50 protein-coding genes and 2 pseudogenes (1 of these 52 running past the window's edge) are annotated in these 57671 nt (G+C 54.0%); 30 read left to right on the forward strand and 22 right to left on the reverse strand.

The features are described from left to right. Positions 1-68 precede the first annotated feature (68 nt). Both GOW16_RS20750 and GOW16_RS20755 read right to left on the reverse strand, forming a co-directional pair. A complete protein-coding gene (locus GOW16_RS20750) occupies positions 69-890 on the reverse strand; it encodes an alpha/beta fold hydrolase (RefSeq protein ID WP_170419220.1) in 822 nt (273 codons plus the stop codon). A 21-nt stretch (positions 891-911) separates the two neighbouring features. Continuing rightward, positions 912-1586 carry a class I SAM-dependent methyltransferase gene (locus GOW16_RS20755; protein WP_170419221.1) on the reverse strand — a complete coding sequence of 225 codons (675 nt, stop codon included), beginning with the start codon at positions 1584-1586 and terminating at the stop codon, positions 912-914. A gap of 158 nt (positions 1587-1744) precedes the next feature. On the opposite strand from GOW16_RS20755, the gene GOW16_RS20760 reads away from it, so the two are divergent. Then, the gene (locus tag GOW16_RS20760) at positions 1745-2926 is read left to right on the forward strand and encodes an alpha/beta fold hydrolase (RefSeq protein ID WP_170419223.1); all 1182 of its coding nucleotides are present in this window, start codon (positions 1745-1747) and stop codon (positions 2924-2926) included. 135 nt (positions 2927-3061) lie between these two features. Here the strand turns inward: GOW16_RS20760 and GOW16_RS20765 are convergent, their stop codons facing one another. From GOW16_RS20765 to GOW16_RS20790, 6 genes are all read right to left on the reverse strand, one after another. Further along, positions 3062-4096, reverse strand: a complete 1035-nt coding sequence (locus tag GOW16_RS20765; RefSeq protein WP_170419225.1) for a LacI family DNA-binding transcriptional regulator — start codon at positions 4094-4096, stop codon at positions 3062-3064. Positions 4097-4216: 120 nt separating this feature from the next. Then, positions 4217-5278, reverse strand: coding sequence for an ABC transporter ATP-binding protein (locus GOW16_RS20770; protein WP_170419227.1), 1062 nt, complete (start codon positions 5276-5278; stop codon positions 4217-4219). Continuing rightward, positions 5278-6105, reverse strand: coding sequence for a carbohydrate ABC transporter permease (locus GOW16_RS20775; protein ID WP_170419229.1), 828 nt, complete (start codon positions 6103-6105; stop codon positions 5278-5280). The genes GOW16_RS20770 and GOW16_RS20775 overlap by 1 nt, the downstream gene beginning before the upstream one ends. Next, a complete protein-coding gene (locus GOW16_RS20780) occupies positions 6102-6977 on the reverse strand; it encodes a carbohydrate ABC transporter permease (protein WP_170419231.1) in 876 nt (291 codons plus the stop codon). Before GOW16_RS20780 ends, GOW16_RS20775 begins: the two co-directional genes overlap by 4 nt. Before the next feature lie 57 nt (positions 6978-7034). Then, positions 7035-8357: an ABC transporter substrate-binding protein gene (locus tag GOW16_RS20785; protein ID WP_170419232.1), complete on the reverse strand. Its 1323-nt coding sequence runs from the start codon at positions 8355-8357 to the stop codon at positions 7035-7037. Between the two features lie 239 nt (positions 8358-8596). Further along, positions 8597-9985: a PLP-dependent aminotransferase family protein gene (locus GOW16_RS20790; protein WP_170419234.1), complete on the reverse strand. Its 1389-nt coding sequence runs from the start codon at positions 9983-9985 to the stop codon at positions 8597-8599. A 116-nt stretch (positions 9986-10101) separates the two neighbouring features. Here GOW16_RS20790 and GOW16_RS20795 point away from each other — a divergent pair, with 116 nt between their 5' ends. Next, positions 10102-10962 carry a DMT family transporter gene (locus tag GOW16_RS20795; protein WP_170419236.1) on the forward strand — a complete coding sequence of 287 codons (861 nt, stop codon included), beginning with the start codon at positions 10102-10104 and terminating at the stop codon, positions 10960-10962. A gap of 88 nt (positions 10963-11050) precedes the next feature. Here the strand turns inward: GOW16_RS20795 and GOW16_RS20800 are convergent, their stop codons facing one another. Continuing rightward, positions 11051-11755: a helix-turn-helix transcriptional regulator gene (locus GOW16_RS20800; RefSeq protein ID WP_170419238.1), complete on the reverse strand. Its 705-nt coding sequence runs from the start codon at positions 11753-11755 to the stop codon at positions 11051-11053. 105 nt (positions 11756-11860) lie between these two features. Here GOW16_RS20800 and GOW16_RS20805 point away from each other — a divergent pair, with 105 nt between their 5' ends. From GOW16_RS20805 to GOW16_RS20840, 9 genes and pseudogenes are all read left to right on the forward strand, one after another. Beyond that, on the forward strand, positions 11861-12298 hold the full coding sequence (locus tag GOW16_RS20805; RefSeq protein WP_170419240.1) for a VOC family protein: 438 nt from the start codon (positions 11861-11863) through the stop codon (positions 12296-12298). 40 nt (positions 12299-12338) lie between these two features. Continuing rightward, a complete protein-coding gene (locus tag GOW16_RS20810; RefSeq protein WP_170419242.1) occupies positions 12339-12695 on the forward strand; it encodes a VOC family protein in 357 nt (118 codons plus the stop codon). After that, positions 12652-12996 carry an NAD(P)H-binding protein gene (locus tag GOW16_RS23115; RefSeq protein ID WP_368039948.1) on the forward strand — a complete coding sequence of 115 codons (345 nt, stop codon included), beginning with the start codon at positions 12652-12654 and terminating at the stop codon, positions 12994-12996. The genes GOW16_RS20810 and GOW16_RS23115 overlap by 44 nt, the downstream gene beginning before the upstream one ends. Positions 12997-14037: 1041 nt before the next feature. Then, positions 14038-14178: a hypothetical protein gene (locus tag GOW16_RS20820; protein WP_170419245.1), complete on the forward strand. Its 141-nt coding sequence runs from the start codon at positions 14038-14040 to the stop codon at positions 14176-14178. After that, the gene (locus tag GOW16_RS20825) at positions 14178-16811 is read left to right on the forward strand and encodes a phosphoenolpyruvate carboxylase (RefSeq protein ID WP_170419247.1); all 2634 of its coding nucleotides are present in this window, start codon (positions 14178-14180) and stop codon (positions 16809-16811) included. Before GOW16_RS20820 ends, GOW16_RS20825 begins: the two co-directional genes overlap by 1 nt. 324 nt (positions 16812-17135) lie before the next feature. Further along, positions 17136-17375: pseudogene (locus GOW16_RS23165) on the forward strand (transposase); the annotation flags it as partial. 124 nt (positions 17376-17499) lie between these two features. Then, positions 17500-17650 (forward strand): annotated as a pseudogene (locus GOW16_RS23170) (IS5/IS1182 family transposase); the annotation flags it as partial. A 218-nt stretch (positions 17651-17868) separates the two neighbouring features. After that, entirely contained in the window at positions 17869-18822 is a 954-nt protein-coding gene (locus GOW16_RS20835; protein WP_254429863.1) for a LuxR C-terminal-related transcriptional regulator, read from the forward strand. A 123-nt stretch (positions 18823-18945) separates the two neighbouring features. Beyond that, complete coding sequence (locus GOW16_RS20840; RefSeq protein ID WP_170419249.1) at positions 18946-19938, forward strand: MBL fold metallo-hydrolase; 993 nt, start codon at positions 18946-18948, stop codon at positions 19936-19938. 204 nt (positions 19939-20142) lie between these two features. Here GOW16_RS20840 and GOW16_RS20845 read toward each other — a convergent pair whose 3' ends face one another. Further along, positions 20143-20562, reverse strand: a complete 420-nt coding sequence (locus GOW16_RS20845) for a hypothetical protein (protein ID WP_170419251.1) — start codon at positions 20560-20562, stop codon at positions 20143-20145. Between the two features lie 104 nt (positions 20563-20666). Between GOW16_RS20845 and GOW16_RS20850 the strand changes: the two genes are divergently transcribed. Then, entirely contained in the window at positions 20667-21431 is a 765-nt protein-coding gene (locus tag GOW16_RS20850) for a helix-turn-helix domain-containing protein (RefSeq protein ID WP_302478106.1), read from the forward strand. Positions 21432-21637: 206 nt separating this feature from the next. Here GOW16_RS20850 and GOW16_RS20855 read toward each other — a convergent pair whose 3' ends face one another. The 3 genes from GOW16_RS20855 to GOW16_RS20865 all read right to left on the reverse strand — a co-directional run bounded on the left by GOW16_RS20855 (position 21638) and on the right by GOW16_RS20865 (position 25634). Next, entirely contained in the window at positions 21638-22654 is a 1017-nt protein-coding gene (locus GOW16_RS20855; RefSeq protein WP_170419255.1) for a GlxA family transcriptional regulator, read from the reverse strand. Between the two features lie 72 nt (positions 22655-22726). Further along, on the reverse strand, positions 22727-24199 hold the full coding sequence (gene nhaC / locus GOW16_RS20860; RefSeq protein ID WP_170419257.1) for a Na+/H+ antiporter NhaC: 1473 nt from the start codon (positions 24197-24199) through the stop codon (positions 22727-22729). Positions 24200-24551: 352 nt separating this feature from the next. Continuing rightward, positions 24552-25634, reverse strand: coding sequence for a helix-turn-helix transcriptional regulator (locus GOW16_RS20865; protein WP_217354708.1), 1083 nt, complete (start codon positions 25632-25634; stop codon positions 24552-24554). Between the two features lie 121 nt (positions 25635-25755). Here GOW16_RS20865 and GOW16_RS20870 point away from each other — a divergent pair, with 121 nt between their 5' ends. The 4 genes from GOW16_RS20870 to GOW16_RS20885 all read left to right on the forward strand — a co-directional run bounded on the left by GOW16_RS20870 (position 25756) and on the right by GOW16_RS20885 (position 29282). Beyond that, on the forward strand, positions 25756-26946 hold the full coding sequence (locus GOW16_RS20870) for a sterol desaturase family protein (protein WP_170419261.1): 1191 nt from the start codon (positions 25756-25758) through the stop codon (positions 26944-26946). 326 nt (positions 26947-27272) lie between these two features. Beyond that, a complete protein-coding gene (locus GOW16_RS20875) occupies positions 27273-27725 on the forward strand; it encodes a hypothetical protein (protein WP_170419263.1) in 453 nt (150 codons plus the stop codon). Beyond that, complete coding sequence (locus GOW16_RS20880) at positions 27715-28074, forward strand: hypothetical protein (protein ID WP_170419265.1); 360 nt, start codon at positions 27715-27717, stop codon at positions 28072-28074. The genes GOW16_RS20875 and GOW16_RS20880 overlap by 11 nt, the downstream gene beginning before the upstream one ends. Positions 28075-28184: 110 nt before the next feature. Then, positions 28185-29282, forward strand: a complete 1098-nt coding sequence (locus tag GOW16_RS20885) for an endonuclease/exonuclease/phosphatase family protein (RefSeq protein WP_170419267.1) — start codon at positions 28185-28187, stop codon at positions 29280-29282. Positions 29283-29575: 293 nt separating this feature from the next. On the opposite strand, the gene sstT is transcribed toward GOW16_RS20885, so the two are convergent. After that, positions 29576-30805 (reverse strand): serine/threonine transporter SstT, encoded by a 1230-nt coding sequence (gene sstT, locus GOW16_RS20890; protein WP_170419269.1) that lies wholly within the window; start codon positions 30803-30805, stop codon positions 29576-29578. Positions 30806-31379: 574 nt separating this feature from the next. Between sstT and GOW16_RS20895 the strand changes: the two genes are divergently transcribed. Further along, the gene (locus GOW16_RS20895; protein WP_170419271.1) at positions 31380-31640 is read left to right on the forward strand and encodes a hypothetical protein; all 261 of its coding nucleotides are present in this window, start codon (positions 31380-31382) and stop codon (positions 31638-31640) included. Positions 31641-31989: 349 nt separating this feature from the next. Here the strand turns inward: GOW16_RS20895 and GOW16_RS20900 are convergent, their stop codons facing one another. Beyond that, complete coding sequence (locus tag GOW16_RS20900; RefSeq protein ID WP_170419273.1) at positions 31990-32751, reverse strand: helix-turn-helix transcriptional regulator; 762 nt, start codon at positions 32749-32751, stop codon at positions 31990-31992. Between the two features lie 129 nt (positions 32752-32880). Between GOW16_RS20900 and GOW16_RS20905 the strand changes: the two genes are divergently transcribed. The 8 genes from GOW16_RS20905 (at position 32881) to GOW16_RS20940 (ending at position 43408) form a co-directional block, all read left to right on the forward strand. Then, positions 32881-34857 (forward strand): CocE/NonD family hydrolase, encoded by a 1977-nt coding sequence (locus GOW16_RS20905; RefSeq protein ID WP_170419275.1) that lies wholly within the window; start codon positions 32881-32883, stop codon positions 34855-34857. A gap of 21 nt (positions 34858-34878) precedes the next feature. Then, the gene (locus GOW16_RS20910; protein ID WP_170419277.1) at positions 34879-36444 is read left to right on the forward strand and encodes an ABC transporter substrate-binding protein; all 1566 of its coding nucleotides are present in this window, start codon (positions 34879-34881) and stop codon (positions 36442-36444) included. 86 nt (positions 36445-36530) lie between these two features. Then, positions 36531-37469: an ABC transporter permease gene (locus tag GOW16_RS20915; protein ID WP_170419279.1), complete on the forward strand. Its 939-nt coding sequence runs from the start codon at positions 36531-36533 to the stop codon at positions 37467-37469. A 12-nt stretch (positions 37470-37481) separates the two neighbouring features. Next, complete coding sequence (locus tag GOW16_RS20920; RefSeq protein WP_170419281.1) at positions 37482-38339, forward strand: ABC transporter permease; 858 nt, start codon at positions 37482-37484, stop codon at positions 38337-38339. Beyond that, positions 38336-39316: an ABC transporter ATP-binding protein gene (locus GOW16_RS20925; protein WP_170419282.1), complete on the forward strand. Its 981-nt coding sequence runs from the start codon at positions 38336-38338 to the stop codon at positions 39314-39316. Before GOW16_RS20920 ends, GOW16_RS20925 begins: the two co-directional genes overlap by 4 nt. Further along, complete coding sequence (locus tag GOW16_RS20930) at positions 39313-40239, forward strand: oligopeptide/dipeptide ABC transporter ATP-binding protein (RefSeq protein WP_170419284.1); 927 nt, start codon at positions 39313-39315, stop codon at positions 40237-40239. Before GOW16_RS20925 ends, GOW16_RS20930 begins: the two co-directional genes overlap by 4 nt. Before the next feature lie 8 nt (positions 40240-40247). Beyond that, positions 40248-41897 carry an amidohydrolase gene (locus GOW16_RS20935; RefSeq protein WP_170419285.1) on the forward strand — a complete coding sequence of 550 codons (1650 nt, stop codon included), beginning with the start codon at positions 40248-40250 and terminating at the stop codon, positions 41895-41897. Continuing rightward, positions 41894-43408 carry a M81 family metallopeptidase gene (locus GOW16_RS20940; RefSeq protein ID WP_170419287.1) on the forward strand — a complete coding sequence of 505 codons (1515 nt, stop codon included), beginning with the start codon at positions 41894-41896 and terminating at the stop codon, positions 43406-43408. Before GOW16_RS20935 ends, GOW16_RS20940 begins: the two co-directional genes overlap by 4 nt. A 363-nt stretch (positions 43409-43771) precedes the next feature. Here GOW16_RS20940 and GOW16_RS20945 read toward each other — a convergent pair whose 3' ends face one another. Continuing rightward, positions 43772-44281: an Lrp/AsnC family transcriptional regulator gene (locus GOW16_RS20945; RefSeq protein WP_254429864.1), complete on the reverse strand. Its 510-nt coding sequence runs from the start codon at positions 44279-44281 to the stop codon at positions 43772-43774. Between the two features lie 458 nt (positions 44282-44739). Here GOW16_RS20945 and GOW16_RS20950 point away from each other — a divergent pair, with 458 nt between their 5' ends. The 5 genes from GOW16_RS20950 (at position 44740) to GOW16_RS20970 (ending at position 49263) form a co-directional block, all read left to right on the forward strand. Then, a complete protein-coding gene (locus GOW16_RS20950; protein ID WP_170419289.1) occupies positions 44740-45831 on the forward strand; it encodes an aromatic ring-hydroxylating oxygenase subunit alpha in 1092 nt (363 codons plus the stop codon). Positions 45832-45850: 19 nt separating this feature from the next. Further along, complete coding sequence (gene gloA, locus GOW16_RS20955) at positions 45851-46285, forward strand: lactoylglutathione lyase (RefSeq protein ID WP_170419290.1); 435 nt, start codon at positions 45851-45853, stop codon at positions 46283-46285. Between the two features lie 4 nt (positions 46286-46289). Next, positions 46290-46688 (forward strand): cupin domain-containing protein, encoded by a 399-nt coding sequence (locus tag GOW16_RS20960; RefSeq protein WP_108859955.1) that lies wholly within the window; start codon positions 46290-46292, stop codon positions 46686-46688. A 102-nt stretch (positions 46689-46790) separates the two neighbouring features. After that, positions 46791-48230, forward strand: a complete 1440-nt coding sequence (locus tag GOW16_RS20965; protein WP_170419292.1) for a glutamine synthetase family protein — start codon at positions 46791-46793, stop codon at positions 48228-48230. Positions 48231-48249: 19 nt separating this feature from the next. Further along, positions 48250-49263 carry an alpha/beta fold hydrolase gene (locus GOW16_RS20970; protein WP_170419294.1) on the forward strand — a complete coding sequence of 338 codons (1014 nt, stop codon included), beginning with the start codon at positions 48250-48252 and terminating at the stop codon, positions 49261-49263. A gap of 717 nt (positions 49264-49980) precedes the next feature. Here GOW16_RS20970 and GOW16_RS20975 read toward each other — a convergent pair. From GOW16_RS20975 to GOW16_RS21000, 6 genes are all read right to left on the reverse strand, one after another. Next, complete coding sequence (locus GOW16_RS20975) at positions 49981-51465, reverse strand: TolC family protein (RefSeq protein WP_170419296.1); 1485 nt, start codon at positions 51463-51465, stop codon at positions 49981-49983. Beyond that, complete coding sequence (locus tag GOW16_RS20980) at positions 51462-52811, reverse strand: HlyD family type I secretion periplasmic adaptor subunit (protein WP_170419298.1); 1350 nt, start codon at positions 52809-52811, stop codon at positions 51462-51464. The genes GOW16_RS20975 and GOW16_RS20980 overlap by 4 nt, the downstream gene beginning before the upstream one ends. Positions 52812-52830: 19 nt before the next feature. Beyond that, positions 52831-55032 carry a peptidase domain-containing ABC transporter gene (locus tag GOW16_RS20985; protein ID WP_170419300.1) on the reverse strand — a complete coding sequence of 734 codons (2202 nt, stop codon included), beginning with the start codon at positions 55030-55032 and terminating at the stop codon, positions 52831-52833. A 209-nt stretch (positions 55033-55241) separates the two neighbouring features. Beyond that, on the reverse strand, positions 55242-55553 hold the full coding sequence (locus GOW16_RS20990; protein WP_170419302.1) for a hypothetical protein: 312 nt from the start codon (positions 55551-55553) through the stop codon (positions 55242-55244). Between the two features lie 1017 nt (positions 55554-56570). Then, positions 56571-57050: a toxin-activating lysine-acyltransferase gene (locus GOW16_RS20995; RefSeq protein WP_170419304.1), complete on the reverse strand. Its 480-nt coding sequence runs from the start codon at positions 57048-57050 to the stop codon at positions 56571-56573. Positions 57051-57153: 103 nt separating this feature from the next. Further along, positions 57154-57671 carry the final stretch of a beta strand repeat-containing protein gene (locus tag GOW16_RS21000; protein ID WP_170419306.1) on the reverse strand. 8227 nt of this gene lie beyond the right edge of the window, so the window shows 518 of its 8745 coding nt (coding positions 8228-8745); the start codon falls outside the window, past its right edge; the stop codon is at positions 57154-57156.

Raw genomic sequence — 57671 nt, forward strand, 5'->3', positions numbered from 1 at the left:
TCGACCTATATCTCAGTTGCTGCAGTAGCAGCTCGCATAGTCGACGTTCGCCGCGACTGCTGAGTAAGCTAGTTTTTGGGTTTTTGATAAAGCACGCTACCCAGCCAAGACAGAAAAGCCATCGGGTCCTTCGCTGGCCAAATGTGATCGGCTCCGGGAATTGCGTAACTGCGCACGTTCGTTAGACCAGCGACAGCTTTGCTAGGGATAGTCCAGACGTCACCAGATTGCTCACCCCATGCCACATGAACCGGCAGCGGCAATGTTTCAAGTTCAGCAGCTGTAACCGAAACAAAGCGGTGCTTGGCACTGAGCAAGGGGATCAGCGTATGCGCATTTTCCAAGCAAATCTGGCGAAGATCCGGCGGAAGCTTTCCGAATGTGCCGGACCCGCTCACCGCGCCGATAAAGGCCTTCAAAACTCCGATCCCGCCGTCCGTTGCCGCGGCTTCCGTGACGGGTAAAAAGGTTTCCTGCATGCTTAACTGATGCATCGCGATGTCCACGGGAGTGCTGACCAGGCTTGTTGAACTCGGCTCGTACACCGCAACGCCTGAGACTAGGTTAGGCCTGTCGACGCTCAGACGCAAAGCGACGTTTGCGCCATAGGACCAACCCACAACAAAGACTGGGCCGCAATTGAAGCTTTCGATGATGAAGGCAAGGTCATCTGCATGCGTTTTCTCGTTGAACTCCAATGTGGTTTCTGACCATTCGGATGGCCCGAACCAGCGTAAGGTCGGAGCGATGCATCTGTACTGCTTCGACAGTTTCTGTACGTGAGGTGCCCAGATCCGATGATCACAGGCCGCGCCGTGGACAAACAGTATGGGTGCCCCGTTCCCGCGGTCGATACAGGGAAAAAAATTGTTTGATACATGTATAGTCATGAAGCTGACTCCGGTTAGGTATTAGATGGAAAGATGAAGATCGGGACCAGTCGGGCAGCGGTCAGGGCGTTCGCCTGGCCTAAGGGGTCTCGCATGCCCCGTTGTTTGCCAAGCAATTGGGAACGGGACCCCGCCGAGCTTGAAGGTGTCTGCGTCGACACGAAACTTTGCACGGCGTAATGCGGTGGCCGCACGGCGGTTCAGCTGACAACCGCCAAGCAGCGAGGCCCACGGCCGCTGAACAACATCCTGCACGCGCGAAACCCAAGGCGTTGGCGCGCTGACATGTTCGCAAAACAGCACCTCGCCATCTGCGCGTAGTACGCGCCGGACCTCACTCAACACTGCTGACACGTCTTGAACCGTGCAAAGCGTATAGGTCAGCACCACCGTGTCGATGCAGCTATCCGCAAGTGGAATATCCTCGCCAAAGGCCTGAACCAATTCAATCGGGATGTTTGATTGATCAGCCAGTTTCTGTGCCATTTTGAGGCTGCTCTGGCAGGGATCCAATCCGATGAGTTTGTTGACACGTCCCGTATCATAAAGCGGAATGTTAAGCCCCGAGCCGATGCCCAGATCCAGAACGACGCCTTGAGCCTTGGGAATGATGCGATTGCGTTGCTCTGCAAAGGCGCGCCCGCCACAACCGCAATCGACAATTCGGGGAAGGATATGTTTATTGTACAAAGACATGGTTTTGCTTTCCTCTAGGTGACGATGCAGTAACCATGCCGGGGTTTGACATTACGCACTTGGCGGAGTTCTGGAGAAGCAATGAAGAAACGCTGGATTTTCAGGCCTCTTGAACGCTTTGCGCAGGGCCACCCGCTGATGACTGAGGTGAGAAACCCATGATCTACGCGTTTTCCGATTGTGTTCTTGACCTCGAGCGCCGCACGCTGGTGCGCGATGAGGTTACTCAGCATATCGAACCTCAGGTCTTTGATCTGCTGGTTCTTTTGGTTCAGGCCGAAGGGCGGACCGTCACCAAAGATGAGATCATCACGCAGATCTGGAATGGACGAGCGATCTCGGACGACGCGGTTACGAGCCGGATCAAAAGCGCGCGAAAGGCAATCGGTGACGATGGTCGCGCTCAACGATTTATTCGAACGCTACCGAAGATCGGATATCGCTTTGACGGGCAAGCGGATGCGCAACCTGGCCGTTCTCAACAGCCTGCGCCCCTTGCTACGACAGACCCTGGCGATGCACCGGCAACTGATACAACCACGCCCGAGATTGGGTATATAACGGATCGAAGAGGTCGCTCTATCGGATGTGCGGTTCACGGCGACGGCCCGCTGGTCATTATCCCTCCGTTTTGGGTCACCGCGTCTGATCTGTGGCATGATCATCTGGACATCCAAGATTTCTTTCTGACCCTGGGCAAAGGGTTGCGCATATTGCGCTATGACCGGCCGGGCTCGGGCCTCAGCCGTGATGCGTATCCAAACGAGACGCTGGAGGATGAGGTCGCGCTGCTTGACGATATGGTTGCGGCGTTTGACGCTGATCGTTTTTCACTTCTGGCGATCTCGGCTGCTGGGCCTGTGGCCATCCGATACGCCGTAGCGCACCCCGCTCAGGTTGATCGCATTTGTTTTTATGGCGCCTATGGCTCAGGCAAGGATCTGGCGCCTCCGGAATCGCAGGCCATGCTGCTGGCCCTGATCCGGCAGCATTGGGGCGTCGGATCGCGCGCTCTTGCGGATATCTTCATACCCTCGGCAGATGCTGAAGACAGGCGTCGTTTTGCGGCCCAACAACGCGCTGCCGCAGATCCGGAACAAGCCGCTTCCATGCTCGAATTAAGTTGGCAGATTGATGCCAAACTCGACGCGCCCAAAGTTGATGTCCCGACCCTTGTGCTGCATCGTCAAGAAGATCGCGCGGTTTCAGTTGATCACGGGCAATGGTTGGCGCGCTCAATCCCAGGCGCTCGGCTGCAGCTTCTTCCCGGAGACGCGCATGCACCTTGGTTTGGACCGATGGATATTGCACGGCAGGCCAACTCATTTTTGCTTGGATAGCTATTCGTTTTCCAATGCGGTCCGTACCCGTCCATATCGCCAATCCCACGAAAGGCATACATTTCAAACCGAGGGTGTGGCCATGACGCTCGGTTTTGGAACTATTTCGGCAGCAAAACCATTGAGACAGTAGTGCTAAAAAACTCCAGGGTCTCGCCAATTATGCGGGTTTCTAGTGGTACTCCGCACAACAAGTTGGCTTTCAATTTCGATGCACTTAGTTGCTATTTCTGGATTTTCGATCATAGAAAGCAACATCTTAACTGTAGCCTCGGCCATTCGATTTGCCGGTTGACGAAGTGTGGTCAAATCAAAGGTCTTCCAGGCAGCCATTGCGACGTCATCATATCCAATAACAGAAACATCTCTCGGAACGTTCAGACCTAGCTCAAGCCTGAGTGCTTCAAGAACTGCAAAGGCCATATGATCATTGCCAACGAAAATTGCGTCTGGCCCTTTTCCGCTCCGGAACAGATCAAGGGTTTCTTTGTGTGCTTTCACGCGGCTGTATTCACAATCGACAATGTGAAACGGCTCCATCCCTTGCTTGACCATTTCTGCCAGAAACCCGGCTTTTCGTTCGCGACCATTCAATGACTTTTGCCAACCCGCAATGTGCGCGATCTTTGCGTGGCCACCCGCCAGAAGAAACTTCGCAGCAAGTCTTCCACCCTCGAAATTCGCCGCTGTAACAGAGGCAATGCTAGGGTCTTCCTGACCGCGATTGAACAATACGAAGGGAATGCCGTGATCTTGTAAGCGTTTTGTCAGTTCATTGGAAACACTAACAGATGCCAGAATGATGCCATCGACCTGATGTGCAAGAAGATCCTCAACCACACCGTCAACTTCATCGGTCAGGTTAGACGCGAAAAAAGTCATGATATGATAGCCGTGCTCGTGAAACTCGGCGGACAGTTTCTCTAACGCTTCAGTGTAGAAGGGGTTTTTGAGATATGCCAACACGATCCCAATAGTGCGGGATCGCCCTGTATTCAGTGAGCGAGCCAGTGTGTTGGGCCGGTATCCAAGCTTCATCGCTGCCTCGCGCACACGCCGCTGTTTGTCGGCGGAAACTTTGGAACCGGGCATGAATACCCGACTTACCGTTGGCTGGCTTACACCTGCCAGTTTTGCCACTTCTGCCGCTGTTGTTCGGCTCACTCGCATGCACTACCACCGTTTTGCCACAGGCCAATTGACGATTGCCCAAGCGGCTCTCACGGATGTTGAGCCACTCGATCACGTTCGCAGTTTATACGACCCTATTTGAGATACCAGATTGGCAGTTCATTCCGCCTGAATTCGGACACCAGTTTCCGGGTCGAACAAATAGAGATGTTCAGGCGACAGCGAAATGCCAACAACATCATCCTGGTTCTTGCGCAAGTGTCGGCTGCCTCGTGCGATGACGCGCTGCTTGCCCCATTGAACCGTCAGCAATGTGCTTTCACCGGTGTTTTCGAAGGCATAAATTGTGACGTCTATGTCGCCTTCTCCGGGCTCAAACACATTCATGTCGTCCGCGCGAACGCCCAGGATCACGTCAGCACGGTCCGCAATTCCCACTTTGACCAAGCGCGTTCCACCTGTTGTGACAAACATGCCATCCTGAACCGACCCGTTGATCAGATTCATCGCCGGTGATCCGATGAAGCCAGCTACAAATAGATTAGCCGGATCGTTGTAGATCTCGTCCGGTGTGCCGAGTTGCTGGATCACCCCGTGTTTCATCACCGCCACCCTGTCGGCCAGGGTCATGGCCTCAATCTGGTCATGGGTGACGTAGACCGTCGTAATTTTCATTTCGCGACTGAGATGCTTTAGTTCCGCCCGCATCGTGACGCGCAGCTTTGCATCAAGGTTAGAAAGCGGCTCGTCCATCAAGAATACCTTGGGCGTCCGAACGATCGCGCGCGCAAGGGCAACACGCTGTCTCTGACCTCCGGAAAGCGCTTTAGGTTTGCGGTCCAGGAACTGGGTCAGCTCAACCTTCTCGGCGGCCTCATGCACTTTAGGTGCGATGTCGGCTTTGGGTGTCCCGCGTACTTTGAGCGGGTATGCGATGTTGTCGAAGATCGTCATGTGGGGGTACAGGCCATAGTTCTGAAACACCATCGCCACGTCCCGGTCCTTTGGCAGATCATCATTGACCATTCGGTCGCCGATCCAGATCTCACCATCGGTTGGATCTTCCAGCCCTGCGATCATCCGCATGGTCGTGGTCTTGCCACAGCCAGAGGGGCCGAGCAGCACCAGAAACTCCCGATCATGGATTTCTAGCGACTGGTTGTCGACGCCAACAAAGTCGCCCCAGCGTTTGGTCAGGTTCTTAAGACGAACTTCAGCCATCAGCGTACGGCTCCCATAGTCATGCCTTGCACAAAGTATCTGCGAATGATGAGGGCGAGGACGAACATCGGTAACATGATGATGATGCCCGCGGCGCTGAGCAGGTTCCACAGGTCGCCCTCCTCGCCTTTGAAAAGGGCCAGCCCGATGGGCAGTGTGACCGCATCTTTGTTTGTCAGGATCAGCGCGAACAGGAACTCATTCCAGGCGATGATGAAGCAGAAAATCCCCGCTGTCAGTAAGCCCGGTGCCGCCATTGGCAGGACGATATTGAGGATCACCTGTATCCGCGACGAACCATCCACCATTGCGGCCTCTTCGGTGTCCAGCGGAATGCCATCGATGAACCCTTTGATCATCCAAATGGCAAATGGCATCACGATCGCCAGATTTACAAGTATCAACCCGACCCGCGTATCAAGCAGCCCTATATCGCGAAACATGACAAAGAACGGCAGGATGATCACCACGGCCGGGACAAACTGTGTGGCCAGTATCATCACCAGCATCGCCGTTTCACCCGTCAGACGGAACCGCGAAAAGGAGTAGGCCGCCATCGTGGCAATGGGGATCGCTATGACAACCGTGACCAGCGCCACAATGCTCGAATTGAGCAGCTTTGCCCCCAAATAGTAGGGCGCATCGAAGACAACCCCGAAGTTCTCCAGCGTCGGGGTGAACAACAGCTTGAGCTGGTAGACATCGACGTGGTTCTTGAACGCGGCCAGAAAGATCCAGATGATCGGGATCAGCATGATGGATATAGCGATCAGGATCAGCACAATCTGGATCGCGTTGATGATCTGTTTTTTCTGCCGTCCGGTCATGATGCTTTCCTGAACACGAACTTGGCGTAGGCATACGTGAGGAAAATCATTGGAATGACCATCAGCCAGGCAACGGAGGCCGAGTAACCGATCTGCCCGTACTTCATGCCGTTGAAATAGATATAGTGGCTGAGTGTTTGGGTCGCCGTACCCGGCCCGCCATTGGTCAGCATGAAGATTTGATCGAAGGTCTTGAGGCTGAAGATTGATTTGAGAATGATCACCACCGCCAGAACCGGCGCGAGTTGAGGCAGTGTCACATCGCGAAACACCCGCCAGCCAGAGGCTCCGTCAACCTGCGCGGCCTCGATCGTTTCGGGCGGAACGGATGCAAGACCGCCGATCAGCACAAGCGTCAGAAAGGGTATCCAGCCCCAGACATCCGCCATCACGCAAACCGCAAAAGCAAGCTGCGGATGGGCCAGCCAGCTGATGTCGGCCAGTGGCGGAAACACGGCCCCGAAAAAGGCGTCGAACAGCCCAAACTCGGGGTTGAACATGAACCGAAACGAAACACCAATCAACGCCGGCGACATCGCGAAGGGCAGGATGAGCAATGTCTGCACTCCTGACCTGAGCCGTCCGCCTGGCGCCAGAAGCATCGCCAAACCCAGTGCCAGCAGGGTCGTCAATGCGACCGTCAATACGGTATAGATCCCCGTCACCCACACCGAGTTCCAGAACGCAGGCTCTTCCCAGAACGCCCAGGTGTAGTTTTCAAAACCAAGATAGCCCTGCGGAAAGTTGGGTTTGTTGAGCCGCCCAACCGTAAAGGACAGACGCAGCGATTCAACAAGCGGCCAGATTGCGGTGGCAAAAACCACCAGCACTGCTGGCAACACCAGCAGGTATTTCAGCGTATTGTCACGCATGTCACATCCAATCCGATTGACACGGGTGTGACCGTTGAGATCACACCGTGCAATGCATCACTCAATACGCCCGGCGCGCTTGAGCACGCGGTTCGATTGCTCGGCGGCTTCGGTCATCAGTTCACGGACATCACCACCGGCTGCTGCCTTGGCGATAGCAGCCGACAGAATGTCGCCTACTTCGGGCCATTCGGGAATTTGAGGCATGATGTCAGATTCTTTGAGCGAATCCCACGCGGCCGCCTGAATCCCGTCATTGGCCGCATTTACGTCCGCATCCTGCAGCGAAGTGATATGAGTGACGACGTTGTTCACAATCGGTTTGCCCGCCACTTCGCGTTCGATGGCGTTGGCCTTGTCCATTTCAGGGTTGGAAAGCCATTTCATGAACTCCCAGGCCGCTTCTTTGTTCTCGGAATAGTCGGAAATCGAAAACGGCATCGAGATTGCATAGGTTTTCGTCCGTCCATCATAAGACGGCATTCCTGTAAACCCGACCTGATCCTTGGTCAGCGTCGATGATTCCGGGTTGTAGAAACCGGAATATGCCCACCACCAGACGGGGATCATCGCGGATTTGCCCTGCATGAACGATTGACGGGCATCCTGCTCGACAAAAGCCAGACTGTTGGGGTTGGTGACACCGTGGACAGTGTGCAATGCGATGTAATCCTCGGTGGCCTTTATCGCCTCGTCGCTCGTCCAGGCTGCGGTCCAGTCATCATTGAAGATGTCTGCACCGGCGGCCCAAAGGAAATTGATCCAGATGAACAGATTCTGACGGTTGCCATCATTGTTGTAATACAGCGCCAGAGGGGCGATATCGGGATTTGATTCCTTCAGCTCTTTGCCGATTTCGATCACTTCTTCCCACGATGTCGGAGGTTCCAGGATCAGATCCTTGCGATAAAACATCAGCTGCGGATGCGCGCGCAACGGAAAACCAAGCGTCTTGCCATCATACTGAGCTGATCGTGCAAAGGCCGCCGGGTACCGATCCATCGAAATCCCATCTTGGGCCATCATATCGTCAATCGGCATCAACCAATGCGCATTGGGCGGCCCCCAACTGTCGAGGTAATTTACCACATCGAAGGTCCCGTTGGCGGCGATCCCCTCGGCGTTGATCTTTTCTTGCAGCGATCCGAACGGAATAAACGTCCATTCGGTTTCGATCCCGGTCAACTCGGTGAATTCATCATCTCGCAACATCAGACCATCAAATTGGGGGGTCACGACACTCAGGATGTTCAGCTTTGTTCCGGCATACGGCTGACCTTCCTTCAGATTATATGGAATGTCCTCGGCACTGGCGCTGAGCGGCATCAGCATCATTACAGTCGCAGCCACTCCTGCTTTCAATAGAGTCCGTTTGCGCATTCTCTCCTCCCTTGCGAATCGCAACATAAGATTAGCTAGGGTTAAGATATCATGAATACGTATTCACAGTTTGCTTTTTTGGCGTTATTAGCCTCGAAGCCACCGATACACCGCGTTGTATGCCTCGAATTTGTTGTGGAAAACGTGGTTTGGAAACTGCAAACAGAAGTACGGTCGTCCTATTCCCGACCTTCACCTTTAAGGGCAGGTTTTCTGACCATTCCTTGAAGCAGACATCCCTATTGTGACTCACTCATCAGATCACGAAGTACTTGCGATTGTGCCTTTCCGGTCATCTGGCTTACGTTGAAACGTAGAAACGAGTTCTTGGATTGAGTCGGGCTAAAGACGTTTCCGGGCGCCAGAACAACCCCTTTCTTGAGAGCCTGCTGCGCCATCACTGCAGCATCCTGCCCGCCGGGTAGTTCGCACCATAGATAAAAGCCACCTCTGGGTTTCACGAAGGGTCTTATGTTTAGCGTGTTTAACTCTTCGATTGAACGCACGCGGGCGCGATCCAATTTGACCCTAAGCGCCTCCATATGTTTGCGGTAGCTCCCATCGGTGAGCGCCGTATACAGCAATTCTGTCACCACAGGGCTAGGACCGCCGAAGCTGATCGCAACCTGAAGATCCGCCAAGGCCGCAATCCAGTCGGGACGCGCTGCTATGTATCCACATCGCAACGATGCCGACAGGGTTTTGGAGAAACTTCCAATCGTCAGAACCCGGTCAAGCCCATCCAGTGACGCCAGTCGTGGCGAAAGATCAGGTTCGAACTCAGAGAAAATCGCATCTTCCACGATTTGCAAATCATACGCTTCGGCCAGAGTCAGTACGCGATGCGCAGTCGTTGCAGTGAGTGTCACACCTGTTGGGTTGTGCAATGCCGAATTGGTCAGGTAGAGCCGCGGACGCTCTTTCCTAAGCACGTTTTCAAATTGGACGAGGTCGGGACCGTTAGGCGTGTAGGGGACACTGACAATGGTAATCTGGTGCGCTCTCAGAAGGGCCTGAAAGTTGAAATAACATGGATCATCCACCAACACAGTATCGCCAGGCTTGATAAGCAATCTGCAAATCAGATCCAGCGCCTGCGATCCAGAATTGGTGAGTAAAACAGCATCGGGATCTACCTCTATGTTCTGGTCGCACAGCGTTCGTGCCACATGCTGGCGCAGACCGGAATGACCTTGTGCACAGCTGTAATCTGTAAGTACATTGTCGTCGCCACGTGCCACACGGCGCATCGCTCGCCGGAGCGACTCGACAGGCATCCAATCGGCAGGCATCCAGCCACATCCAGGCTTTGCCATTTCCTTGCTGGCGTCGATCGATTGTCGCGCGACCCAGAGCGGATCAATCTCGCGCTCAAGCAGCGGCCCAGTTTGCGAAACCTCGAACGGCTGTACGCGGTCCGACACAAAGAAACCTGAGCCGCGCCTGGCAAAAATAACACCTTCAGCGGCCAATACATCATAGGCCTCTACCACTGTCGAAGGTGACACGCCCAAGCGACTCGCGAGGCCTCGGACTGAGGGAAGTTTGTCACCCGTGCCAAGTGCCCGCGATCGGATGCGACGCGTGATATGTTCCGTCACAAGAGCTCTACGGGTCGCAACAGCCATATTCAAACTCCCCTGTATGGGATCAATTGCCAGTACAGTTTATGCAAATTGTATTGCTTTGTACCTACGTTTGTCGCGCCACTCCAGCTACAAGGTCAAAAAAGGACCTATAATTTATGAACTCCTCGTTTTCTGGCTGGAGCAGCGGACTGCTCGGTGTGTTGATCTTCAGTGGGTCACTACCCGCAACGAGGGTGGCCGTCAGTGGACTAGACCCGTTCTTTCTGACATCAGCCCGAGCGGTTCTTGCGGCTGTACTTGCGCTTTCTCTGCTGGCCTTGTTCAAAGAAAAATTACCGTCGCGTGCAAATCTGTTTTCTCTTGCGATAGTCGCCTTGGGTGTAGTGATCGGTTTTCCGCTTCTAACGGCGTTGGCGCTCCAGCACATCACCGCTGCACATTCCATCGTTTTCATTGGCCTCCTGCCGCTGACCACTGCGGCCTTCGGCGTTCTGCTTGGCGGAGAACGCCCGACCGCATTGTTCTGGATGTTCTCAATCCTCGGCAGCTCGGCAGTCGTCGGCTTCGCCCTCAGTCAAAGCGCCGAGGCATCACTCGTCGGGGATCTCTTCATGGTCGCTGCCATCCTCGCATGCGGGTTGGGCTATGCGGAGGGTGCACAAATTTCGCGCCGCTTGGGTGGATGGCAGGTAATTTCCTGGGCGCTGGTTCTATCCCTACCTTTTATGGCTGCTTGCGCGATTTTGACATGGCCACCTACGTTAAGCGGGCTGACCCTGCCGGTCTGGCTCAGTCTAGGCTACGTCTCGGTCTTTTCGATGCTAGTCGGTTTTATCTTCTGGTATCGCGGTTTAGCACTGGGCGGCACAGCAGGTGTCGGACAGCTTCAACTGCTCCAGCCGTTGTTCGGCCTGATCCTCGCGGCTCTTCTGCTTGCAGAGCCCGTTGCGCCGTCCATGATCGGGGTAACGATCTTTGTGGTGATTTGCGTGGCCGGGGCAAAGCGTTTCGCCTGACAGCGCTTTTCGGACATTGCTCAAATAGTGCACCGCTACGCTGCAGCTTCCCAGAAGCAGTCCTTGGGCAACTTTGCAACACGCCGTCTCATGTCACCTCTTCATAACGTTTCCGTTCCGCATCCATCGCGCTGCGCCACTCTGCGCGAAGAAGGTCCATTCGCCGCGGAATACAGTCCTCAAGCACATCTGCCTTGATGATCCGTTCTGTCCGAAAGTAGCGAAATTCATCGCGCAACTCGCACCAGCCAGCGATGATGCGGCTGGTGTCCCGGTATCCCAGCAGTATGGGCCAGATCACCCGACGAGTCTTCTGGCCTGAGTTATCTGAATAGGTCATGGAAATCTTTTTACGGCACCGAATGGCGAGACGAATGGCGGCCGCGCCGAGCACTTCATCTGACTGAGCAACGGGCGCGACGCTGACGGCCGGCTGAAGAAAGGATGTCCGGTATTTGTCCGGCGCGACGGCTTTCAGCTTGGTGATCAGCTTTTCAGCTGCCAATGCAAGCTCAGGCTCGCCTCGGGTTTGGACCCACAAGGCCCCCAGCGTCACGGCTTCGATTTCATCCGGGGTCAACATCAGCGGTGGCATATGAAAGCCGGGTTCCAACACATATCCGACCCCGGCCTCGCCGTTGATTGGCACGCCCTGACCGATCAGCGCAGCGACATCGCGGTAAACCGTACGCTTTGTCACGCCCAATTCTTCACCAATGGACTGGGCAGAGATCGGCCCTTTGGCACGTCTCAGAATCTCGATGACTTCAAATAGTCTGTCGCCGCGCCGCATGTGACCTCCTTTCGATGAAACAAATCATAGTGACACTATGCTGACAACACGTTGTCAGCATAGGCCAAGTAGAAGCAGGAAAGAGACCAGAAAGGACACAAATCCATGAGACGTTTCACTTCCCTAGCCCTCGCTGCAGTCCTGCCCACGACACTCGTCGCCGAAGCCGCAGAGCCGAGAGACTTCGCGCCAATCGTGGCCATGGGCGCCTATGTTCCGACCGACGACATGGAGGTGTCCGAGGCCTTTTACCGTACGCTCTTCGACAGTGCCCCGGCGATCGGGCTTCCGGATTTCGTGGCGTTCGACGTGGCTGGCGGCTGGTTCGCAATTGTTTCGCGGGACAAGTATGCGCCAGGATCCGAGCCAGGTTTCGGCGCGGTCCCCTACCTGCAAGCCACCGATCTCGAAGAGTTGCGCGCCCGCACCGCCGCCACGGGCATCTCGGCACCCGAGATCATCGAAGAGCCGGGTATTCACTTGCTCAAGGTCACGGACCCAAATGGCCAGTTGATCGAGTTTTTCAAACTGACCGGTCAGTGACACACCCACTATTCAATGCAAATACAAAGGACATCGCACCATGCAAATGAACTACTTTGTCGTTGGAACAAACGACATGGCCACTGCCACGCACTTCTATGACAAGCTTTTCGCGCAATCAGGCTTAGAGCGCGTCTCGCCGACGGACAGAATGACATACTGGTTAGGACCAGATTTTGCCTTCGCAGCCGCGATCCCCTTTGACGAAAACCCCGCCACAATTGGCAACGGAACAATGGTGGGCTTTAGCGTCGGATCAAACGTAGAGGTAGAAAGGCTTCACTCCTTGGCTATTGAGCTTGGCGGAACAAGCGAAGGCGAACCTAAGCAACGTGGGCCACGCTTTTCGGCATATGTACGGGATCTGGATAAGAACAAGATTTGCCTCTCCGCCTGAGGCAGGTAGAAGCGGTAAATTTGTGATCCGAGCTACGCTCGCTAGGGGTGTGGACGTCACAGCGGTCGTTCGCACTCCAGACAAGGCACCTGATCTCCAAAATGCAAGACTGCAAATCGTGATTAGCGATCCTGCGTTCCTCGTGTCGGTATTTCCCGGCCATGATAGCGTGATCTCAACCCTTGGAGGTCGGCTACCCACGAGAGCAGCGGCCCCCTTTTTGGTCCGATCTGCAAACGCCATCGTCGAAGCAGCGTCCGCGACGTGCCTCAAACGGGTTTTGACAACCTCGACGGCGTGATTGTCCGCAAATCAAACATTGCTTGGAAAACTCCTTCTCATCGTTGTGCACTGCGCCCGATTAATGGAAAACAATTTGATAAGGCTCGGCCTCGACCGGACCTCGGCCCGCGCAGGATTCCTCAATAACGCCCGCTGGGCTGCCGATTGCGCTCAACGAGTTGCTCTACCTGAACACGGAACAGCGGTTTCCAGATTGGTCGATGCACCGTTCCTGATTGATGCGATTGAAGACCCTGAGGCCAAAGGTGCAGCATACGGAATGTCGCAAGCGAGTGCATGACAAGACTTCACCTTTTCACGCCTGTCCACAATCCCTGTCGAAGATATTGCGGTCCATATGTCCGACCCCACTCTGCCCTCGCACAAGCACTGTCTCCCGGACGTCTGGGATAAGCAGCGTGCGGCTGATTTCGTGTTGATGAATGAGGCGCGATGGACGCACGACGCTTTGGGCCATTGGGCAATCCTGGCGGAAGATGTCTATGTGGGCTGGGGTGGCTTTCTGCGAATTGGCCCAAACTGGGACTTCGGCCTCGTAGTGAAGCCTGCTGCCTTTGGTTTTAGGATGAGAGTAACCGCCCAAGCACTAGAATTCGCGCGGCGCGATGTGAGTATTACGTCTGGGACGTTGCTTGTTCCTCCGACCCCCGCAAAATTGGGTGCGCTGGAGCGACTGAGCTCACAGTTCGAGGATCGCCGCCGAGATGGCACAAGCGAGAATCGCGAGCGCGTTCAAAGATCTCGGACATGGCGAACAAGGCCAACGGATTACCGTCGGCCAACATAACGTCGATCGTTTCCTGTGAGATTTCAACCATCTGATTTTCGACCAATTTCTTCAAAATACTACTCCAATGGGTAGGGTCAATTTTGGTGTACTATGGCATATCGACCTAAACGGATAGCTATATACCCGCCCAATTAGACACCCCAAAGCAGTAGTAAGTTACGTTGCGTCGCCAGGCAGGTCCGCGTTTCCTTATCACCAATGCACCATGACGTACATTGGTGACCAGTCCACAACCGAGGGCGTTAACAGATGGTATTTCAGATTTCCCCTCCGCTTGATATCCCCGAAACCGTAGCTGCAGGTTCGGGACCGGAGAGTACGGATGCCCGTGTTCTGGGCGAGCTAAGCGTTTTTCTTGCCGGTCGCGCGCCGCGAAAAAAGGTGTTCTGATGACGGCACTGGCCAAAAATACTCAGTCCACCCCGGACCCATCGAACTATGCCGAGGGGTTGCGCCTGGAACTGCGGTCGTTGTGGCGGAACATTTTGCTGAAACGGGCACCACATGTGGCCACATGGGCCGAGGTCTCGCCGCTGCAATCGATCCCCACCGGGCCAGAGGCATCCCCATATCTGCAGGCATTATCGATCTGGTTTCAACTGTTACGCATCATTGATGAAAACGCCGAAGTCCGGGACCGCCGCCTTACCGAGACCCAAAGCGGGGCCGAAGCGGTCGAAGGTGGATTTGCTGAGGTGTTGTCGGACCTTTCCCTGCCTAATACCCAAACGAAAAAGTTGACCGCCAACTTGTGTGCCGGTCCCACACTGACCGCGCATCCGACCGAGGCCAAGCGGGTCACTGTTCTGGAAATTCACCGGCGGATTTACCGCAACCTCGTCAGTCTGGAAACGCAACGTTGGACCCCGACCGAACGCGCCGAATTGCTGAATGGTCTGGAAGGTGAGATTGATCTTTTGTGGTTGACAGGTGAGCTTCGCCTGTCGCGCCCAAGCCTGCACGACGAAATCGAATGGGGGTTGCAATTCTTCCGAGATGCAATCTTTGACGCCGTCCCACAGGTCATGGATAGGTTCGATCAGGCCTGTCTGCACGTGTTGGGTCAGACCCTGAGCAAGACTCCCGATATCCGATTTCATAGCTGGATCGGAGGCGACAGGGACGGCAATCCGAATGTCACAACCGAGATGACCGCACTGGCCCTGAAACGAGGACGCGAAACAGTTATGTGTCTTTACCGTCAGGCTCTTGATCGGGCTGCAAGCAGGTTGAGTATCAGTGCACTCATACTGCCGTTGCCCGAGCCCAACAGGGCGCGTGTGCAAGAAATAGTCGATCGGGCTCCGGAGGACGCCGACCGCAATCGAAACGAACCGTTCCGGCAAGCTCTCAATGCCATCCGCCGTCGGCTGACGGATGGCGGCTATGATCACATCTCGCATTTTGTGAGCGATCTTGACGCGCTTGATGCCGCATTGTGCGCGGTCAACGCCGAAATACTGGCGCGACGGCATATCCGACCCCTGCGCCGGGCCGCGTCGGTTTTCGGGTTCCGAACCACTACCCTGGATATCCGACAGAATTCGACCGTCACAACCGATGTTCTGGCCGAAATCTGGTCACAATCCGGGCAGGCTCCCGAATATGGCACGCCCGAATGGTCTGGCCGTTTGCGGGCCGAACTGGCGGATCAGAACCTACCTTACCAAAATCGTGACATGCTGAGCGATCAGGCGCAGGAATTGCTCGCCCTTTTGGCGCTGGTCTATAGCGTACGGTCAGGGCCAGACCCTAAGGCAATTGGGCCATTCATTTTGTCCATGACCCGTTCTGCCGATGATATTCTCGGTGTCTACCTGCTGGCCCGTTATGCCGGGTTCGGGTCCGAGAAACTGGATATTTCGGTGGTCCCGCTGTTCGAAACAATTGCCGATCTGCGCAACGCCCCCGCGATCCTGCTGAACGTTCTGGGTGTTCCTCTTGCTCGCCGCAGCCTCAAAACCGATAGCAACGTAATCGAGGTGATGCTGGGATATTCGGACAGCGGCAAGGATGGCGGCTATTTCTGCTCAACATGGGAACTCGAGCGCGCCCAACGTCGGATCGTATCGGCGCTGACGTCACAGGGATTTCAAGCCGCGTTTTTTCACGGTCGTGGCGGCTCGGTCAGCCGAGGTGGCGCACCCACCGGGCGCGCCATCGCCGCGCAACCCAGCGGAACAATTGCCGGGCGGCTGCGCGTAACCGAACAGGGCGAAGTTGTTTCGACCAAATATGCCAACCGCGGGACGGCCGCGGCGCATCTCGAACTGCTGCTCTCAAGCACGTTGCGCCATACTGCGAACCCTGGGGGATCCCCTGCCCGGCCCGAGTTTGACGACGCGTTGGATGCCTTGTCGGAACTGTCGCAAACGGCTTATGTCTCGTTGTTGCAGATGCCCGGCTTTCTGGATTATTTTCAACAGGCTAGCCCGGTTGAAGAACTTGCTCGCCTGAAAATCGGATCCCGCCCGGCTCGTCGGTTCGGCGCAGCCAGCCTGGATGATCTACGAGCCATTCCATGGGTCTTTGCATGGTCGCAGAACCGCCACCTGATCACAGGTTGGTACGGATTCGGGGCTGCAATGGCCAGCTTCCGCAAATTTAGGGGCGCGCGTGGCGATGAAGTTCTTCAGGACATGTTTCAGCATTCCCGCCTATTCCGTCTTGCGGTCGATGAAATGGAGAAGTCGCTCTATCAGGCGGATATGGGTATCGCCGCGCAGTACAGCGAGTTGGTCGATGATGAAGAGACCCGTCAACGCATCTCACGGGCAATCAATTCGGAACACGATAGCGCCTGTAGCGCTGTGCAGTTTCTGACTGGTGGTCAAACCATCGGTCACCGGTTCCCTCGCCTTTGCGAGCGCTTCGAACGCAAGCGGGCTGAATTGGCACGCATTCACGCGCTGCAAGTTCGATTGCTGCAACAAGCACGAAACGAACCACACGCAGGATCGGTTCCTGTTCCTCTATTGCAATCCATGAACGCCATTTCCGCCGGCCTTGGCTGGACTGGTTAACCCTTTCAAAAGGTTTCAAAGTGAACACCCCTCAATGGTTCTGAGGCATGGCCGCAGCATCGGGAAACGTTCACAATGTTGGCATTGTCAGGACTGGTAGAGAACGCATTGCAGCAATTCAGCGATAAATCGTAGGTCTGTTTAGATCTCAGGCGGCGATCCCAACCCATAGCGGGCTCTCAATGCTGTTCCGGATGCTGCAGTTGCAATCCGCTTAGCGGTCATTCATTGTGCTGGGTCGTGTTGACAAAAGGGATTCACATCGGATCTTGGTCATGATTCAAGCTGGTATCTGCGATGTAGACCAGCTTTGCACGAGACATAATGTCGGAAGAAGAATGGGCGTTCATTGAGCGTTTTATCCTTTCCGCTCGCGCCCCGAACGGACATAAATCCGCCAACCACCGGCTTGTTCTTGATAGGATATTCTGGATCGTCCGGACCGGCAGGCCGTGGCGCGACTTGCCTGATGAGTTTGGCAAATGATCGAGCATCTACCACAGGTTCAGGCGCTGGACCTTAGCAGGGCTTTGGCAGGAGATCACAGAGGCGCTGAAGCAAAGCTGAGCGGTGCCAGCGGCTTCGCAAATGATCGACAATGTTGTGATCCGCGCCCATCATCCACTGCCCGGCAAGGCATTGCGCCAGCAATCTCCCGAGAGGGGGCCGCGGCGTCAACCGCTCACTCTACCAACTACGCAACCTGGGCGAGCGCTGTTTCAATAAGCGCAAGAATGCCCCCCGTATTGCAACTCGCTATGATAAAACAGCGGAAAAGCTACTTGAGATTCATCGGCATCGCTTCAATCCGCCTTTGGCTCTGGCATTTGTCAACATGACCTAAGACAACAAGCTACGAGAATCGGCGAACTTACAATCTGCGGACAGGACGGACCACCGCCGAAGGATGATAAAGGTCTGCTTGCAGCATGTGGTTTTGGCACCGCGACGTTTTTCTAGCCGGATCAGTGTGATCATAGGATCGCGCAATCTACTTGTCGGATCATGATTCCAGAAAATAGACTACGTTGAAACCTAAGATGGTGGGCCCATTCGCTTGAAACCTTCGATATCGAAAGAGACCACCAAAAAGTGGCAGCGGATTGTTGATTTGATCGCGCGAGTTGCCGATGTGCCAGCCAGCCTGGTGATGCGCACGCAAGAACCGTACCATTCCGTTTTTGTCACAAGCAAATCTGAGCGAAATCCGTATACTACTGGCCGTCGGTTCACGTTGAACGAGAAACTGTATTGCTACGGGGTCCTACAGAACGACGGAGAACTGACAGTTGAGGACGCAACCTGTGATCCCAAGTGGATCGACAATGACGATATGGAACATGGAATGCGGTTCTATATCGGATACCCTTTGAAATGGCCGGATGGTTCGGTGTTCGGCACCATCTGTGTGCTGGACTCGCGACGCAATCGACGTGCCTTGCTCTTCCGTGAAGGTTTGCAAGAGTTTGCTAGGGTAATTGAGGCGGACCTTGAACTGCTCATCGAAATTGATCGACGCATTGCCCTCGAAATCGAACTACAAGCCACCCTGGATCAACTTGAACAACGTGTAGCAAACCGCACGGAGGATCTGGAAGAGGCTAATACCGCGCTTCGCGTTCTACTTGGAAGCGTCGAAACATCGCGAGAGGAGTATGACACCAGGATACTACGCCAGATCAAAGGGTTGGTCATCCCGCACCTGGTCAAATTGCGCAGCAGGCTGGAAGGAGATCCCGCCGGTCGTGCTTATCTGGAACTGGCCGAAGAAAGTTTGAAGTCGATAACGTCAGAGATGAGCGGACAACTGACCACGGTATTCGAGATGTTGACGCCAACAGAGCAGGAAATCGCGCAGATGATTATGCGTGGTCAAACAACCAAGGACATTGCTCACACACTTTCGCGCGAACCGAGCACCATTGAATTTCACCGGAACAATATTCGCTCCAAGCTTGGTCTTCGTCGCAGCGGACAGAACTTAAGAAGTTTACTGCTTTCAATGCAATAGGAATGTGGGGATTGTCCCCATGTTTTCCCCATGAAAATTCGATGCCTGTTACAGTGAGCCCGATTGTTACCCTCACGTTATCCGAGGACAAACCCGGATCATTCGACAACGGGGACGAGTAATATGGAAAAAGACGAGCTCAATCTGAAACCGGCACTATTGCGGGGTGACGAGGATAAGATGGCGCCGGGACTGTCGCGCCGATCGTTCTTCATGGCGGCTGGCGCCGCCGGGATTGGAGGTGCTACAACCCTTCTGAATTCGACTTCCGCCAAGGCCCAGTCCACTGACTGGACCCAACCAGGCAACAACAACGGCGTAATTGAACTGCAAAAAACGACCGGCAACACGGTCGAAGGCGCGGTTGGTATCGACTATTTCGGTCACTGTGCAATCAAGATTACGTCACCGGGTGGTGCAACAGTTCTTTTTGATCCCTGGAGGGATGATCCGTCCGGCGCGTGGGGACTTTGGTTCAAGAACGAGTTTCCGGAAACGCCAGTAGATATCTGTATGTCTACACACACCCATTTCGACCACGACGCGATTCACCGGCCCATTTCGACGATGGTACTGGACAGGATGGTCGGCAATTTCGAATTTGCAGACCTCAAAATTACTGGCTTTGCCGATAAGCATGTCTGTCGCGCGCCGGGATGGTACGATTGGACAAATGCGCTGGGTGAGTTCGGTGTACAGGCTTGTCCGCCAGACAATGTTAGTCACATGGATATGGTGGTCTATCTGGTGGAGACCGGCGGTATCCGCACGTTAATTTGGGGCGACAACCGCCACAATCCACCGCAGGAGTTTTGGAACGCTATTGGCCAGGTCGACGTATTGACGCTTCCTGTCGATGGTTCACAACACATTTTGGATTACAAACAGGGAAATGACATCGTTGCCAAACTCAAACCCAAGATCATCATACCTACACACTACCTGAATGAAACCACCAGCTATACGCTGACTACCCTTCAAAATGCAGATGAGTGGGTCAAATCGCAGAAAAGCTATAAGATGCTCGACAACCCCAGCCTCTCACTGGAAGCAGCTGACGTAGCCGGGATGGATCGTGAGTTTCTGTATTTCGGGCACAACGCTCAAACAGGCTGACAACTGGGACGGTGGGGCAAACTTGCCCCACCTAACGGCTGGCTTAATACCGTACACACCAAAAATAGAACAATGACCACCTTGTAGCGCTATTCGTTTCACTCAGGCAATTGCGGCCTTTTCCTGCCGTTGAGCAGAGGGTTCCGGTACGGCAATCGCAGTTTGCTTTCCCGACATTCGCTGCATTGTCAAAGACATCAAGTGTCAAGGGTTATCGTCAGTTTGAGGTCGGCTGCACAGCAGGATCAAAAGCAGGAATGACAGGTTCAGGGCAACGTTGACTGGCGCTCCCACCAGAACAGAGCCTGTGCTGTCTGTGCAAAACCAGACCCACGCGGCGATCTTTGCCACTTTGGCTGCCGCGGTGGATGACAGAGGCGCGATGTAAGTTCCCAAGGCCCATTGCATTGCTCCCAATCCGGCGGTCAGACCCCCGGCAATTGCAAGCAACAACGGCGACGGGACCGATATGTCGGATGCAACGGAATGGATCGGCCAATAAGCCACTGTCAGAAAGATATGCGCCAGAACGTGCAAAGCTGGTAGTGCAGTCAATGCAAACAGAACTCCGGTGACGACCAGAATTGCGCCGGACAGGCGCATGGCGGATTGTTGTGGGGTCATGACGGCCTCCTTTCATTGATCTCTTTCATGCGATTGGAGCTGTGCAGAAATCAATTACGTCAGAGGTAAGTGATTTCTGTTCGCGCGGTTGTTATGCTGGCTTTATGACCCCGTATCCCAGTTTGCTGAAAGAATGGCGGAAGCGTCGACGAATGAGTCAGCTTGACCTGGCAACTGAAGCCGATGTGAGTGCGCGTCATATATCTTTTCTCGAAACCGGCCGGTCCCGACCCAGCCCGGACATGATCCTTCATCTGTCGGATGTCATGGATATTCCTGTCGATGCCAGAAACCAGATGATGCGTGCAGAAGGCTTTGCCGCCCGCTTTGCAACGACCCCGCTTGATGATGTTGCCATGGCACCAATCCGCGACGCGGTCGAATGGACGCTGAAACAGCATGAACCTTATCCGGGTATGGTGTTGGATCGGGTCTGGAAGATCGTCAAGCTGAACAGGCCTGCCGAAGTGCTTTTTGCTCCGCTCGGGATCGAAAACGGGCAAAGCCTGCTGTCGCTTGTGACAAGCTCGGTTATGGCGGAGCTCGTAGAAAACTGGCCCGAGGTTGCGCATCATACGATGCTAAGGCTACGTTCGGAAAGCGCGAATGCCGGTGGGCTGCCGGAGTTGGACGCGGCGGCACGGGCGCTTGCACCTTTTGCGAAAACCCACAGGGACAAGGCCATTGGACCAACGGTTCCCGCGATCTATCGCTTTGGAAGCCAGCGAGTTTCAATGTTTGGCACCATCGCACAATTCAGCACGGTCACAGATGTGACGCTTGACGACTTGAAGATCGAGCTTTTCTTTCCGTCTGACGAGCCAAGCGCCGTTTTTCTTAGGTCGATTTCCGATCCGGGATACGATTGACGATAGCTAAGCAGGATGATGGACGGCGTTACAGATAATAGCTGCGCATTTTTTTGGAGTAGTCATAGTCGTTCACGGCCCTTTCCTGACTTTCGCCATGCCAAAGATGCCGCATCGCAGCTTTGTTAAAGCGGACCTTGGTTGGTTGCACATTACCTAAGTCAACAATTCAAAGTAATTGACTTCTGATATTGGTCAGATGCAGTTTAATCGCGTCTTTCTGACCATCCCCTCCGGAATGAAGTTGGTGCCTCGCCGTAGCGTTTCTTGAATCGTACGGTAAGCTGGGTAGCGCTGCTAAAGCCAGTGGCTGCCGCGATTTCGGCGACCGCCATCTCGGTTTCGCTGAGCAATGCGTAAGCCCTCGCGACGCGCAGTTCGATATAAAACTGGACAGGTGAAGTTTCTACATACTTTTGGAAGAGACGCTCCAGTTGACGACGAGATATCTGTACGGCTTCTGCTATTTCAGAGATATCCAGCGGCTCTTCCAGGTTTTCGTGCATGATCTGCATGGCATTGATCAGGTATTGATTGCGACTGCCCAAGGCCACCGAGAAGGCTGATTTCTGAAGCGTTTTGCTATTGTTGGACCGAAAGTGGATACACATGTCTGATACGATGACCGCCAGGTCGTTTCCGAAGTCGGATTCGATCATGTCCAACATCATATCAGTTGCGGCATTGCCGCCACCACACGTCATAAGCTCGTTGTCGATTTCATACAGGTTTGCCGATGGCTCCAGATCATCAAAATGTTCGATGAAAGCCGGGTGGTTTTCCCAGTGCAACGTAAACCTTTTTCCCGGCAGAACCCCGGCCTTGGCAAGGGCAAAAGCGCCGGTGCAAATTCCACCCAGATTGCAGCCAAAGGTTCTCTGTCGACTGATCCAGGACAGGACTTTGGGATTCGTACTATCGGCTGGTTCAATGCCTGAGCAAACAAACAGCCGCGAGGATCGCGGCAGATTGCGTAGTGCAAAATCCGGCGTAATTTCAATCCCGTTGGAACAGGAAACCGGCGTTCCGTTCTCGGTGATCAGAAACCACTTATAAAGCTCTTTGTTTGTGACCTGATTGGCGATCCTCAGGGGCTCCACCGCGGCACTGAACGCCAGCATGGTCAGTTTTGGCAATAGCAAGAAGTAGATCTCTTTGGCCGACCCATCATAGTCTATGCGATAGCTAGCCGCGCCCTTTGGGACAAAGTTTCTTGTGTTCATAGTAGCTCCTCCCAATATCGACCAAGGCGGATGAATGGCACCAACACCCGTTATGGTGTTGGTGCAGAACGGTCAGGTGCTCATCTTCGCTACCTGCTCACCGCTTTCTTCCCAGAAGCGGATCTCTTCTTCGCTCGCTTTTGGTGAAAAGAGCCCTGTCATAGCATAGATGATACCGATGACCGGAGACAGCCAGCAAGCAAACGCGAGTGGGATATACAGCAGGTTTTCGAAGTTCCCGTCAGCGATGCCTAAGCCAAGTGCAGTGATTACAAACGCACCGCCCGCATTCCACGGGATCAGCGGGGACACCAGCGTTCCCCCCTCTTCGACTGCTCGCGACAGGTTTAGCGGGGAATAACCCATAGCGCGATAGACAGGCGCATACATTCGGCCCGGCAGTGCAATCGACAGGTAAGGGTCACCTGCCACGGTATTGGTCGCGACAGATGTCAGGATCGCCGAAATCTGTATGCCGGCAAATGTTTTTACCTTCGAAATCACAACTTTGATGATTGCCTGAAGGCAGCCGACGCGTTCAAGCGCTCCACCGAAGCCCAAAGCGAGCAATACAAGTGAGATCGTCCACATCATCGACTGAATGCCTCCGCGGTTAAGCAAAGGGTCGATCTCTGGAACCCCTGTATCGATTGAATAACCGCTGTTGGCGAAAGTGAACGTCTCATGCAGCCCAGCCCCCTGACAAAAGATTGCCATAACACCGCCCGCAACGGCCCCGGCAAACAGCGACGGGATCGGAGGTTGTTTCATGACCGCCAGAACGATGACAAGGACAGCAGGAAACAGCATGATTGGCGAAATCCAGAACGCATCATCCAAGGCCGCAGTGATTGCGTGGATGCGGTCAAATGAAACCTGGGACGTGTCGATCAGAGTGAAGCCAACGACAAAGTAAATCACCAGTGCGATCAGCATCGAAGGAACTGTCGTTGGAAGCATATTCCTAATGTGATCGAACAGATTGGTTCCTGTCACCGCCGGAGCCAGATTTGTCGTATCCGACAAAGGCGAGATTTTGTCTCCAAAGAATGCACCAGAGACCACCGCCCCCGCTGTCCAATACATCGGAATACCAAACCCGGCACCGATCCCCATAAGCGCCAAACCAACTGTGCCGGTTGTTCCCCACGATGTGCCCAATGAAACAGAGACAATGGAGCAAAGGATCATTCCTGCGGCAAGGAAAAGCTCGGGCGACAATATCTTGAGACCGTAATAGATCAGCGTTGGGACGGTGCCGCTTGCGATCCACACACCGATGATCATTCCGACCGTGATCAGTATCGATACCGACGGCAGTGAGATGTTGATGACATGGAATACACCTTCTTCGATGCTGGGCCATTTGTGACCCAACTTGAGGCCAACAATGCCGGTGATCGCGATCCCGAATGCCAGCGGAATGTGCGGGGTAAAGTCGCCGAAATAGAATAGCTGCAGCCCTAGCACACAGAGGGTCAGCACGATTGGCACAAGCGCCAGTGCTAAGCCAGGTTGCCGTATGTTGTCTTCATTCGCAGACATTTGGGTCTCCTCCATTGGAATGATCCAGAAGCATTGTGATCTGCGGAAGAAACCAAGTTTTGCCGTGTGGAACCGTCGGTCAGAGCGCACATCCTGTTAGAATTTGCGACACAGATGCATCGGGGTTCGGCTTCTTCGGGTGATTTGAAGGCCGACCAATGCACCAAGCTCAACAAATTGGCTCCAATTTCTGCGCATTCCCAAGCCCCGAACGACAGAATACTGCACTAAGGGAAATGGCAACGACCCCTGGCAGACCTCCGCCTCATTGATCGGTGCTGCGGTACAGCAGTCGTTTTTCTGACGTTAGTTTTTCTCCAAATCAGGCTTGGAAGGCGGCTTTGCGGATATATTACAAACGTGACCTTGTCGTTTCGTGTAAATGCGTCCTTCGAAATTCCGAAGGTGTCATCCCGGTTTGAGCGCGAAAGGCGCGGTTGAATGGCCCCAGCGAGGAAAATCCCACATCGTATGCGATGCTCAGGACCGAGCGCTCTGCCAGCTCGGGCGATGATAACATGGCTTGCGCCTCTTGAATGCGGAACGCGTTCACGAAGCTCGCAAAATTCCGGTGCCCCATACCTTGATTGATTGCGGACCTAATGCGGTGTTCCTGTGTCCCAAGATGTGCGGCCACTTGGGCAACGGTCAGCCTTTCGCTGCGCCACAGACCCTCAGACATCGCGGCTTCAATACGCGTTATGAGCGCGGACTGCGCTGGGCTGGCTTGGTCATCCCGCTTTGGAGTGCTCGGTATCCAGATGTCTGGAACCACGCGAACCGACCACAGCAGGAATGCGCCTGCGGACAGGAAAAATGCACTCGCCTGTAGTGCAAAGACCCAGATAGGAAGCGCTTTATCCAAATGGGTGATTTCAAATCCGGTAATGAGAATTCCCAAACTGAGGATCCAGATCAGAAACCAACGCCGAAACCGGCGGCGGGCCTCAATCAGATCCCCTGCCTGACCTGAAACTACGATCCACAGGCTATGGAAAAAGAAGATCAGTACGCAGATACCGCGAACTGCACCAAGTTGCAGCTGTAGTTGAGAAAGCCACGCCAATCCGACTATCAACGCAGCGGTCAAGATCTGCCAAGGTCGAACAAAAACGTCATCCTGGAACAGCTCAATTACGGCCCAATAAAGCAAGACAGGGATCACACCCGCGATCATCACGAACACAGACCGAACTGCGCTGTCGTTCAGATCGATGCTTGGTGAGGACACAATCAAATAGGGGCCAAAACTGAGGCACAGCAAGACAACTGCCATGCTTTTACGCTGGAAGCCCCCGTTTCTCATGAAGACAGCGGCGCATAGCACGAGCGTGCCGATGGCACTACCGCGCAGGAAGATATCCAAAATCATTGGGTCTGACATCACAGGCGCAATCGAAGTCGGATTTACCCCGCCGGTCAACGGTATAGCCATACTGAAACTGAAAAATCCTCGCCGATATTGCAAGAAACGGGTCGGTTTTCAAATTCAGCGTGCTCTGATTTGCGTCGCTGGCCACAGTCCGCCACATGACAATTCGCATTCGGAGCAGACAATGACTCAGCCAGCCACACTTCTATCCATCTACACGGATGTCTTCGGCGGAGACCTCTTACGCTATGTTATTGGCGCCGGCGGCACGTATCTATTTATCAATATCATGCTGGCGCGGCGTCTTGATGCGCAGAAAATTAGACCCTCTGCAGTGCCACAAGGTCAAATCCTCCGCGAGATCCTGACCAGCCTGCGCACGGTGCTTATCTTTACCGCCGCAGGGACATGCATCGCGCTTGGTGCCAAGGCGGGTGTCATCACAATCTACCAAGACATAGCCGCATTTGGCTGGACCTATTTTGCGTTCAGTATCGCGGTCCTGATTATCCTTCATGATGCGTGGTTTTATTGGACACATCGTGCCCTGCACTACCCGCCCCTGTTTCGCCGGTTTCACCGCTTGCATCACAGATCACACCAACCGACTCCCTTCACCTCCTACAGCTTTGACATTGGTGAGGCCGTGGTGAACGCTGCCTACTTGCCTTTGGTTCTGATCATTCTGCCAACACACCCTGTCACGCTGTTCATCTTTGTGACCCACATGATGCTGCGCAATGCAATCGGGCACTGCGGGATCGAAATCTTCCCTGCCAATGCAAAAGGCAAGCCTGTCTTTGGCTGGCTAACGAGCGTTACTCATCACGATATGCACCATGCGCATGCGGGCTATAACCACGGGCTTTATTTTTCTTGGTGGGATCGGCTAATGAAGACGGAGCACCCAAGATACTTAACCGAATTCGCCCGCGTCGCGCCGCGTTTGCGCATCCGAATGGTCAAAACAGCTTTTTTGGTGATTGCGGTTGTCGTCGGTATGTTGGCCAGCCAAGGACAAGCCTTTGACCTCAAAGGCCACTACGCATCCCCCGGACTCGGCGTGATTGTCGCTTTTGAAGATTGCCCATCGAAAAAAGCAACGAAGTGTGGACGTCTTGTTTGGGTTTGGAACAAGGACGATACGCCTCATGCGCAGGTTGGCGATATGATCCTGACCGAATTGGTCTTTGATGGCACGGTATGGGAAGGCGCATTACGCGATCCAGAAACCGGGCGGACATATCGTGGATCCATCCAGAAATCGGCCAAGCATCAGTTGACACTTAAAGGCTGCGCCGGGGTATTCTGTGCACATCAAACCTGGCATTCGACCCAGTATCTCAGAACTGTGCTCAAGCGTCATGGAAATTAGGTACAAGGCCGTCTCCAAAGACGGCCCAAACCGTTCGTTGACTACCACACTCGACCGCCGCGGTAGCAACCCGCTTTCCCAGCATTCGCCGCAGGCGCAAAAAACCCACTATATTACCGCCGACAACCAAGCGATTGCTTGGCTTAGTTTTTACTCCCTGTCTATTGTAGACCAATACGCAAAGTGCCTCGGTTCAACGGCATGCTTCAATCTCGGGCGAAACACCCGCATGAATGAGAACTGTCTGACGATGGACATACTTTGGCCAGTTGTTGATATTATACAATGCATAGGGTGCGCTTTTGATCGAAACCTGAGAAAATACAATGATGAACAGCGACATAACTGACGCTCTATCGGCGGCCCTAGAAGGCTACTTGCGGTTTTTTGACACGACAACTGCGCTAGGTGGAGCACTGTTCGGCGCGTCAGTGTTCCTCATCATTCGCGCAGTTGGCATTATCAAGGATAAAGATGTAGCGCAGATACAAAACCGAGGCCTGATTTTGATCACTGGATTGAGTGCATTGGTTATGATTGTTCTTGGTTTCATTGCCCAAAATGTCGCGCTCAGCTTCAATGTCGAAATAATGAGGGTTGAGCCTTTTGGCGGATGCGTATTTCCAGACGACCTGTCCCCGACAACCTTCTTCATGGAGTGTCATCGGAAATACTTGCGTACATTGGTATGGATTGATCTGATCGCCAGCTCTACGGGAATACTGTCTATCGGATCATGGTTTGTTTTGCAGTCAAGGAGTCTCGCAAATGAGGAATAGTCTCTTACTAGCTACACCGTTTCTGCTCTTCGGTTCGACGAACGTAACCGCACAGGGACAAATGGTTGAGGAACTCAATCAACTTCCCATGGGTGTCACTGATCTTTCGACGCTAGCAGACCAGGCTGATGCTGGGCTGGACGTCTTCTCAAGAAGCAGTGGCGACATTGACCTTTCTGACATTGCCGGTCAGCTGCAATCCGGAAGCCAAGTCTACACCGCCGGAAGTTCCGCGATCCTTGTTACCGAAGGTGCGGAGCCGGTGTTGCTGATCGAGCAACCCGATGGCGGTGTTCAAGCCATGTATATTTGTCGGATTTTGCCAATCTGCACGGAAGCGCCAGACTAGGCCTCTGACGTACCAACGAAGCCTATCGCTAGGTATCGTTTTTTGCAGATTTCAAATGGAGTATAAATACAAGCACTTGCATTTCAGGAGAACATTGAATGACCAAAAACATGCGCGACCTCAGCTTTGCTACATTCAATCTATATAATCTGCAGGTTCCAGGCGGGATCACTTACGACGAAGATAAGCCGGCCATTCCGGACACTGAAGAAGGACGGGCTGAGTATCGTCGAAAGATCGAGTGGACTGCTGCACAACTCGTTCGTCTCGATGCCGAAGTTATTGGGTTTCAGGAGCTTTGGGCAAAGCAGGCGCTCGTTGATGCCTTCGAAGCGGCCGGGCTTATCGACCACTATGATCTAGTTGCTCGGGATGCTCCGGGCCGCGGTCGACCGCAGGTGGCCTTGGCCGTGCGAAAGGATCGCAAGGGCAAAAGTCAACTCCTGCCCGGAGCGGGTTGGGAAGCGAAGTTTCCCGACAACTTCAAGTTCGAGAAAGTCCGCGAAACCGCGGGTGCCGAGGAAGAGGTCACAATTACACTAAGTGAGTTTTCCCGTCCCGTTTTGCATGCGCAAGTACAATCAGAAGGCAGAAGCCCAAAACCACCTGTGGTGACTGTTTACGTCGCACATCTTAAATCAAAGGGACCGGCGCGAGTCAGCTTTGCGCGCCCGAAGCCGCAGATTTTGAACGACTATCCTAACATAGCCAAGAGCGCCTTGTCCCACGTGCGGCGCGTTATGGAGGCCGGAGCGTTGCGCGCTATGCTAGACGAGGTCATGGTCTCCGAAGACAAGGACGCGCTGTCGCCGGTCGTTGTGATGGGTGATCTCAACGATGGAACATTGTCTGTCACCAACGAACTTATTTCGGACCAGCCTGGATATCGTGTCATTGAGAAAAGCACGGCTGGATTGTCCGCAAACAAGGGGCTCTATTCCGCCGAACGACTCCAGCAGCTGCGGTCTATGCGCCACGTCTATTATACCTACATCTTCAAGAATAAGCTTGAGAGCCTCGATCATATCCTTGTTTCCGAGGAGTTCTACGATCATTCCCGGAAACGCCACTGGAGCTTCCGCGAGATGGAGATCTTTAATGATCACGTCGGGCGTTCGGAAGACAAAGCGGAGGGTGCGGGCGATCACGGGCTGGTTCGAACCTATTTTGATTGGAACCCTATGCCGGAGGAAATTGCTAGGGTCTGATTAGTCCGGTTCCGGTTTTGGTCCGCATGGTTGAGCAGTCCACCTGTGGTTCGAGCTGCTGACTCCGATACACGAAAGCGACTTTTTAGTTAGCGCGTCTCATTAGCGGTAACCATTGGAAATGCCGATAAGAGGCTTTCGTCGTAAATGCCGCCACCGTACTTCAGCTTCACCAGACCGGCCATTCGCTACGCTCGCAAGATCGTTCGGCACGCGACTTCACGGATCGCGGACCAAATGGCCGCTCAACCGCCGACTGAAGCCGGCGGTTGTAGGAAGTGTTTATGCAGTGACTAAGCGGCCACCTGTGCCACGGGTAGTTTGCGTGGGTAGGGATCACCTTGCTTATACGATCCCGCAGCAGTGAACAGAACGTCCGTCGATGAGTTCAAACCGGTTTCCGCAGAATCCTGCAGTACGCCGACGATGAAGCCGATGCTAACCACCTGCATAGCCGTTGCGTTGTCGATACCAAACAAGCTGGCAGCCATTGGTATCAGCAGCAGTGATCCGCCCGCTACACCCGAAGCTCCAGTAGCAGCAATCGAGGCAATGATGCTCAGGAAAAGGGCCGAAAGGAAATCGACCTGAATGCCCATTGTATGAACGGTTGCCAGCGTCATGACCGTGATGGTTATGGCGGCACCGGCCATATTGATCGTGGCGCCGATTGGGATAGTGACCGAATAGGTCTCTTCATCCAGATTCATGCGACGGCAAAGTTCCATATTCACCGGAATATTCGCGGCCGAGCTACGCATGAAAAAAGCGGTGATCCCGGACTCCCGCAGGCATGTGAAAACCAACGGATAAGGGTTTTTGCGAATGCGCAGGAACACGATCAGCGGATTCACAACCAAGGCCATGAAAACCATGCAACCGATCAACAACGCCAGCAATTGACCGTAGCTTGCAAGCGTTTCAAAGCCGGTCTCTGCGATCGTCGAGGCCACGATACCGAAGATACCGATTGGGGCCACCCGGATTATTGCTGCGACGATCTTGGTGATTGCGCCGTCCAGGTCCGACATCAGGGTTTTGGTCGAGTCGCTGGCGTGGCGGAAGACCAACCCGAGGCCAACGGCCCAGGCGAGAATGCCGATATAGTTCGCGGTTGCCAGTGCATTCACCGGATTATCGACGATTTTCAGTAGGATGTTCTTGACAACCTCGGCCAAACCATCCGGTGCATCCAGAAGCTGGGGCGTACCCGTTAGATGCAATGTGATCGGAAACATGAAGCTGGCTGCAACGGCAACCAGTGCAGCTGCGAAGGTTCCGAGAATATACAATAAAACCACGGGGCCCATGCGCGCCTCGCTGTCCTTTTTGTGGTTTGTGATCGCCGCGCAAACCAGGATCAAAACCAAAATTGGCGCAACGGCTTTCAGTGCGTCGACGAAAAAGTCGCCAAGCAGGCCGACGGCTGAACCGGCGGCAGGCCAAAGGGTGGCGAGAAGAGCACCAGCAACAAGGCCGATGATGATTTGAGTAACCAGGCTACCACGCAGAATAGAATTCATGGGGACCATCCTGTTCGAATAGGGGCCTGAAGGGTGTAACTCACTCCCGCACAGGCGCAGTTAAAGTTGAAAGGTTGGTGGCTACTTGGGCGCTTTAGAATTTATTTAAACGCCTTCAGAAGGCTAAGGCTTAATTCGGTCTGGGCTGAAGTAGTTGTTTTTTGAATGAGGATGCGTGATTTATGAGGGCATAACAAAGCCTTACCTTAGGTCAACCTGATTGCATCATCAGATGATATCTAAATGATTCTTAATAACTTTCTCAAAGTGATGGCTCCAAAATTCGACTCTTAGCTGGCCGCTGCTGTCCAGTAACGAACCAAAAACGGCGCTGGCTGCGATGGTTGGTTGAAGTCCCGCATCAAAAAGTGCAATCCCTGCGGCCGAAGCGCAGGTAGCGGTCAAAGAAAGCCGCTTTCGTCACTCGGTCCAACCAAAGTCTGTGAAGATCTTCGACACAAACTTCGGTAACGTGCGCTCTCTTGTCCTGACGCGTTTGGAACAGCAACACCAAGAGCGGATATACGTGTAGAGCGCAGCATTCCTGGTTTTAGCCTCGAACCCGGCATCGGAAGTGCTGCAGCATCTAACAGAGAAGTTACTCAACCTTGATGAAGGCAGCACAAAGCTGCCATTGGCCGGAGCCCGCCTTTGCTGCACCACGGCCTGTCAAAGGAGTCGTTCGCTGCTGGTGCACATCTCCGGGGTCCTGATGGTCATCGGAGCGGGACAGAGCCGTCTTTTTCTCATGCCGCTGGTGCTGACGCAGAAAATCTTCGCGCCCACAGCACCGAGAATTTGGCAACGCGGTGATTTTCACCAGATCGGTCGTTGAAAGCTGTTCTGAGACGTAAATTTTAAAGCTCATTTTCGCAGCGAGCTACTTCGACCACCGAGACGCGGACAGACCCGACTTTTGCTCGCGCTGCCGTTGCCGACGCAGCATTCGCTCGCGGGAGCGGCACGAATATCGCTGCATTGCGACTGACGTCGCCGGAGCCGACGAGCAATGTTTGCGCAAATTGATCTCTGCCCGTAAATCCTCCGGGCAGAACGATAGGGATGAAGTTTCGTCATCGGAGCGATTGGTAAAGCTGATTTAGCAAAGCCTGACCGAGAATGTGTCGCTGGAACTGGATGCGGTACTGAAGAAACTGCGCCACCGCTTATGTCAGTTCGACGCTTCAAGTCTCGGTCAGGTGCTTCCTGACCGTTGGATCAATCTTAGTACTTTGGATCGGATAGATACCACAAGCGGCTATAGCCTCGCGCGCTGAAACACGCTCGTGCAAGCGTTTCCAGATTGTTTTAGCTGCGTAAGGATGTGGGTAAGGGCGCCATGCGACACCCATGGTCATTCCTCGCAGATACTTCAATTGTTGACGGTGCGCGGAGTACAGGATTGTATTGGCGACGCTGCCCTCTCTTACGAGTTCGTGTTCAGTCACAAATATCCTGTTTCCTCGCATAGTCACCAAACCAGCATAGCGCGAAATCTGATGAGTGCTTTTATCTGATGAGGTGGCAATCTCCCTGGAACGGATCGTGAATAGCCCATCCACTTCCTGAATGCGGATCAACGAACAGAAGATCTTTCCTTCCCAGGATGGCGTGCAAAAATATGAATGATAGAAACCTACGTAACGCCTGAGGTTTTTCTGTTGATCCCGAAAGGGATCCAGAAACGCTTCTGTGGGTGTTTTGCCAATTTGTGGCAGGACACCCTTTAACATTCGCTCAAAGCTTGTCGTTTCCGCGAACAGTTCAGCCTCTGTCAGGTCGAAATGGCGTGCAATGCGGCGCATGTTGTGGGCCGAAGGCAGGCTAGAACCATTCAGGTAGCGATTAAATTGCTGCCTGTTGACGCCGATATCACGACAAATTTGCGAAATACTTCCGTGTTCTGCGCATAACGACTTTAGGTTTGCAGAAAAATTCTCTGACATAAGTGAAACCTTTCTCGTTTTGACGCTATCTCGCGACAAATAGCATCAATTCGCGCAAAATTGCACAATTTGTTTTCCCTGCAAACTGGTTTCTTCTTCAGCATCAGCTCGCAATAGACAAGCCCGCAAATGCCATTTGAAACCATCGAAAACACATGGATCACACTCTCTGATGGGCGGAGGCTTGCTGCACGTCTTTGGTTGCCTGACACGGGTCCCGCCCCAGCTATTTTGGAATATCTGCCTTACCGTAAACGCGACGGCACTGCGCCACGAGATGAAACAACACACACGGTATTTGCCGAGGCGGGCTATTCCTGCATCCGGGTCGACATAGCCGGCACCGGGGACAGCGAAGGGCAGTTTGATGACGAATATTCTGAACAGGAGCTGCGTGATGGTGAGGAAGTCATAGCCTGGATCGCGGCGCAGGAATGGTGTGACGGCCAAGTTGGGATGATCGGAATTTCGTGGGGTGGGTTTAACGGTCTGCAACTGGCCTTCCGACAACCACCCGCGTTGAAAGCGGTGGTCAGCGTCGCCTCGACCGTGGACCGCTATGCGGATGACATCCATTTCATGGGTGGGTGCCTGCTGAGTGACAACATGAACTGGGGCAGTCAGATGTTTGCCTATCTGACCCGACCCGCTGATCCGGACCTTCGTGCGGATTGGCGAGAGGACTGGCTGGCCCGGCTGCAAAACGTTCCATTCTCAGCGGCAGATTGGCTGCGCCATCAGACGCGTGACGCGTTTTGGAAACATGGCTCGGTTTGCGAGGATTGGTCCGCGATCCAAACCCCCGTTTTGGCCATCACCGGCTGGGCAGATGCTTATGTCAATGCGCCCCCGGCTTTGGCAGCCAACCTGATGGTGCCAACCAAGGCCGTCATTGGACCGTGGGAACACCGCTATGCGCATATCTCGAAACTCGATCCTGCGGACTTTCATTCCGAAGTAATCGGCTGGTTTGACCGTTGGCTGAAAGGGCAGGAAAATGGGGCCGAGGACCTTCCTGCGTACCGGACATACATGCAGGAACATTTCAATCCGATGGCGCTCAACTCTGCCCGGCAAGGTCGTTGGATTGCCGAAACCACCTGGCCGTCGCCGCACATATCCGAACAGATCTGGCATTTGGCGCCCGGCGGGTTTTCGCAGGAACCGGCGACAGGCACGGTCGCCGTCATATCACCCAGTCACGTCGGCGGGGAAGGCGGGTATTTCTGCGCTGGCATGCGGATCGACAATGAACTTGCAGGCGACCAGGCAAGGGATGATGCCCTGTCGATGTGTTTTGACAGCGCACCGCTGCAAGCCCCGCTGGAGCTGCTGGGCCGCGCAAAGCTCAAATTCCGGTTCTCGGTGGATCAACCGGTTGCCCAGATTGTCGCAAGGCTGTGCGATGTCTCGCCCGAAGGTGTATCGCAGCGCATCAGCTATCGTCCGTTGAACCTGTGCCACTACCGCAGCCACGAAATGCCCGAAACCCTGCAACCGGGTGAAATCTATGAGGCCGAGATTGCCCTGAACGAATGCGCGCATCATTTGCGCGAGGGTCACGTGTTACGGCTGGCGCTGTCGACGTCGTACTGGCCGATCGTCTGGCCAGCGCCGCATTCGGCAGAGGTGACTTTGCACTTGCGGGATTGCGCCCTGCATTTGCCGGTACGCGACGTCACGCATGAGGTTCAAGCCTCGGAACCCGGCCCGGCGCAGAATTATCCGGTTCTTGCCGCTGAACAATTGCGCCCACCATCCGCGCATTCCGAAGGCACCGTGACCGATGATGGTCAGGTCTTGCTAAAGACGTTTGATGATTACGGCAAAACGCGCGACCCTTATCACGATCTGATCGTCGGCAGTGACGTGCGCATGCATTACAGCATTCACCCCGATGATCCGGCATCCGCTTGTTTCGAGACCGCCTGGAATTTCATCTTTGAGCGGGCGGATTGGCAAGTCGCGATCTCGACCGAATGCCGGATGACCTGCGACGCACAGAATTTTTATCTCGACCGCAAGCTACGCGCCACCGAAGGCGCGGATGAAATCGAAGTTCTGACGAAGGAATGGTCCGAAACCGTTCCGCGCGGGCTTCTATGACTTAATCCAAGGGAGGATACTATGAAGATCGAATGGACAAAGGCCAATGTAGGCCGCCGGGGGTTTCTGAAGGGCGCAACCGCGCTTGGGGCCGCTACGGCGCTTCCGATGGGATGGGCGAACCGCGCGTTTGCCGCAGATGACGGCGTATTGCGGGTTCGGGCTTATGGTGATGCGCAGAACATGGATCCGGCCCATTCTGTTGGTGTCGTTGAAGAAGAGGTTCATGCCTCGATCTACAACAAGCTGATTCAGTACAAACCCGGCGAGGAATGGGGCTGGCAGCTGGATGCCGCCACGATGATTGAGCAGGTCGATCCGACCCATATCAAATTTGCATTGCGTGACGATATCGGGTTCACCAACGGATTTGGCGCAATGACCGCCGAGGACGTCAAGTTCAGCATGGAACGGATCGTGGACGACGCGACCGACAGTCCGAACAAGCCCGATCTGGGGCCATTCAGCCATGTGGATGTGACCGGTGAGCGCGAAGGTACTATTGTGCTGAACAAACCGTTCGCACCGATCTGGTCGATCGCACTGCCGTACATTACCGGTAACATCGTCTCAAAAGCTGCAGTCGAAGCCGCCGGCGGCCGGATCGGTGCCGATCCGGTTGCAGAATCCGGTCCTTACCTGCGCGACAGCTGGTCGCCCAAGGAAAAGACGGTTCTTAAACGCAACCCTGACTGGAAAGGGGATGCCCCCACTTGGGATACTGTCGAAATCTATCCGATTGACGATGAAAACACTGCCGAGATTGCGTTCGAGGCAGGTGAGCTGGACGTTACCCGCGTATCGCTGGGTTCGGTCGAACGGTATCGTGCCGGGGTCCCCAATGGTGGATCGCTGGTCGAAAAACCCTCGCTTTATTATGTCTGGATGGGCATGAACGTCGAACACCCGAAGCTGCAAAATCAAAAACTGCGGCAGGCGATTCAACACGCGGTGGATGTTCCCAGTATTCTGGAGGCCGCGTATTTTGGTGCTGCTGAACCCTCGACCGGCATCATTGCACCGGGCCTTGCCGGTCATCGGTCATCTTCGCTGGTGCCGCCTGAGGCGAACTTCGAGAAAGCGGCCCAGCTGCTTGCGGAATCCGGTGAGACCAATGTCACGCTGACCCTCGATACGCTGAACAAGACGACCTTCACCACAACCGCTCAGATCATTCAGGCCACGCTGGCGCAGATTGGGATCGCGGTTGAGGTGAACGTTCTTGAATCCGGGGCGTTTTGGGCGTCTGGTGACAATGAGAACCTGCAGCTGGTTCTGAACCGCTTTTCGATGACACCGGACCCATACTATGCAACGTCGTGGTTCACGCCCGAGCAGATCGGGAAATGGAACTGGGAACGTTTCAACAGCCCGGAATTCAACGAGATTCATGAAACTGCGGCTGCTGAAACGGATATCGCAAAGCGGGCAGAGATGTATCAGCGTGCACAGGATCTGATGGAAGAAAGCGGGGCCTATCGCTTCATCACCCATGAGGCAACGCCGGTCATTCACAGCGCACGTGTCATTCCTGCGTTGCGGCCGGACGGCCTGTCGTTGCTTCGCTATTTCGGCAAGGCGACCTGACCTCCCCAGGTCGATCGGGTGCGGCGGGCGCGTGATGCTCGCCGTGCCAAAATGAACGCCATCAAGCCATAAGGAGCCAGTTGGCCATGCTGAATTTCGCAACCCGTCGCTTCGGGCTGTCGCTGCTCATCCTGTTCGTAGCGGTCACCGTCATGTTCCTGATGATCCGCGCCGTGCCCGGCGATCCGGTCCAGATCATGTTGGGACCGCGCGCCACGCCCGAGCTTCAGGCCCAACTCACCGCTGCACTAGGGCTTGATCAACCAATCTGGAAACAACTTTTGATCTTCTACGGAAACCTTTTGCAGGGTGACCTGGGAACTGATGTATTTTCGGGTCGTTCCGTAACCGACATAGTGTTCCAGCAATTGCCATTCACGCTGGAGCTGATTTTTGCGTCGATCCTGTGGTCGGCAAGCCTGGGCATTGCGCTTGGTGCCTATGCGGCTGCGCATCCCAATACGTTGATTGATCGGATCGCCGCCGCAATATCCGTCAGCTTCGTTGCGGCCCCGGCCTTTGTTGTCGCGCTCTTGGCGCTCTTAATTTTCGCCGTGCATCTGCAATGGTTTCCCGCCATCGGGGCCGGAGAAGGCTTTTGGGACCGCCTAAACCATCTGGTTCTGCCAGCCTTTGCCATCGGGCTCAGCTGGGTCGGATACATTGCTCGCTTGGTTCGGGCATCCATGCTGGAAGTTATGGGTGAAAGCCATGTGCGCACAGCTCGGGCCTTTGGTATCGCTGAACGTCGCGTGGTCATGGTCTACGCGTTGCGCATCGCCATTTTGCCGGTCGTTACCGTGATCGGCGTTGGGATGGGTTTTCTTCTCAGCTCGGCGGTTTTTGCGGAAATCGTTTTTGCCCGACCGGGTCTGGGCAAACTGGTGATCGATAGCATCACCACCCGAAACTACCCGATTGTCATGGGCTCAGTTCTTATTTCCACGGCGCTTTTCGTGGTCTCGACGGCCTTGGCCGACCTGATCAACGCGCTGCTCGATCCACGCGCGCGCACGGCTCATTAAGGAGGGAGAACCATGGAAAAATCTCGTTCCGAACTGGGCCAGATCATCATCGGCGTCGCCCGCGACCCGCTTGGCCTCATGGGGCTTATCATCGTCGGTATCATCGTGTTCTGCGCCATCTTTGCCGCCTGGATCGTTCCCTATGACCCCATTGCGATGGACATCAAATCCCGTATGCAAGGACCGTCCGCCGCACACCTGTTGGGCACTGACCAACTGGGCCGCGATACGTTTTCGCGTGTGATTGCCGGCGGCCAAGTCGCGCTCAAGGTGGCTTTGCCCGCCGTGTTCGGCGCGATGGCGATTGGCCTGACGCTGGGCATGATTGCCGGGTATGGGCCGAAATGGCTCGACAATCTTCTGATGCTGTTCTTCGATACCATTCGGTCCTTTCCGACGGTGATGTTCGCGCTTGCTGTTGTGGCCCTCGTCGGGCCGAGCCTTCAGACAGTGGTGTTTGTGGTCATGGCGACCTCGATTCCAACCTATGGGCGCGTAGCACGAACTCAGACACTGACGCTGCGCAACTCCGAGTTCATATTGGCCGAACGCTCGATGGGGGCCAGTATGTCCCGCATCCTTGGTGTGCATATGCTGCCCAACATCATCGGTGTTTTGGCAGTGTTGGCAGCGATGGATATCCCCACGGTCATCGCGCTGGAGGCGGGGCTGTCCTTTCTGGGTCTAGGCGTGAAACCTCCAACACCCAGCTGGGGCGCTTTACTCAAGGATGGCTATTCTCTGATCCGCCAAACGCCGTGGCTGGTGGTGGGCGGAGGCCTGCCGATCATTCTGGCAACGCTGGGGTTCACATTCTTGGGCGAAAGCCTTCGCGACGTGGTTGACCCGAAACTGAGGAAACAACGATGACCGAGACACTTCTGGAAATCGACCACCTCAGCGTCGACTATGAAACAGGCCGGGGCGATCTGAACGCCCTGAGGGATATCACATTCAACATCAACAAAGGTGAAATCGTCGGCATTGTGGGGGAATCCGGTTGCGGCAAATCCACCTTGATCTCATCCATCCTGCGCCTGACCGCGCCTAATACGCGATTCCGCGAAGGAGAGATCAGATTCAAAGGGCAGGATTTGCTGCAGGCCCCCGAACGACACATGCGCGACTTGCGCGGGGCGGACATTTCCATCGTCTTTCAGGACCCAATGCAGACGCATAATCCTGTTTTGACCATCGGGCAGCAAATGCTGGACATTCAGCACCGATCCAAACAGTCAAAGGCGGACAAGCTGGCCCACGCGGCCAAAATGCTGGGCGCTGTTGGCATTCCCGATCCCGAAGCGCGCCTAAAGCAGTATCCGCATGAATTTTCTGGCGGAATGCGCCAACGGATAGCCATTGCGATGGCCTTGATGTCCGAGCCTGATCTTTTGATTGCGGATGAGCCAACAACGGCATTGGACGCGACGCTTGAGGTGCAGATCATTGAGCGCCTGCAAGAGTTGCAGCGTGAGTTTCACTGCGCCATCCTGTTCATCTCGCACCATCTGGGCGTGATCGCGGAACTCTGTGACCGGGTCGTTGTGATGTACGCCGGAGCGGTTGTCGAAAGCGGCGATGTGCGTGAGATTTTCCACAACCCCAAACACCCTTATACGCGCCGTCTGATCGAATGCGACCCCGGTCACATAAAGGAGCGCGCCCGTGTTTTGCCAACCATCCCCGGTGAAGTGCCCGATCTGGCCAACCTGCCGGGGGGCTGCATTTTCCGGGATCGGTGCGATCAGGCGATGGCCCAGTGTGCCAGCGACGTACCGCCGCTGGATCAATTGAAAGAAGGCCACCACGCCGCGTGCTGGCTAAACCATGAGGAGGCCACAACATGAGCTTGCTGAACGTTGTGGACCTGCACACCAGCTATGGGCCGGTCAATGTGTTGGCGGGTGTCAGTTTTACCGTACAACCCGGCGAGACCTACGCGCTGGTTGGCGAAAGCGGTTCCGGCAAAACGACCGTGATACGCGCCATTGCGGGGCTTGCGCCCGCACAGGACGGTTCAGTCACATTTGAGGGGCAGGAAATTCGCGGCGCGCCGGAAAAGGTCATGCGTCCGCTGCGCAAGGATATGGCGATGATGTTTCAGGACCCGGTCGGCAGCCTGTCACCGCGCCTGACCATCCGCAGCCTGATCACCGAGCCTTACCGTATTCAGGGTATGAAGGACAAAGATCTGGATGCCGAGGCCAAGCGCCTGTTGGAAATGGTGAACCTGCCGACGCATTTCGCCGATCGCTATCCTTATCAGCTGTCGGGTGGTCAGGCACGGCGCGTGGGTGTGGCGCGCGCATTGGCGCTGGAACCCAAGCTGATCCTTGCGGATGAGCCGACCGCGGGCCTCGATGTGTCGGTACAGGGTGAGCTTTTGAACCTGCTCAACGATCTGCGCGAAAGGCTGGGGCTGGCGATGGTGATCATCACCCATAACCTCAGCGTCGTGCGCCATGTGGCCGACAGAATGGGGATCATGTATCTGGGCAGATTGGTCGAAGAAGGTACGACCGAAACGATCTTCAACAACCCGCGCCATCCCTATACCCGCTGTCTTCTGAGTGCCAACCCAGAGCCGGACCCGGATGCGCGATTGGAGCGGATCGCCCTCAAAGGCGAACCTCCCAGCCTGCTGAAACGCCCTTCGGGCTGTGAATTCCGCGAACGCTGCCCCTTTGCCAAGGACATCTGCACCCAGACGCCCGAATGGGAAGTGGACGGCGGCCACGGGCTGCGGTGTCTTGCCCCGCTGCCGCAGTAGGACGTCCAATGCCAAGCACACTCTATTTTAACGGCACAATCCTGACTATGGATGCGCAGAACTCTTCGCCAGAGGCTGTTCTGACAAAGGATGACCGGATTCAGGCCGTAGGGACCGAGACCGACCTGCGCGCGCGCATGCCAGCGGATGCGCAGGAGTACGACCTAGAGGGTCGTACCCTGGTGCCCGCCTTTATCGACCCACACGGGCATTTCCCGGATCCGGGGTTTATTCGGCTGTTCCGTGTTGATCTGTCCCCGCCCCCGCTAGGGGATTGCAGGGAGATGGCGCAGGCGTTGGACCGGCTTCGCAAAAAGGCAAATGCGACGCCCGAGGGTGAATGGGTCATGGGAGTGTCCTTTGACAATACATCCATTCTTGAAGGTCGAATGCCCACACGGGCCGAGCTGGACACTGTATCGCAACTTCATCCAATCTGGGTTCTGCATGCGTCGGGTCACAATGGTGCCGCCAATTCCCTTGCGCTTGAAAGGTGCTGTGTAAATCGCCAAACCCCTGACCCGGACGGCGGCCGTTTTGGCCGCGACCCTGAAACCGGGGCGCTAACCGGGGTGATCGAAGGTCTCTCGGCCATGGGTGAGATGGGCGACACGGATTTCCTGATCGACCGCGATAGATTTTGGCAGGGCTTTGACGCCTGTCGCGACGAATACCTGTCCCACGGCGTGACCTACGCCCAGAACGCCTGGTCATCGCAAACCATGCTGGATCACTTTGCCAGCCTGCCTGCAGATCAGGACCCCGGCATCGACATCGAGCTATTACCTGTCGGAAGTCTGGAGCCTGAGCTAAGCAAGCACTGGATCGGCACGACTTGGCCTGGCAACCCGCATTTCACACTAGGCCCGCGCAAACTGTTCACTGATGGGGCCTTTCAGCTGCAGACCGCCTTTCTGTCGGCGCCTTACTTCAGACCGACGGACCCGGATCATCCCTGCGGAATGGCTTACACCTCGCAACAGCAGCTAGACGCCGATGTCGCCAAACTCCATGGCGAAGGCTTGCAAATCCATTGCCACTGCAATGGTGATGCCGGTGCCGAGATGTTCATTGATGCGATGGACAAAGCGCTTCAGGTGCAGCCACGCCAAGATCACCGCCATACCATCATCCACGGTCAAGCCCTGCGGGATGATCAGTTGGAACGCATGGCCCGGCTTGGCCTGACCGTCAGTTTCTTTCCTGCGCATGTCTATTTCTGGGGGGATCGCCACTACGATACCTTTCTGGGGCCTGAGCGGTCCCAGCGGATATCCCCGGCGGCGTCGGCAGAACGGTATGGCGTTCGATATACGATCCACAATGATGCCTCGGTCACGCCAACGCGCCCGATCCATCTGGCGCATTGTGCGGTCAACCGGACAACCGCTTCGGGTCGTGTTCTCGGCGAGGATCAGAAGATCAGCGTTCTGTCGGCCTTGCGCGCGCAGACCATCGACGCGGCTTGGCAGGTCTTCAAAGAAGATCACCGTGGATCAATCGAGCCTGGTAAAGTTGCCGACTTTGCAGTCCTTTCACGCAACCCACTGCACCATCCGGACCGCCTAAAAGAGACACGGGTGCTGGAAACGGTCCGCAATGGTCAAAGCGTTTTTGCAACACCGCATACAGTACAAGAAATCGAGCCCACACAATGACGATCAAGCGTATTGTGATCGCGGGGTTTCAGCATGAAACCAATTGCTTTGGTGTAACAAAAGCTGGTCTCCCCGAGTTTGAGATGGCAGATTCCTGGCCCGGCTTGTTGCATGGCGAAAAGGTCATCTTGGAAACTGAGGGTATGAACTTACCCATCGCAGGTTTTGCTGCGGCTGCTCAAGCCGCAGGGATCGAGGTTGTTCCAATCCTTTGGTGTTCTGCCGAGCCGTCCGCACATGTAACCGATCATGCATTCGAAGCGATTTGCGAGATGTTGTTGAATGGAATCCGAGATGCCGGCCACATTGACGGTGTTTATCTGGATCTCCACGGAGCAATGGTCACCGAAAGCCTTGCTGATGGCGAAGGAGAGGTTTTGCGACGCGTGCGCGAAGTTGTGGGCCCAGAATTTCCGGTGGTCGCAAGTTTGGACCTTCATGCCAACATTTCAGCCGAAATGGTCGAACACGCAAATTATCTGTCAATTTTTCGCACTTACCCACATTTGGACATGGCAGATACGGGTGCACGGTGTGTTTCTGTCCTGCGGCGCTTGTTGGCAGGTGAAACACTATACAAAGCATTCCGTGCGGTGCCGTATCTCATTCCCCTGCATGCTCAATATACAGGTACCGCACCGTTCGACGAAATCTACCAATTGCCTGTAAAATTTGAGAAGAAGGATGTATTGGCTGAAATCGCTCTTGGTTTTACGGCAGCGGATTTCCCCGATACCGGCCCGTCCTGCGTCTCCTACGCGGCCACACCCCAGAAAGCCACCGCTGCCGCCGAGGAAATTGTCGACTTATTTTTGGACCGGGAAGCGGACCTTGATTGCTCGATGTTGTCGCTGGAGGAAGCCGTTTCGATATGTCGTCAGAGGCGGGAAAAACCCATTGTTATCGCAGATGTTCAGGACAACGCTGGTGCAGGTGGGACATCTGATACCACAGGGTTGCTGACAGCACTGATTGAAGGCGGTACGAAGAATGTTCTGATGGGTCTGTTCCACGATCCGGAAAGCGCAAGACAAGCTCATGAGGCCGGAGAGGGCGCATTGGTCAAACTGGCCATCGGTGCAAAGTCCGGCTTGGCGAGACATGTTCCGGTCAAAGCCGAGTTTGAAGTTTTGGCTTTGGGGGACGGCACTTGCCGCTATACCGGAGAAATGTATGGCGGCGGTGTAGCAACACTCGGCAAGACCGCAGCGCTGCGTCTGGTTGCACACGAGGCTGAGATTGACCTCGTTGTCACAAGCGTACGCAACCAATGTCTGGATCGTGCGCATTTTACGCACATTGGGCTAAATCCGAAAAATTATTCGGTGATTTGCGTCAAGAGCACCACACACTTTCGAGCAGACTTCGAACCGATTGCAGGAGGTGTATTTCCGGTCTCTTCGCCAGGTGCTTTTCTCTGCGATCTGGAAAAAATCCCTTACGCCTGTATCACTAGAAGGTTGCCCTACACAGGCGACACCGCATTTAACCAACACAAAATAGAGGCCTAGTGAATTTGATAAACCCCATTCTGAAAGCGTTTCTTCCTTAGATTACGAACACAACCGCTTAGCGCCAAAAGTTTGCATTCCGAATTGGTTCCTCTTTTTCGCTGGACAGTCATAGAGAACAAACTCGCGATCTTGAGGGTTCTATTCGTTCACTTGATTGGGTGATACTTGCGTATCAGATGGCGGTGGCCCAGGATATATTTTCCATTATTTATTGAACGTTAGCGCAAGTTCAGAATGTCGGCCGGCTGGCTCAGAAGATTGAGTGCTGTCGGGGCGACGTAAAGATCGGCGCTGAAGATCTACTAAAAATCTATGTGGAAGTCCTTTCGCCCCATTCTTCGTTGATTGACGTTTTCCTCGTCACTCTTTCGCACCCTGCTTTAGCAGGAACTGGTTCTTAAAATTCTTCAACCCCGGCATGACGTCGGCGTTGGCGATGTCGTCACTCGCGTGGATTTCATGCTCTAGAAAGTCCTTCAACGCCTCGCCATCATCGCTGACCAGTTCAATGATCAGATCATAGCGACCCGCGACCCACAGTATGAAAACAACCCTTGGGTTCTTTTCAAGCCGCTCTGCAACTTGGCGCGGGGTTACTCCGACCGCCACATTCAACCCGATCATTGCGTCGGTGGTGTATTCCGTGGCTACCGGATCCGACATCGCAACGATCCGTAACATGTTGTTGTCTCGCAGCCCGCTTACCCGGTTGCGAATAGTGCCTTCGGACACGTCCAACTGCAGCGCAATTTCCGAAAAAGCCATGCGGCCATCTTGCTGCAACAGCCGGATGATCTGCTGGTTCAAATCGTCCTTTGGGGATCGAATGCTCTGAGCGGCACGTGCGTTCGAATGCTTTTTGACTGCCATATTCCTGATGCTCGATTGCTGTATTCGTAAATGAGATTAGGTGAGGGTGTCGATATCCGCAATTACCCCATTGGAGTTCTCGGGTAAGAAGTGCTGAAAACGACATCCTTCGATCTCAACATCGCTGGTTCTGAGTGCTGATTTGAGAGTCCAATCCTAAATTTTCCACAAAATTCTGCCAAAACTACGGCATTCGCAACGCGCACGACCAGATTATTCGAAATTCGTACCAATATGCCGCTTTTTGACCAGATGTTTCCCGATTCTTGCTTGAGAATCCCAGATGAACACGGAAATCGAAGAATGCTCAGCCAGGTAGTGCGATATTCGTAGATCCGATCTCCAAACCCGGCGCGGCGGGACAGAGTCTGCAAACAGGCCATCCGCGAGAAACGATAGAAACCTTGCGCCTATCGGTGGACCAACGAGCGCAGGTGGCAGCATCGAAGGGAGGACAAATGACGATTGCCGAGGAAAGAGCGCAGGCCGTTGGCGGGCCTCAGCACGGGCTGACCGCCGAAGCGTATCGCAGCGAAGAGTTCTGGCAGCGGGAATGCCAGACTGTCCTAGCCAAGAACTGGGTGTTCATCGGGTTTGCTCATCAGATAGCGAACCCCGGCGATGCTCATCCGGTTACCTGCGCCGACTTGCCCCTGCTGGCAGTGCGCGGTCGTGATGGCAACATCCAGGTGTTTCACAATGTTTGTCTGCACCGCTGCATGACATTGGTCGACAAGCCCAAGAATGTCGGCAAGCTGATCCGCTGCCCCTATCATGCCTGGGCTTACGATCTGGATGGGCGCCTGCGAGCTGCACCGCATTTTGCCGGAACCGGAAAGCAGGAGTTCGACGGGTTTGACATCAAAGAGCACCGGCTGAAGCCCGTGCGCACCCATGTCTGGCATGATTGGATTTTTGTCAATCTTGATGGGAACGCGCCTGATTTCGAAGACTATGCCGCGCCTTTGATCAGCCGGCTGGAGGGGATGGATTTCACCAGAGTGGAACCAATTGGCCTGCTCGATTTTGGTGAGATTGGCACCAACTGGAAACTGATCATGGAGAACTTTATCGAGCCTTACCACGTCCAGTTCGTTCATGCCTCGACGACCGATCAACCGTTAGAAAACCACTATACCATCACCGATGGCACCTGCATCGGCAGCGCGGTGGACCTGAACGAAGAATTGGGCACATCCGGCAGCCTGGGTGTCAGCTCTCGCTATCTGACGCTGTACCCCAATTTCATTCTGGGCCGTTACTTCCCGGATCAGCTGGGCGTCTATCTGAACGTGCCGCTCGGCCCCGGAAAGATGCGCCAGTACCGAGCGCTTTATACCACTGAAGGCCAGGAGCTGAGCGCTGATGAAGTAGAGGCACTCAGAAACCTTTGGTGGGATGTCCACAAGGAAGATCACGAGATGGTTGAGCGCATGTTTGAGGGCCGTAAGTCTCCGGTCGCCAAGGACGGAGGCCTGTTATCCCCTGCCTGGGAGGACAGCGTGCGCGCCTTTCAGGATCTGATTGAACGCGACGTGGCCGGTGCTTAAGCAAGAAGGAACTAGACCAATGAACAAGTCCATATCGAAAGGGTTTCGTCTGGCCCATACGATGATGCGGGTCACAGACATGGAGAAGTCGCTGGACTTCTATTGCGGAATTCTGGGTATGGAAGTGCTGCGGCGCACGGATTACCCCGAAGGCAAATTCACCAATACATTTATCGGTTATGGGCCTGAGGCCGAATTCCCCACGCTGGAACTGACCGCCAATTGGGACCAGGACACGCACTATGACAAGGGCGACGGCTGGGGACATATCTGCATCGAAACTCCGGATGTTTATGCCGCGTGCGAACAGCTGGCTGCGGCAGGGGTGAACATCACGCGCCCACCGGGACCGATGAAAAACGGCACGAGGGTCATCGCCTTTTGCGAAGACCCGGACGGTTACAAGGTCGAATTGAACGAATCCATACTGAAACACCTGGCACAGGAAGGCTGACCAAATGGGTGACACACCTCAACTTTTCAAATTCGATCTGGTTCAAAACCGCTACGACTCGATGGGTGACAGCGACACTTACATCAAACCGATGGTGACCAGCGAATTCAGCAAGTCCATGTGCGGCGGCATCAACGTCCTGAACAACATAAAGGTGCCGTGGGATCTGACCTGCGATGAGATCATTTATTGCCTTGAGGGTACGTTCCGGTTGGTTTGCGATGGCAAAAGCTATGTTTGCAACCGTGGTGACGTGCTGTTTGTCCCGAAGGACAACCACATTTCCTACGAGTCGGACGGCAAATGCGTGATCTTCTATGCCGCCTACCCTCACAACTGGAAACAGCTTGCCGGGATCACGCAGGTTCCGGGCATCGACCCTGACGATTTTGTCCCCGGCTGAACACCTTAATCGCTGAGCGACAGAACAACCGAAACCAGCACCAGCACTGAGGGATCCCCTTGGTGAACCAAATCTGATTGCCATTCGATGGGAGGACGCCGAATGCCCAAGGACAATACCAGCACCCGCATCTACTACGAGACATTCCACGACGCTGTCGAACGTAACCGTCCACGTATCGCCGAAGTACGGAAGCGTCTGGAAGAAGCCGGGGTCAAATATGTGATGGCGGCCTGGATTGATCTGCACGGCATTCCAAAAACCAAACCCGTACCGATGAGCGATTTTGAACCGCTGTGCCTTGGGAAAGGCCCGCAATTCGCAGTTCATTCGATTTCTTACGTACCCGAACTCAGCCCCGCCGACAGCGATCAGGTGGTCGTTCCGGATCTTGACGCCGTCTATGTCTGTCCGTGGGACACTTCAATGGCGATCATCTTCTCGGACCTCTACTGGGAAGATGCCCCCTATAATGTCTGCCCGCGTCAGGCCCTGAAACGCGCGATGCACGAGGCTGCGCAAGCAGGGTACACCGGCTACGCCGGGGTCGAGCCCGAATTCATCGTGATGAAATACGACGACGCCGGTCGGCCGGTGAAAGCGTTTGACGACGACCCTGCAAGCGGCCTCCGGCCTCGCCGTCAGGCCTTTGGCTATGACGTCGAATACTCGATCGACTCGATGGCGTTTCTGAAAGACATGATCGACATCATCGAGGGTCTGGGCTGGAACCTGCATGACGTGGTTGCCGAGGGTGCGTATTCCCAGTTCGAGCTGGATTTCCACTACACCAACATGCTGGAGATGTCTGACAGGCTGGCATTCCTGCGCATCACCCTGAAAGAAGTCGCGAAAAAACACGGGATGTTCGTCACCTTCATGCCGAAACCGACAGTTGGTGACTGGCGGTCCGGTGCGCATATCAACATGTCGATGCAGCATGAAAGCCGTCCGGGTGAGAACATTTTCGAAACGCCCAATGGCGACTGGAGTGACGAAAGCCGCTGGGCTGTTGGCGGATTGATGCAGCATGCCGAAGCGATCACCGCGATCACCTGTCCGACGGTGAATTCCTATAATGGTCTGGTGCCTCGGGTCGGTGGATTTGAGGGCGGAACAGTCACCTGGGCCCCGACCAACATCACCTATGGCTTCAACAACCGCTCAGCCCAATTCCGCCTGCCGCAAAGTCGATACTGTATCGAAAACCGCGCCTGCGACATGACCATGAATGTCTATTTGGCCATGGCGATGCACCTGAGTTGCAGTGTTAAGGGAATCAAGCACAAGATCGACCCGGGTAAACCAACGGATTTCGATCTTTATTCAAAAACCGAAACCGAGCTTGCCGAACTGGGAATCCGCCGGTTGCCGCGCACATTGTTCAATGCGATCGAGGCCTTGCGCGGCGACAAGATGGCGGAACATGTGATGGGTCCCGTGATGCGAAAATCATACCTCGAATACAAAAATGATGAATGGGAACGCTATCACCAATCGGTCACCGATTGGGAAGTTCAGGAATACCTTCGGCTCTACTAATAACGGGAAGGACCGGACGATGCCGGACTACAAGATTTTTGAGTTGGGAGACCTTCCGCTTTTGTCTGGCGGCAGGTTGAAGGATGCCAAACTTGCCTATCAGACCTACGGCACATTGTCGCCAGCGGGTGACAATGTAATTGTCCTGCCCACCTTTTACACGGGCACAAATTCCCGCAACGAAGGCTTCTTTGGCCCCGGACGTGCGATTGACCCGGCGCGGCATTTCATTGTCAGCCCCAACCTGTTTGGCAATGGCCGTTCGTCGTCGCCATCGAATACGCCAGCACCGCAGGACGGCCCCCGCTTTCCACTGGTGCAGATGTGGGACAATGTCGCCGCCCAGCATCGGTTGATCCGCGATCACCTTGGGATCGAAAAAATCGCTCTTGTTGCTGGCTGGTCCATGGCTGGCTGTCAGGCCTACCAATGGGCAGCGCAGTATCCGGGCATGGTACAGGCGATCCTGCCCTTCTGCGCGTCGGCCCGAACCTCACCGCATAATTTTGTCTTCCTCGAAGGGGTCAAGGCCGCCCTTTGCGCCGATCAGGATTGGAACGGCGGCAATTATCACAGCCCGCCCGAGGCGGGGCTCAAGGCCTTTGGCCGGGTTTACGCAGGCTGGGCATTCTCACAGACCTTCTTTCGCGAAGGGCTGTATCGGCAACTGGGTTTTCAATCCATTGAAGACCTGATGCAGGATTGGGAGCGTGACCACGTGGAGGGCTGGGATGCCAACAACCTTCTGGCCAAGCTTTCAACCTGGCAAGCTGGCGATATTTCTGCCGGGCCGCTCTACAAAGGGGATTACAAACTTGCCCTGAGTGCCATCAATGCTCGTGCCATCCTGATGCCGTGCACGCAGGATCTATATTTCCCTCCAGAGGACAATGAAATTGAGGCCCACCTCATGCCTAGTGCCATCTTCCGCCCCTTTCATTCACCTTGGGGCCATTGCGCCGCCAACCCAGGTAATGACAAAGGTTTCACTGCGCAGCTAGATGCCAATATTCGTGAACTTCTGGAAGAGTAACACTTGGTAAGGAACAGCGGAACCATACGCATTCACAAGCTACCGATGCTTACCTTCAAGTGACGGGCAGCAATTCGGCAAGCTTTGCCCTACCCACATCTCCGTGCTCGATTTCCCGCAATACCAGCACCTCTACAATAAATAAAAGTGGGTCCAATCCGGAGTTTCGCCGATATGCATTGATGAGGTGGCTTTGCAAAGCGCTCTACTCATCTGCATTGACGAGCGCGAACTTTGCATTCTGGAATGCAAGTTTCTCCACATTTACCTCTGGGTGATCGTTACAGTTTCTTCCGACTTTGTAGAAGAAGCTGAGGAACGAGTTTGTCGTTCTGTCGCTTCGCGGGACGTGAGCTAATGCAGCTTGCTTTCAGCCTGTCGAAGGACGCCTGGACATAAGTTCCACCGTAGATTTATCGTTGTTGAGCTCGAACTCAAAAAATGCAGCGGCTTCTCGTGGACACCTTTGATTGAACACCGGCTCATTCGGCGTTTTAGAATGGTTGCGACCAGACCGAGAGTTTTTCGGCGTACAACGATCGAAGAGGCGCGTTAACTCCGTCATTTTAGGAAATTTCTGAACGGTACAAACCCGCGATTTGTGCTGATCACTTCAGCCAGATCAATGCCAATGTCACTGTGATGAAACCCCGCATTACTCTGCGGGGAAACACTCTTGCCAGAGACCTGCGCGTAGCTGCACCTGGATCAAACCCATCACGCGCATTTCAAGCTGGGCTTCAAACTTGACCAATGCGAAGCTATCAAACGGGCAACATCCTTTTCCTGAAGATGAATCAGATCATTTGGGAACAGGTCTACGCCGATCGAACGCATCAGCCTCAGAACATCCGAATAGTATTGCGCTTGAGTTTCTTCATAAACGATCTGTGCGTTTATCGCTCTAACCTGATATTCGAATTGATTGAGCTCATCGCGAATGTCGAAAACGGTTCGCTGGTCCTGAATGTCCGAGATCTGTTTCCATAGCGACCGACGCTCTCGTTCCAGATTTACATTCGCCCGTGACAGTTTTGCCTGAACTTCCGCGATACGTACCTGCTCAATTACCGAAACCGCGACGGTGAGTTCTTCCACTTCGCGTAACGCTTCCCTTGTCGCGTTTTGCCTGCGGATGTTGGGCACGTGCAAAATGTTGATCAAGTTGTACGTGAAAGTCTCCGACAGCTCAAAGTATGAGTTGTTCACCAGAGAACTTTCGCTGTCATATTCCAGATTGGCGGCAAGCGAAAAGTCAGGCAGAATGCGGGCCAACGCGCGATAGGCATCCAACCTGCCGTTTCTTTCCCCATATGCGCTTTGCCGAACTTCTGGCCGGTTGAGCAACGCAAGGCGTTCAAGATTTTCAGTTTTTTGACATCCCACGTTGTCGGGCAGAAAATTGGATACCCGTTGTGAAAAACTCAACTGGTTCGGATTGACGAGGACAAGAGCGGCCAGACGCGCACGATCAGCAAGAAGTTCGGATTGCCAATCATGAAGTATGGCCCGCAATTCGATGATCCGGGTCTTGAACAGCAACGCATCCAGGGGGTCGATCAGGTCCTCCTGGCCATATTGATCGGCTGTAAGTGCGCTTTCTTCGATCTGGCGCAGAACAGTGCTGATATTGCTTAACTGACGGTCTGCGATGGCCGCCCTCATATACAGCTCGGCCGTTTCGGCAATAATTTCATTTGCTGTCCGGCGCCGCTCCTCCTCAAGGATCAGATGCGCATTTGCCTGTTGTTTTGCGCGAATATAAGCCTGACCCAGGCCCAGCACGGACCAGTTAACAGAAAGTGTCCGCGTCTGCCGCCGACGATCCGGGGGGGTGGTATCGTCTACATCACCGCCTTCGTTGTTGCGGTTCGCGTTTCGCAACCTCGCGTCCACATTTGGCGCGGTTCGAAGTATGAGTTCTTGCAGCGAAAGTTGCGAGAGCTCTGAAGTTAACCGATCCTGTCGAATTTCAAGGTTGGCAAGTAAGGCCCTGCCGAGAACATCATGAAAATCCAGTTTTACGCCCTTGGCTGGTGCACCGGCGAAAGCCGCATGGTGCAGTCGATCCGCATTCGATTGCAATTCTTCAGATGTCAGAAGTTTGGGTTCGATACTGCAGGATGCAAGCAGCAAAACGGTGCCGGCAACCAACAGTTTCGACCCAACGCCAAAACGGTTTTGGACGTGATGGAGTTTCATGGCTCGATAAAACTCTGCGAAAGGGTTCTTAGGATCGGGTAGGTCAGGAATGACATGATTGTTCGATCTCCTGTTTTGATGTTGGCCTCCAGGGTCATGCCGGGCTGCAACACGAACCCGGAGGGCATTTCGCGTAATTGGATGTCTTCGATTGTGGCCCAGCTGCGAAAGACCATTTCTTGCGCTCCGGTAAAGCTCTCGCGTTCGACATCCGGGCTGATCAAGGTGACGCTGCCATGCATCACGCCATGTTTTGTAAAAGGCAGCGCATCCAGTTTCAGGATGACCGGGGCACCGGGATCCACACGGGCGATGTCGGGCAAGCTGACGTCAAATACAGCCTGCAATTCACTGTCTGCCGGTATCAATTCCATCAGGGATTCGCCCGCCTGAACCAATGTCCCCTCGGCCTTGTTGGTCCGGTTGACGACAACGCCTTCAAATGGGGCTTTCAAATGGATGAACTCGTTATTCTGAACCGCTTTTCGATGTTGATTTCTCAGGTCGTCATACTTGCGGTGCGCCTCGACCATCTCTGTTCTCAACGAACTTTCGCGTTCGATCATGTACGCGCTGATTGCAGTCTGAATCTGCTCATTACGGCGTTGCAGCGATGCGATTTCGTGTTTGACATTGATCAGGACACGCTCACTGCTGACTGAGACTGCGGCTGCCTCGAGATACTCCAGACGCTTCGGCCCGTCGCGTTGAAACCGCTCTTGTTCCTTCTTAAACAGTTCTTCGCGCACCTTGGCCAATTGGTCCATCAGCTCATAATGCTCTTGCAAAACTGGCAGTTCCCTCTCTTTCTCTTTGATCTGCGAAGCAAGCTCTTCGGCTTCTTCCAAAAGGCGAGACAGGGATACTTCGTGCAGCTGCATGTTTGCCGCATAAGCGTTCTTTTCCAGCTCATGCACAGCTTTGTCATGCGAAAATCGTTCGGGCGTTTCACCGAATATCTCGGCCTCCAGCCGCAGAATCTCGGCCTCGACTTTCAGCAAATCGTGCTCGAGCTTTTGTATGTCGACCTCGGACGAGTCGTTTCTGACCGTCACCAGAGTCTCGCCCTTTTTGACGAAGTCGCCAATTTGAACTCTTAGATCAACAACGTACCCAGAGTTAAAAGCATGGATAGTTGAACGCGGCTGGACAGTCTCAACGATGCCGCGGGCAATGACCTGCGTGTCGACCTTTGCGACAGATAGCCAGACCCCGGCTCCCGCGACTGCCAACAACAAAAGCCAAATGGCCAGACGACGTGTCCAAGGGTTGGCTTCTCGCAACAGGCGTTCGTGTTCGGGAATGAAATTCTCGACCAACTTATCTGCTTTTTTCTCTTGCGACATTGTCAGATACCTGTGGTTTTCAACTAGTACTCAGTGTGTTGCGCGGTGATTGAAACCGATGAGCCGACGCCCAGAGAGTCCGGTAGGGCTCGCATCGCTGCATCAAAACGTCGTGGGTTGCAAAGTCCGCAACTTCGCCTTCATGCATCACCAGGACATAGTCCATCATCAGCATGGTCGGCATGCGATGAGATATATTGACGATGGTTTGGTGCCCGCGGTTCTCGAGGATTTGTGAAAGGATTTGCTCCTCCATATGCGCGTCGATCGCGCTCATGGCTTCGTCCAAAAGCATCAGCTTTGAAGGCCGCAGCAATGCGCGTGCGATGCAGATTCTTTGTTTTTGACCCCCGGATAGATTTGAGGCGTGCTCTTCCAGAACGGTGTCGTAACGATCAGGCAATGTGCGGATGAATTCATGCGCCTGAGCCTTCTGAGCCACTTCGATGATTTCTGTTCGCTCAGCGTGGCGATGACCGGCAGCAATGTTTTCCGCAATGGTCCCCTTGAACAGGAAATTGTCCTGCGAAACCGTTGCCAGCGAACGCCTAAGATACTGCAGGTCATATTCGCGAATGTTGAAGCCATCGATGCGAACGTAGCCACTTTGTGGAAGATCAAATCCCTGCAGCAGTTTGGCCAGAGTGCTTTTGCCCGACCCGCTCTGACCAACGATACCGACGACCGAGCCTGGCGGGATTCTAAAACTCACGTTCTTCAGAACGGGTGGCAGACCTTCATCATAGCTGTATTCAACATTCTCCATCGTGATTTCGCCGTTGATCGGAGGCGTCACACCCCCCTTGTGCAGCCGCTCGGGCGCTCGGTTGAGAACCGAGCCCAACATCTTCACCGAAATGGCGGTTTCCTGGTATTTACTGGTCAGCCCAACCAGCTGCACCAACGGTCCTGCGATCCGGCCTGACAGAATATTGAAGGCGATCAGGGTGCCGATCGTCATCTCGCCCGCCAATACAAACTGCGCACCCAGCCAGATGATCGTGAGCTGCATGAGTTTTTGTAAAAACCCACTGGTTTCCTGCAAAAATCCATTCAGAGTCGAAACGGACTTCTGCCTGAGTACTGCCTCGCTGGTCTTTTGCATCCATTTTTGGCGCTGCTCTTCTTCTAAGGCCAGGCTCTTGATTGTGCCTATCCCCATGACGGTTTCGACGATCATGGCCTGCCGTTCGCTTTCGGTTTGATAAAGCGCTGTCAGATGTTTTCGGTGTGGCCGCAAGGCAAGCACGACCTGAATCATCATCACTGCAGAGAAGGCCAAAACCAGTACGGTCAAGGACGAGCTTAACAGGAACAAAACCGGGAGGATCAGAACAACCGCCGACAGTTCGATCAGTGTGGCCAACAACCGACCCGTGACAAATTCCCTGATCGCGCTGGCTTCCTGCAACTTTTTGGCCAACGTTCCTGTAGCTGACCCTTCAAAAAAACTTACCGGCAAGTCCAGCAGACGTTTCGAAGACAGTTTAGCCATCAGAATGTCGAGTTTAACCGTGACATTCACCAGCATGAGTGTCCGCAGATAGCCAAGTAAACCTGCGATGCCGATCGCCGCGACGGCGAACATGAAAAGTGTATGGAGTGTCGAGTAGCCTTCATACCCGATGACCTTGTCGAAAACGATCATCGTGAATATGGCTGTTATGAAACCGACTAGATGAATGAAAACCGAGATCAATCCGATTTCGACAAATATCCCTTTGAATTTTCCGGCCTCCGAAAATATCCACCGAAGGTCAAAGGGCGCGTATGGGGTTTTGTCGTCCGTTCCCAGCCGCAGCAGTATGACGGTCCCATCCCATCGCTTGCGAAACTCTTTTTCGGGAATGCGCAGCAACTCAAGTGAGTCAGCCAGCGGGTCTTGCACAAGGGCGATCAGCCCCCCTTTGGTACTTTGCGGATCAGACACCAGGCCGGACAAGATGACATATTCACCGTTCTTGAGGTGAATTATGAAAGGCATTGTTCTGCCCATGCGCCGCAGGGCCGACCAACTGACGGACGATATCTCTGCATCCAGATAGTTGGCCTCGGCCGCCAATTGGATGTCACGCGCCGTACAGTCTTTGGAGCTAACCGGAGAGTGCTGGCGAATAATTGCGTCCCGAGAAAGTTCAGTTCCCAAAAAGCGCGCCACCAGAACCAGGCATTCTAACCCCGAGCTTGTTTGCGTCATTGCGAAGTTTTCAAGATCTTTCATGATGCAACCATACGTTCCACCTACCGCGAGCGGTTGATGTGACGTCTTTCTATGGGGTTAATGGCACTGCGACGTATCCGTCGCAGTGCAAGAGCCAATGACCGAAAGTTCCGTGAGTGGTATTTGGCCAAGTTTGGCTCAGCGAAAGCGATTCAGGAATTCGGTCCAGTCGGCGCTACGCGAAAACTGGACTCAGAGAGTCTTCCCGCTTACGCGTTAAAGTTGGGCGAGTTGTTTTGTAGGGGCTCCCCTGCCACAGCTACATTCTCTTCTTGGGCGTTAGCCTTGTTTCTTTGGATGACGCCGCGGGATTCCATTTCCTTGAACATTCGATCAAAGACTTCATAAGCGCGCAAAAAACCCTGGGGGGAAAGGACGAGGCGCAGGTTTTCTTCGACCGGCGGCGATTCAGGATCAGCTTGCGGGTCGACACCGAATGAAAAACAATCGATGCGCATGTTGCTGTTGATCATCGCAATATTCGAGATACCGTCGATGTAAACTTGTTGGGCTTCACTCACTTTAGGTCTCCTCCTTTTGAGTGGTTCCGTATCCATACTGCGATAATTGTGGCGTCCTCCTTTCCTCCAAAAGAGATCAGCCGTGATTAGTCGCAGCAAAATCTTGAGCAGGGTATCGTCTTCGACATTGCAAATTGTCCGCTTCGACAGGGACGAAGTTTCGGTTATTGTCGAGTTACCCCAATTAGGTCTTATCTATTCTCCTCACTTCGTTCTTTTTTGCGACTATTACAGTCCTAATTACAAATGAATCTAGAAATTACATTGTTTCCAATGTATTCAGATTTATTGGCAACCAGTTATGTCGCTTTTCCGCTTTCTTCTTCAGCACTCAACGGTCAGATCGGCAAAGCAGCGTACATTCGTTATTCGCCGATATAAGATTCCGCGCTTGGTATTCCGGTAGCGAAGTAGGAGTCATATTCGCGTATGTATCCGATTTTCGCCAACGTAGTTTATACTCCGGTGAAATTGACAAGAGGGTGTCGCAATCACATTTGTTAAAACTATTTAACCTTTTGGATATTCTCAGGTCAAATGGACAGATAGAAATTTACGCACACAACCGATCAATAATAAATCATGAAATCGTTATATAATATTACATACCGTTAAAAAATGTTTAAAATCAACAGGTAAATAATAATTATTGCTATGTTAACTGATGTTGAATTGAGAATTTGGACTTATTTTACTTACCAACTGGATTTAAATATAGCGAATAAAATTCACCCTACTTACCCGGAAATCGGAACAAGATTTCTACTGAAATCATTTTGAGACTAAAATTGAAATTAAATACACACATCCGTCAGCAGCCAGTAACAATGTTTCAAATAATTTCAGAGCCAATTATGTGACGGAAGTGAAAAAAATTCTTTAGATACCCGCTAAACGATAATCAGGTGACCTGCAATACTATTGAAAGGAGATCTTGCATAAGATTGAACAAAAACTCGATTCTCTTTCTGAGCGATTCTCATTCACACGTTCGGCAAATTGATTCGAAGATGCGCTTCATTTCTGCGACAGTTTTCGCTCTTCCCGCCGCTTCGAGCCATAGTAACGGGCCACCCGTTTTGACTGGCCGTCATCCATCCCAATTCGATGCAACTTTGCGTAAGAGACCGAGTGGAATAACTCCTGGTCGAGATGGGTTATGATTTCTCGGACACGCCCATAGGGAGCGATGAAGTCCATGAACCACAGATGCTCTCCGCAATTCCATTCATTTGGTTTGATGTCATCCGGGTCATTTGTGAGGCGAGCATCAACCTCTTCATTCACCCAGGCCCAGGTGACAAAGGACAGGGGCGCGTTTTCTCCTTGCATAAACAAACGTCCTTGACCGATCGACAGTGGGTAGAACAGGCGGCGCTCAATCTGCCTGTATCGCATAGCGCCATGAAGCCGGGACTGAGAGACCAGAAAACAGATTTGACCAATCTGTTTCATCCGCTCGGGGTTCGGCAGGTTTTGGTCCGGTTTTACATTCAAGTCAGTATGTTCCTATCTGCTGGTTCGACGTGATCCATCTTTAAGTTAGACCGGCGCAGAACATTTGTCCCGCGCCGGTCATTTTCACTGCTCGGTTTCTTGACTAGGCTGCGCTTGTCGCCGAGTTATCCGTCTTGTTGGCGATCACACCATCAACGGCGGTTTTGGCATCGTAGATCGTGTCGTAAACCTCGGCCACAACCGCGAATTCGCCTGTGGAAAGTTCGCGACCTGTCTCCGATGTCTCAGCATCCGCTGCTTCAACCGAGTTCAGCCAATTGAGCGTTTCCTGCAGGCCTTGTGCCAGAACACTCGCGCTGTCGAAGTCTGTGTGCTGCGAAGGCGCAGCCGAAGCGGCATTCGCCTTCAGTTCGGCGAATGTAAAGTTCGACGTGCTGTCATGGTCTTTGAGACGGAAGACATCGTTGTCACCAAGACCGTTTTGCAGGATTTTCCCGACCGACGCACCGTTCACGACGATATCAATCGTCGCATCCGAGTTGCTGAGTTTCAGGTTGTCGATGGTAAGGTCAGTTGTCAGGTCGGTTCTGGCCGTTTCGATGAAAATCGTGTTGACCTCGTCGCCCCGTGCGATGTCCTCCAAGCTCGATTCACCGGCTA

This window comes from Ruegeria atlantica (assembly GCF_013033965.1).
Lineage (GTDB): Bacteria > Pseudomonadota > Alphaproteobacteria > Rhodobacterales > Rhodobacteraceae > Ruegeria > Ruegeria atlantica_D.

Bases quoted from the DNA above. Each gene is read 5' to 3' on its own strand.
- GOW16_RS20870 (WP_170419261.1), top strand. From the start codon at position 25,756: ATGACTCAGCCAGCCACACTTCTATCCATCTACACGGATGTCTTCGGC.
- GOW16_RS20855 (WP_170419255.1), bottom strand. From the start codon at position 22,654: ATGAACACAAGAAACTTTGTCCCAAAGGGCGCGGCTAGCTATCGCATA.
- GOW16_RS20840 (WP_170419249.1), top strand. From the start codon at position 18,946: ATGGAAAAAGACGAGCTCAATCTGAAACCGGCACTATTGCGGGGTGAC.
- GOW16_RS20850 (WP_302478106.1), top strand. From the start codon at position 20,667: ATGACCCCGTATCCCAGTTTGCTGAAAGAATGGCGGAAGCGTCGACGA.
- GOW16_RS20975 (WP_170419296.1), bottom strand. From the start codon at position 51,465: ATGAAACTCCATCACGTCCAAAACCGTTTTGGCGTTGGGTCGAAACTG.
- GOW16_RS20945 (WP_254429864.1), bottom strand. From the start codon at position 44,281: ATGGCAGTCAAAAAGCATTCGAACGCACGTGCCGCTCAGAGCATTCGA.
- GOW16_RS20950 (WP_170419289.1), top strand. From the start codon at position 44,740: ATGACGATTGCCGAGGAAAGAGCGCAGGCCGTTGGCGGGCCTCAGCAC.
- GOW16_RS20785 (WP_170419232.1), bottom strand. From the start codon at position 8,357: ATGCGCAAACGGACTCTATTGAAAGCAGGAGTGGCTGCGACTGTAATG.
- GOW16_RS20770 (WP_170419227.1), bottom strand. From the start codon at position 5,278: ATGGCTGAAGTTCGTCTTAAGAACCTGACCAAACGCTGGGGCGACTTT.
- GOW16_RS20960 (WP_108859955.1), top strand. From the start codon at position 46,290: ATGGGTGACACACCTCAACTTTTCAAATTCGATCTGGTTCAAAACCGC.
- GOW16_RS20940 (WP_170419287.1), top strand. From the start codon at position 41,894: ATGACGATCAAGCGTATTGTGATCGCGGGGTTTCAGCATGAAACCAAT.
- GOW16_RS20910 (WP_170419277.1), top strand. From the start codon at position 34,879: ATGAAGATCGAATGGACAAAGGCCAATGTAGGCCGCCGGGGGTTTCTG.
- GOW16_RS20875 (WP_170419263.1), top strand. From the start codon at position 27,273: ATGATGAACAGCGACATAACTGACGCTCTATCGGCGGCCCTAGAAGGC.
- GOW16_RS20825 (WP_170419247.1), top strand. From the start codon at position 14,178: ATGACGGCACTGGCCAAAAATACTCAGTCCACCCCGGACCCATCGAAC.
- GOW16_RS20790 (WP_170419234.1), bottom strand. From the start codon at position 9,985: ATGGCTGTTGCGACCCGTAGAGCTCTTGTGACGGAACATATCACGCGT.
- GOW16_RS20980 (WP_170419298.1), bottom strand. From the start codon at position 52,811: ATGTCGCAAGAGAAAAAAGCAGATAAGTTGGTCGAGAATTTCATTCCC.
- GOW16_RS20820 (WP_170419245.1), top strand. From the start codon at position 14,038: ATGGTATTTCAGATTTCCCCTCCGCTTGATATCCCCGAAACCGTAGCT.
- GOW16_RS20765 (WP_170419225.1), bottom strand. From the start codon at position 4,096: ATGCGAGTGAGCCGAACAACAGCGGCAGAAGTGGCAAAACTGGCAGGT.
- GOW16_RS20845 (WP_170419251.1), bottom strand. From the start codon at position 20,562: ATGACCCCACAACAATCCGCCATGCGCCTGTCCGGCGCAATTCTGGTC.
- nhaC (WP_170419257.1), bottom strand. From the start codon at position 24,199: ATGTCTGCGAATGAAGACAACATACGGCAACCTGGCTTAGCACTGGCG.
- GOW16_RS20755 (WP_170419221.1), bottom strand. From the start codon at position 1,586: ATGTCTTTGTACAATAAACATATCCTTCCCCGAATTGTCGATTGCGGT.
- sstT (WP_170419269.1), bottom strand. From the start codon at position 30,805: ATGAATTCTATTCTGCGTGGTAGCCTGGTTACTCAAATCATCATCGGC.
- GOW16_RS20915 (WP_170419279.1), top strand. From the start codon at position 36,531: ATGCTGAATTTCGCAACCCGTCGCTTCGGGCTGTCGCTGCTCATCCTG.
- GOW16_RS20985 (WP_170419300.1), bottom strand. From the start codon at position 55,032: ATGAAAGATCTTGAAAACTTCGCAATGACGCAAACAAGCTCGGGGTTA.
- GOW16_RS20970 (WP_170419294.1), top strand. From the start codon at position 48,250: ATGCCGGACTACAAGATTTTTGAGTTGGGAGACCTTCCGCTTTTGTCT.
- GOW16_RS20865 (WP_217354708.1), bottom strand. From the start codon at position 25,634: ATGGCTATACCGTTGACCGGCGGGGTAAATCCGACTTCGATTGCGCCT.
- GOW16_RS20965 (WP_170419292.1), top strand. From the start codon at position 46,791: ATGCCCAAGGACAATACCAGCACCCGCATCTACTACGAGACATTCCAC.
- GOW16_RS20900 (WP_170419273.1), bottom strand. From the start codon at position 32,751: ATGTCAGAGAATTTTTCTGCAAACCTAAAGTCGTTATGCGCAGAACAC.
- GOW16_RS20905 (WP_170419275.1), top strand. From the start codon at position 32,881: ATGCCATTTGAAACCATCGAAAACACATGGATCACACTCTCTGATGGG.
- GOW16_RS20795 (WP_170419236.1), top strand. From the start codon at position 10,102: ATGAACTCCTCGTTTTCTGGCTGGAGCAGCGGACTGCTCGGTGTGTTG.
- GOW16_RS20760 (WP_170419223.1), top strand. From the start codon at position 1,745: ATGATCTACGCGTTTTCCGATTGTGTTCTTGACCTCGAGCGCCGCACG.
- GOW16_RS20810 (WP_170419242.1), top strand. From the start codon at position 12,339: ATGCAAATGAACTACTTTGTCGTTGGAACAAACGACATGGCCACTGCC.
- GOW16_RS20920 (WP_170419281.1), top strand. From the start codon at position 37,482: ATGGAAAAATCTCGTTCCGAACTGGGCCAGATCATCATCGGCGTCGCC.
- GOW16_RS20930 (WP_170419284.1), top strand. From the start codon at position 39,313: ATGAGCTTGCTGAACGTTGTGGACCTGCACACCAGCTATGGGCCGGTC.
- GOW16_RS20880 (WP_170419265.1), top strand. From the start codon at position 27,715: ATGAGGAATAGTCTCTTACTAGCTACACCGTTTCTGCTCTTCGGTTCG.
- GOW16_RS20750 (WP_170419220.1), bottom strand. From the start codon at position 890: ATGACTATACATGTATCAAACAATTTTTTTCCCTGTATCGACCGCGGG.
- GOW16_RS20800 (WP_170419238.1), bottom strand. From the start codon at position 11,755: ATGCGGCGCGGCGACAGACTATTTGAAGTCATCGAGATTCTGAGACGT.
- GOW16_RS20805 (WP_170419240.1), top strand. From the start codon at position 11,861: ATGAGACGTTTCACTTCCCTAGCCCTCGCTGCAGTCCTGCCCACGACA.
- GOW16_RS20935 (WP_170419285.1), top strand. From the start codon at position 40,248: ATGCCAAGCACACTCTATTTTAACGGCACAATCCTGACTATGGATGCG.
- gloA (WP_170419290.1), top strand. From the start codon at position 45,851: ATGAACAAGTCCATATCGAAAGGGTTTCGTCTGGCCCATACGATGATG.
- GOW16_RS20885 (WP_170419267.1), top strand. From the start codon at position 28,185: ATGCGCGACCTCAGCTTTGCTACATTCAATCTATATAATCTGCAGGTT.
- GOW16_RS23115 (WP_368039948.1), top strand. From the start codon at position 12,652: ATGTACGGGATCTGGATAAGAACAAGATTTGCCTCTCCGCCTGAGGCA.
- GOW16_RS20925 (WP_170419282.1), top strand. From the start codon at position 38,336: ATGACCGAGACACTTCTGGAAATCGACCACCTCAGCGTCGACTATGAA.
- GOW16_RS20780 (WP_170419231.1), bottom strand. From the start codon at position 6,977: ATGCGTGACAATACGCTGAAATACCTGCTGGTGTTGCCAGCAGTGCTG.
- GOW16_RS20775 (WP_170419229.1), bottom strand. From the start codon at position 6,105: ATGACCGGACGGCAGAAAAAACAGATCATCAACGCGATCCAGATTGTG.